A 56,033-nucleotide genomic window follows, 5' to 3' on the forward strand; every position below is an offset into this window, starting at 1 on the left:
TGGATATTGCGCTTGCTGAGGGCCGGTGTTCCGCTGGGGGGTGAGCCAGTGTTCCGGGGATCGGTGGGCCACGTCGACGGGATGGGTTGCCATGGTGCTGGGGCGGCCGCTTGGGCCGCCCCAGCGCTGTGGTTACTGCAGGTGAGTGAAGTGTTTGCGCAGGGAGTCGTCACAGTCCAGGACGGTGGCGTGCGCGTTGGTGGTGATCCGGTCGACGATGGCGTCGGCGAGGATCTTCTCTTCCATCCGGTCGTGCCACTGGCCCGGTGGTAGCTGGGAGCAGTAGATCGTGGAGGCGGTCTTGTGTCGTCGGTCGATCAGGGTGTGCAACTGCTGGACCTGGACCCGGGTGGGCGGGGTGAGGAACCAGTCATCGATGATCAACAACTCGACGTTGACCAGGGTGTCGAGGCAGCGCTTCTTGTCCCCGGTCCGTTCGGCGATGGTGATCCGGTCGAACAGTTCCCCGGCGGGCAGGTAGAGCACCTTGCGGTACTGCTGGCAGGCCTTGTTCCCCAGCGCGCAGGCGACGTAGGTCTTCCCCGCGCCGGTGGGTCCTTGCAGGATGACGTCTTGGTGCTTGACCAGGTAGGCGCCGACCGCGAGCCGGTGGATCAGCTCGAGGTCCATGCTGCGGCCGGGCATGGCTTTCAGGTCGGTCAGGTCGGCGGCGGGTTGGGCGAGGCAGGCTTGGCGGCGGAGCCGGTGCAGCTTGCTGTCGCGGCGTCTCTCGTATTCCCAGTCGACGGCCTGTTTGACCAACTCTGGACCGGTCAGGGTGGCGGCGGTCGTGGTGTCGGCGAGGTTCTCGAAGTACTCGGCCATCCCGGACAATCGCATCGTCTTCAAGCGGGTGAGGGTTTCCACATCGATCATGCTCGGCTCCCGTAGTAGTCGCTGCCGCGGACATAGCCGGCGTCGCCCAGGGAGGGGGCCGGCGGGGCTTGGGTGGGTGGGGTCCAGCCGGTCCACAGCTTCTTGATGAGCGTGTAGGAGGGGGCGGGGGTGGCCGCCAACGCCCGCGTGCAGGTGTCCTCCAGGCGGGCCATGCCGCCGGGCTTGGTGGCCAGCGACATCACCCCCAGACAGGACCGGTAGGACTGCTCGACGATCTGGCGGGACGCCAGGATCGCCCCGATCGCCGCTTGGGTGTTCGGGCCCACCGTGGCGGCCCACTGCTCGAATCGTTCCGGCGTCCAGTCGACCAGTCGGCTGCGGTGGGTGGCGGGCATGTGGGCCGGCAGGGTCGCATACCGGCCCGACACCCCTTGGAAGCGGGGGTGGGACGCGACCCGCTCGATCCCGTCGAAGACCTCCACGATGCTCGTGGTGAGGCGCACATCCAGGGATTGGCCGATCAACCGGGAAGGGACGGAGTAGAAGTTCTTGTCGACCTGGACGTGGTAGTTCGGGCCGACCTTGGCCTTGCGGAGCTCGGCCAACTCGAACCGGACCGGCGGCAGCGGTTGCAACAGTGGCTTCTCGTCGCGTTCGAACACGATCTGCCGGGAGTCCTCCCGCTTCTGGAACGGACGCGCGTTGATGGCAGCGACTTCGGCGAAGATGGCCTCGTTCAACTCGGCCAACCCGACGAACTGCCGATTGCGGAGCACCGCCGCGACCTGCCCCGCGACGAACCGGACGCTCCCTTCGACCACTGCCTTGTCGCGGGGACGTTTCACCCTGGCCGGGATGACCGCGGTGCCGTAATGCTCGGCCAACCGGGCATAGGCGGGGTTCAACGCCGGCTCGTAGCGGTCCGACCGGGACACCCCGGTCCGCAGGTTGTCCGGCACCAGGAGCCGGGCAGCACCCCCGAAATCCTCCAGGGCGTGCACGTGCGCGTCGATCCACGACCCGAGCGTCATGTCCGGGAACGCCTCCACATACGTGTAGGCCGAATACGACAGTGCGGCCACGAACACCCACCCCTGTCGTGGTTCGCCGGTCAGCGGGTCGGCGTAGGCCATCGGGTCCCCGGCCCAGTCGACCTCGATCGACTCGCCCGGGTTGCGCTGGATCCGCATCGACGCGCCGGTGGCCTTCGCCCACCGCCGGTACTGTTCGTTGAAGAACGAGTACTGGTAGGGCACCTCGCCGGTGGCGCGGCAGTTGGCCACGTACTCGTTCCACAACACCAGCAGCGTCACCGACGGCCGTCCCAGCTCCCGGTGCACGTGCTCGAAGTCTGGTGTGGCCCGGTCCGAGTCCGGCTTGGCCGGTTCGGGCAGCAACAGCCGGCGGACCTCGTCAGCCCCGAGGTCCGTCACCTGCTCGAACCCGACCCCCGCCGAGTCCGCCGCAGTGAACACCGCCGCCACCGTGTTACGGGAACACCCCAACACGTCCGCGATCCCACGCTGACTGACCCCCTCAGCTCGCAGCCGAAGGATCTGTTTGTAGTCGACCATGAAGGCGACTTCCTCTCGTCACGCCGTACCCCAACGGCACGGCGCGACGAACGTCCCACACGAAAACCCGAGCGCCGCCACGGTCCACCGCGCCCCGTCGCCGTGGCTCACCGCCCACCGGACCACTGGCTCACCCCACAACGGAACACCGGCCCTCACCGAGCGCAATATGCAGGTTCCACCGGTACTCGTTCAACAACAGCTTGCTGATCATGGCCCAGGCCCCGCACGCCACCCTGGTGGCTGGGTATCGGGCGTGGCAGGCCAAGGGCCGGCAGGTGCGCCGCGGGGAGACCGGCATCCAAGTGTTTGGCCCGGTGACCAAACGGCTGCCGAAGGAGGACGCGTCGGGTGGGCCGGTGCTGGGGCCGGACGGGAAGCCGGAGCTGGCGATTCGGGTGGTGGGGGTGCGCCCGTTGTCGGTGTTCGACGTCTCCCAGACAGACGGGGAACCGCTCCCGGAGGTCCCGCGGGCGCGCTTGCTGGCGGGGGATGCGCCGGTCGGCTTGTGGGAGGCGTTGAGGACGGGCGTGGAGGCTGAGGGGTTCTCCGTGTCGCGTGGCGATTGTGGGGGAGCCAATGGGCTGACGATCTTCGACGCCCGGCAGGTTCGGGTGCGCGCCGATGTCGATGATGCGCAGGCGGTGAAGACGCTGGCGCATGAGTGGGCCCACGTGGTGTTGCACCGCCCCGGGGAACGGGACCCGTTCGCCTGCCGTGGTGTGGTCGAGGTGGAGGCTGAGTCGGTCGCCTACCTGGTGATGGGCGCGCACAGTTTGGATGCGTCGCAGTACACGTTCAACTATGTCGCCGGATGGGCGCAGGAGGCTGCTCGACCTGAGGGGCCGACTGTTTCCGAGGTCCTGCGCCAGACCGCGGACCGGGTGGTCCGCGCTGCCCGCACCATCTTGGATCGCACCTTGCCCGATCCGGTCGACCCGAACGACCCGACCCAGGCGAGCCCGGTCGTCGCGGCTGGCCCGGTAGCCGCTGAGGCTCCCGTGCCTGCGTGGGAGCTGGTGTCACCACGTCCCCCGGTGACCCTGGCGGGGCCCTCGAGAGTGCCGATCCGGCTGGCTGCCCCGGTTGCCTCTGCCGGCTGGGGGGACGTGGGGGGACGTGGCATTGTCTAGGGGTTTCGTCCTGGTTGTGGACAACGAAATGGGGGTTGTGGGTAACCCGGGGGGACACCCCGTGGGACGTCGGTTCGGGAGCTTCCTTGGTGTCAACCAACGGAAGGAGATCTCGATGAGCATCAGCGAGCAACTCGGATTCGATGAGCAGGATCCCGGCCAGATCATCGCCCGCGCCTGGCCGACGTGGGCCGAGCTGGAACCCGACCTGGCCCAAGTCCCCGACCCGACCGCGTTACAGGCGTGGGTCGAGCTCGACCGGCTGCGGGCCTGCGACCGGGCTTGGAGCGCGGCCAACCGGGTGCTCCAGGGGCTGGCCCGCTTGGCCGCGGAGGATGGCGGTGATGACCGGGAGGCCGGCCTGGTGTTGGCCTGGCTGATGCTGCCAGCCGCCATCGCGGTGGCCCGCCAGAGGCGCGGTTCATCGCGGAGTACAAGGAGAAGTTCTTCAACCCCTACCAGGCCGCCGACGTCGGCCAGATCGACGAGGTCATCGAGCCTCGCGAGACCCGTCCGCGTCTGATCCGCTCCCTGGAGGTGCTGCGGACCAAGGTCACGCAGACCATCCCCAAGAAGCACGGCCTCTTCCCGGTGTAAGGAGCGACGCCATGAACCTGCCCACGATGGATGACATCGGCTGGGGCCTGATGATGATGGTCATCGGCATGGGGGTCGTGTTCCTCCTGCTGCTCGCCCTCATGGCGGTCCTCATGCTGATCGGGCGCACGGACAACCCGCCGACGCCCAAGCCCAACACCAAGGCCCGGGCGTCCGACCCCGACCTGCAGATGGTCACGGTCCTGCCCGGTGCGGAGGACGCGACCGGGCCCGCCGAGGTCGTACCGGTCACGCCGACCGTCCGGATCATCGGCGACGGCCTCGACGAGAACCAGTTCGCGGCGATTCTGGTCGCCGTCGTCCAGCACGCGGAGATCCGCCGCCGCTCCGCCGGCCCCGAAACCCGTGCCCACGCGCCCGGCAGCCAGCTCTTCGCGAGTCGCTGGCTGGCCGTCGGCCGGGGCCACCAGACCAACCCGTTCGTCCGGAGGTAGGACATGCGCCGTTACACGATCAGCGTCAACGACACGACCAAGGTGGTGGATGTCGAGGTTGTCGGCGCCAACCTGTTCCGCGTCCAGATCGACGGACGCCTCGTCGACGTCACGCTCGACGACCACCGCGACCTGGGCCACGGGGCCATCACCCCCGCGGTCATCCCCCAGCCCGCGGCCACCCGCCATGCGCCGGCCACCGCCTCGGCCGCCCCCGCCGCACCGACGGCACCCGCAGCACCCGCACCCGCGGCGTCCGCACCGAGAGCCGTCACGGCGGCCCCCGCCGGCGGGGGAGTGGCCCGCGACAAGATGACCGCACCCATGCCCGGCGTGATCCTGACGGTCGACACGACCGTCGGGGCGGCGGTCAAGCGCGGGGACTCGCTGCTGGTCCTCGAGGCGATGAAGATGAAGAACGAGCTGAAGGCCCCCCGGGACGGTGTGGTCGCCGAGATCTACGTCGCACCCAACCAACAGGTGAAGTTCGGCGAGACCTTGGTGAGGTTCGAGGCCTGAGATGAGTCCGGACACACTGCACTACCTGCTGCAGGGGCTGACCAGCGTCACCTGGCAGAGCCTGGTGATGATCGCGATCGGCCTGTTGCTGATCTGGCTCGCCATCAAGAAGGAGTACGAGCCCCTGCTCCTGCTGCCCATCGGCGCGGGCGCGATCCTGGCCAACCTGCCGCTGTCGCCCCTGGTCGGGGAGCACGGCATGCTCAAGGCCCTCTACGACATGGGCGTGGGCAACGAGATGTTCCCGCTGCTGATCTTCATCGGGATCGGCGCCATGACCGACTTCGGCCCCCTGCTGGAGAACCCGAAGATGGTGCTGCTGGGCGCGGCCGGCCAGTTCGGCATCTTCCTGACCCTGCTGCTGGCGCTGTTCCTGGGATTCAGCCACGAGCAGGCGGCCTCGATCGGCATCATCGGCGCGATCGACGGACCGACCTCGATCTACGTGTCGAACAAGCTCGCGCCCGAGTTGGTCGCCCCCATCACCGTGGCGGCGTACTCGTACATGAGCCTCGTGCCGATCATCATGCCGCCGATCATGCGCGCCATGACGACCGCCAAGGAACGCGCCATCGTCATGCCGTACACCTCGCGGGAGATCTCGCAGCGCACGCGCATCCTGTTCCCGATCATCGTGACCATCGTCGTCGGCACCCTGGTGCCGTTCGCGACGCCCCTGATCGGCATGCTGATGCTGGGCAACCTGATGCGCGAGTCGAAGGTCGTCGAGCGGCTGGTGGGGGCGTCGAGCAACGAACTCGCGAACGTCGTCACCCTGTTCCTGGGCCTGGCGATCGGTTCGACGATGATGGGGGAGAGCTTCCTCAACCTGCAGACCCTGATGATCCTGGTGCTGGGCCTGATCGCCTTCTGCCTCGACACCATCATGGGCGTCTCGTTCGGCAAACTCATGAACCTCTTCTCGAAGGGCAAGTTCAACCCGCTGATCGGCGCCGCCGGCATCTCGGCGTTCCCGATGGCGGCACGGGTCGTCCAGCGCGAGGCGCAGCGGGAGAACTTCGACAACTTCCTGCTGATGCACGCCATGGGCGCCAACGCAGCCGGACAGGTCGCCTCCGTGGTGGCCGGTGGTGTGCTGTTGGCGCTGATGGGCGCGAGTTAGGTCGGACGCCGGGGCTCAGCGCGTCAGCGTGAGGCCGCGCTCGGTGCGCAACAAGAGGTGCAGGACGTGGGGTTCGGTCGGGTTCTGACCGGGCCCCACGAGCCGGTTGAGGTGCATGTGCAGCAGGCTCGGCCACAGGTCGTCCAGCCGGCCGGCCAGCGAGCCCGAGGCGTCCGCCCCCCGCAACGCCGCGCCGAACGGGGCCATCGCACCGCGCAGGGCCGCCACCGCCTCGGCCAACGGGCCCGGCGGGGGTTCGGGGCCCAGCAGCGCCCGGAGCGTCGTCTTGCGGGCGCGGTAGTCCTCGCCGGCGGCACGCCCCACCGCCGGGTCCTCCAGCAGTGCCGTCTGCGCCTCGTAGAAGCGCACGCGCTGGTCGGCGTCCAGCCCGAGCCCCGCCAGCAGGGCGGACGCCGAGGCCACGGCCACCGCGGTGCGCTCCACCCCGGGCAGGCCCAAGAGGCGCCGCACCGAGACGCTGTCCGCGTGGAAGACCTGCTCGCACACCGCGAGCCCCTCCAGTCCGCCGTAGCGCTCGACCTCGCGGTCGTAGGTGTCGACCACCAGGCGGGTGATCTGTCCCTGCTCCACCAGGTGCGTCGCGAACTCGTTGACCTGGGGCAGCAGGTGGCGCAGCAGCAGGTCGGGTTCGCCCTGCCACCGCACGCGCAGGTGCGGGTCGGGGTCGGAGTAGCGCAGGAAGAACCACCGCCGTGCCAGCCCCGAGTTCTCCGCCATGTCGAGGAGGTCGGCCAGGCCCGAGCCCAGCAGTTCCTCGTGCCGCTCGAACGGGGCGTAGAACTTCGCGAACAGCCAGTCGCTGCCCGGCAGGCGCAGCCGGTCCCGGACGCCCACGCGCGGCACCGCGGACGCCGCCGGGGCGCTCGCCGCCGGCTGGTTCTCCTCGGCGGGGCCACCCTCCGTCACCGCAGCCGTCGCACCCGCGGCCGTCGCACCCGGTGCCTGCGCCGGAGTCACAGCCGGCCGCCTCACCAGCGAGACCACGACCTCGGTCAGGTAGGCGCCGTCAGGACCCGGCAGCCAGGCGTGGTCGACGTCGGGCAGCGCCTCCTGCAGGCGCATCGTGCCGCCCGCGTTCCGGACCTCGCGCCGAAGCTGTTCGAGGTCGTTGGGCTCGCTGAGGTCCAGCAGCAGGCGGTTGTCCGCCGTGACGGCGTACACCCGGTCGGGGAGGCCCCAACGGCGGCGTGCCGACTCCAGCGCCGTCCCCACGGCCGCCTCGAGCGCGCGGCCCTCGAGGGGAGCCGACTGCGTCCAGGGCACCGTGAGCAGCCAGCGCGCGGGGGAGAGCACCGCCCGGCCGACCTGGACGCGGGGCAGCACGGGGAGCTTCTCCGCCTCGCCCCAGTCGAAGCCGGCGAACTCCGCGGCGAGCCCTTGGCCCACGGCGTCCAGGAACTGGCACACCGGCGGCGCACCGTGGTGGTTGAGCATGTGCCGCGCCGTGGGTCGCAGCCGGACGCCCAGGCTTCGCGACCGCACGTACAGCCGGGCGCCGTCGTGCCCGACGAGGAGGTCATGGAGGTCCACAGTCCGTTCCGCGCTGCCGTGGCCGCTCACGACGATCTCGACCGGTGACACGGTCGGCCGGATCACCACGTTGGTCGACCTCGCTGACGCGGGCAGGTAGACGACCTCGGCGGGCACCGCGTCCGGGTCGGCCTCCTGCTCGGCGCGGTTCAGCCAGTCGTAGCAGGCGTCCCCGACGCCGTCGAAGAGGTCGGCGAAGCGCCCGAGCCACCGTCCCGCCACGGACGCCCCGAGGTTCGGCCCGATCACCACGGTGAACTCGCCGCGGTCGACCGCGGCGGGGTCACTCGCCAGGACGAAGGCCGACACGTCCAACGAGAGCGGCGCGTCGGACGCCGTGGCCGGCGTCAGGGCCTTGCCGGAGGTCCCCGGCGGCCAGGTGGCGAGCGCGTCGATCGTCGCCCGGTCCAGTTCGACCACGCGTCGCTCGTCACGCAGGGCCTCCAGGGCCAGCGTCATCAACCGGTCGGCTCGGCGGGCCAGCGCGGCCGGGTCCGTGACCGAGGATCCGCCGTGCGTGTGGGGGAGGGGGCCCAACCCGCGCACGGGGTCGAACACCTCGGCCAGCGGCACCTCGCGGTCGCGTCCCCACCGGGCCAGGAACCGTCCGGCATAGCCGGCGAGGTCCCCCGCCAGGGCGGGGCCCGGGCCGAGGCGCAGCAGGGTCTCGACCGCCCGGGCGCACTCGAGGCCGACCTCCGCCGACAGCTCGCGTGCGGCCAGCTCCCGGGACAGGTCGGTCTGGAACGTCTCGGCGTGCTCGAACAGCGCGGTGGCCCGTTCCGCCACCCTCCCGAACGCCTCGCGCGCGGGGGCGGCGCCCGCGGCGTCCGCGTCGGCGATGGCGGCGAGCAGGCCGGTGAGGGGGTCGGAGAGCGGTTCGCCCAGCACGGCGGCCAGCCGCAGCGCGTCGGACCCGCTGGTGGCCTCGCGCCCGGTGAGTGCCGGCGCGAGGTCGCTGTGCAGCAGCCCCGCGACGCGCAACTGCTCCAGCAGGCCCTCCACCTGGGCGGTGCTGCCGCCGGTGGCCGTGGCCACGCGAGCGACCAGGTCACGGCGCGGGCACCAGGTCGCGGCCTCGGCGAGGGCGACGCGAGCAGGCTCGGTGGCCCGGACGGACCCGCCCGAGGAGGCCACGAACCGGTCGCCGGCCTCGTGAGCGAGGGGATCCGCGCGCCACCTGATCCGGTCGGCAACCTCCGGCCGGCCTTCCCACTGGGCGAGCAGCCCACGGAGCCAGGCCATGTCCGGACGCGTGCGGGTGCGGCGGCCGCCGTCGAGCCGCAGGTCGGTGGAGGTGGCCCACGTGGCCAGCGACACGGCCGCGAAGGCGCCGTACGGCGTGGGGCGCGTGCTCATCCGGATCAGGTACCGGGCCAGGCCCCGGTCGGTGCGGGCGGCGTCCTTGGCGTCGGCGGTGTCGCGGAGGGCGTCCGCGAGCAGGGTGGGGCTGCCGATGGCGAGCGCCCGGACGACCTCGGGATCGGCCAGCGCCCGTCGCGGATCGCGGGCCAGTGCGCGGCTGCCGGCTGGCAGGAGCGGCGTCCGGACCAGCGCCCACGGCGCCACCCGGTAGAGCGCGGTGCCCACCTCGGCGGTCGCCGGCTCGGGCGGTGTCAGGACAGTGCGAACATCCGGTCCCATGTGGGCTCCACCTCGCTCGAGGCGCTCAGGAGCGCCAGGCTGACACCGGACGCCCCGTCGAGCATGCCGGGTTGATCCACCAGGTTGCCGCCGGGTTCCACGTTGGCGATGCCCATCGGACGTTCGGGATCGTACGCCGCCAGGATCTGCTCCGTCAGCGCGGCGGCGGCGTCCGCGAACAGGGGCAGCCCGGTGTCGTGGCCGAACCTCAGGGTGATCTGCAGCAGCCCCGCGATCCCGTGGCAGAACGTGGGGGAGTCGATGCCGCGCGCCTCGGGTGGACGCCGGTACACGGCCTCCATGGCCTCGACGGCGAGGTCGCGCCAGTCGGGTCGGTCGAGGGCGTCACCGGCCAGGAAGAGGGCCCGGGCAGCGCCCGGAGTGCCGTAGCACCAGGCGTCCCGGCCCACGGCGTGCGGCGGCACCTCCGCGAGTCCCTCGGGGCCTTCGGTGAGCGTCACGACGGCGTCCCAGCCCGGCCCCGCGTCCCCCCGCGTCGCATGGGAGGCCAGCCAGTCGCCCAGCACCGTGCTGGCGGCCACGGCGGCCTCCCCGCCGAGGCCGTGCTTCACCGCCAGGGCCAGCGCGGCCAATGGCCCCGGGATGCCATGGGCCAGCCCGAGGTTGAGGTTGCCGTGCGGGTACCACGCGCGTTGCTCGTCGTCGTACAGGTACTCCGGCGGGGTGCGCCAGGCGGGCAGCTCGCCCCCATCATGGGCGAGGGCGACCAGCGCCTTCACCACGAACGGGGCGACCGGGGACGCCGCCCGCGCGCCGTCCGGGAGAGCGCAGAGCAGGACGCCGCTGAGCCCCGAGATCTGGTCGAAGGTGCTGACCGCGAGACCGTCCCAACCACGGATGGCGGCGGCCGTGGCGAGGGCGTCCTGCGCGATGGTCGCCTCCAGGGCCGGCAGGAGCGGCGCCAGGGTGCTGTCGGGCAGCCGTCGGGCGACGAACGCCGCCCCGGACGAGCCGCTCACCGTCCCCATCGCGGGGCGGTGGCCGCGCCGCAGCGCCGCGGCCGCCAGTTCGGCATGGACGCGCGCGGCCCCGTCCCAGCCGGCACCCGGCTCGACCGCGTCGAGGTGCGCGCAGAGCATCGACTGGCCCAAGTCGCCCTGGGCCACCCCCACGGGATCCCACCGCAGCGTGTTCGGGAACAGCGTCTGCTGCTGGCACAACGCGTTGGCGGCGCGGACGCGGTCGGGGTCGGTGCACCGGACGGCGAGGTCCAGCGCGACCGCGCGGGCCCGCAGGGCGAGGTCGTCCGGCAGCAGGGGTCGCCACGGGGCCGGACGCCGGAGGTCGGTGCCGGCGCCGTCCGGTCGGAGGTGTTGGCTCACGGGTGGGCTCCTCAGGGTGGTTCAGGCCTTCAGGAAACACCAACCGGGGTCGGTTCGGCAGGTGCCACACGTGTCCCGGCCACACGTCGCGCAGGTGTCGCAGGTGCCGCCGAAGGACGGGCAGCCGTAGTCGCAGGTCACACAGGTGGCGCCCCAGCACGTCTCGCACGTTGCGTCGTCGCATGTGGCGCACGTGAGGCCGTTGCACGTCGCGCACGTCTCCCCGCCCTGGGTGGGCCACGGGCCGAAGGTACCCCCACCGCCCGTGTCGCCCCCGGTGCGGCCGTTGCAGGGGTCGAAGTCCGACTCACCGAAGTGGTGGGTGACGCCCGGGCAGCGGGCGTCCCACGTGCGGGTGAACTGGGCCTTGACCTTGGCGTCCCGCGCCTCGAGCGCGAACTGGTCGGCGACGGCGACGCGGCGCACCCAGTCCGTGCTCGCATCCGGCGTGAGGGTCACGCGCGTGGCGTCGAGGCCCGGGAACGGTGGTTCCTCCGGCGGGATCGACTCGACCGCGACCACTTCGTCGAGGCGCACCTCGACGAAGTAGTCGAGCGCGGTCGTCAGGTAGAGCCGCCCTCGGCCGGGCCGGTCGCCCTCGCCCCACAGGCCGCTGAGGGTGAGCCCGGGACGCCCAGGGGTCATGGGCAGGCCAGCGTCGGGCACCTGATCGCCTGGCTGATGCACGTGCGAATGGTGTTGAAGCATTCGTTGAGGTTGCAGGTACGGCACGTGACCTGGTTGTTGCACGTCTGGCACGTGGCCTGGCCGCAGGTCTGGCACGTCGCCTGGAAGCACGTCTGGCAGGTGGCGTTGCCCCACGTGTGGCACGTCGCGACGTAGCAGGTGCGCTGCTGCGTCCAGCACCCCTGCCGCGTCCAACACCGGACCGTCCAGTAGCAGTCCTGGTCCACCGTGTCGGGCACGCACGTGATGCCGCGGCTCTCGAAGCCGGTCACGATGGTCGTGAGGTCGGTGCGTGTCAGGTCCCCCGGCAGGGTGCCTCCCGTGTCGACCGGCGTGAACCCGGCCAAGGATCCTCCCTCACGGGCGTCGACGGCGAAGGCGTCCTGCACGCCGCTCTGCGAGTGGACGTAGTCCACCCTGGCGTCCATCGTGAGGGTGACGCGGGTGGCGTCCAGGCCCACGAAGGGCGGCTCCTGGGCGCCGACGTCCTCGACCGCGAGGACGTCCGCGACCCGGAACTCCACGTAGTAGTCCAGGCGGGTGTTCAGGTAGAGGCGCCGGTAGCCGTCGCGGTCGCTGTCGCCGAGCAGGCCGGCGAGCTGGAACGACGGGGTCGGGGATTCGGCGGGGTTGTTGATCCGTGCGGCCACGAAGGGATCGGCGGGCCGGCCTTCGATGCCCTCGTCCTTGTCAGCCATGGCGTGTCCTCTCGGTTCAGCAGAGCCGCGTGTTGCACCAGCAGGTGTTGCAGTGGGTCTGCAACTCGGTCGCGCAACGGATCACGGTCTCGCAGATCGCCGGGACGCAGGTGACCCGGCAGGTGTTCGCGCACGTCCGTGCGCAGGTGGGGGCGCAGGTGGCCGCGCACGTGACGCAGGTCGCGCACGTCCGGAGGGTCACGCAGGCGTCGTTGCAGGTGCGGCACGTCGTGCCACGGCAGGTGTTGCAGGTGCGTTCGCCGCAGGTGCGGCACGTGTCACAGGTGGCCTGCTCGGTGATGCGGCAGGTCGCCGGCTTGCACACGGTCCAGCCGCTGGGGCACTCGTTGGCGGTCGGACACGCGAACTCGGTGGGGCAGTCGCCCCACGTCGGTCCGGGGCACTCGGCCTCCCAGGTTTCGGCGAAAAGTGGGGAGAAGGTGGCCTCGGGGCCCGCGGCGTCCAGCTGGAACGGGTCGGGGCCGGTGCGGCTGTGGACGTAGTCGACCCGCGCGTCGCGGACGAGGGTGACACGGGTGGCGTCGAGGCCGACGAAGGGTGGCTGGTCGGGGCCGACGTCCTCCACCGCCAGGACCTCCTCGGTCCGGAACTCGACGTAGTAGTCGAGGCGCGTGTTCAGGTACAGCCGGCGCCTTCCCGGCCTCTCGCTGTCGCCCAGCAGGCCGGTCAGGGTGAGCCCGGACACGGGGGGAGCTGAGGGATCGGGGACGCGCGCGCGTACGAACGGATCTTCCGGGCGTCCTGAGAATTCCGCGTTGTCGGCCATGGCCGCCTCCAGGATCGGGGGTGAGTCCTTCGGGCAGAGTACGTCGGGCGGGAACAATTTCGATAGGGCCCCATGACGTTTCTTGGTGAACTCTCGGATCCGCGATCCTGAGCTGAATTCCCTCAGGAGATTCTTCGGTTGTGACCCCTTGACGAGGCGGCGCCACAGGCGTGGAATAGAGGTCCGCGGAAGTCATGGTCCCGAACCCAATGGGTCCCGACAATGGCCAAGCGGTCGAGAGGTTTCCGGACGGATTGCCGACGATTCGCCGACACCCGCTAGACGAACGGGTAGGTCTCAGAGCCCCTCGAGTCCGGGAGACGTCCTCCCCCGAACACCATCAGAGGGCCGAGCAGTTTCGCTGCTCGGCCCTCGCCCATGTGCGAGGTTGCCCCGCTCCCCGTCCCGATAGTCTCGGCCCATGAGCCAGGACGAACAGGAGCGCAGGCCTCGGGGTGAGATGGCGTTGCGCACCCTCGCGATGCCGAAGGACACCAACCCCACCGGCGACATCTTCGGCGGATGGATCCTCTCGCAGATGGACATCGCGTCCGGGCTGCTCGCGGCCGAGGTCACCCAGGGTCGGGCGGCCACGGTGGCCGTGGAGGGCGTCACGTTCCGGCGTCCGATCGCCGTCGGGGACACGATCAGCGTCTACTGCGAGCTGATCCGCGTGGGCCGCAGTTCCCTGGACATCCGCATCGAGGTCTGGCGCCGCGGGCTCCTGCACACCTACGAGGAGAACTACGAGTTCGTCACCGAGGGCGTGTTCAAGTACGTGGCCATCGACGACAACGGCAGGCCCCGGCCGGTGCCGGACAACCCGCCGTTCTTCACCCGCGCGTGATGAGCTGGGCCCCCGCGACGTAACTGGTCGCCAGGGCCACGGCGGTGAGGCGCAGGGCCAGGCGGCTCGGCAGGAACTTCGCGTGGTGCAGGCCCACGCCATCCGGGGCACCGACGCCCACGAAGGTCATGAGCGAGGGGACGAGCTCGTTGTACTCCGAGAAGTCGTCCGACCCGCACGACCGGAACGGCACCCCCGCCACGGGAACCTGCAGCCCCGCGAACAGGGCGTCCGCTCTCGCCGCGAGCGCCGGGTCGTTGATCATGGCCGGCCCGCCGCGGGTGAACTTCACCGTGGCGGACGCCCCATGGGCGATCGCCATGCCCTCCGCCAGGCGGATGATCGCCTCGTGCAGCATCGCCCGGTCGCGCTCGTGGAACGTCCGGATCGTGCCCGAGCAGTGGGCGGTCTCGGCGATGATGTTCGGGGCGGTCCCGGCGTGGACGGTCCCGATCGACACCACGGACGGGTTGATCGGGTTGATGGTCCGGCCCGGCAGTTCGATCAGGCCCGGGATGATCTTCGCCAGGATCCCGATCGGGTCGACGGTCAGGTGGGGGTAGGCGCCGTGGCCACCGCGTCCGGTGATGGTGATGCCGAACTCGTCGACGGCGGCGTTCACCGCTCCGGCCCCGGTCGAGACGACGCCGGGCTCCACCGCCGGTTGGACGTGGGCGCCCACCATGGCGGCCACCTCCTCGTCCTCGAGGACGCCTGAGGTCACCACGTCGGTGGCGCCGGGCGGGCTGAGCTCCTCGCGCGGCTGCAGCAACGGCATCATCGCCACCGGCAGCTCCAAGCCCTTGGCCGCCCGGACGACGGCCCACAGGGCCGCCATGTGCACGTCGTGGCCGCAGGCGTGCATGATGCCGCGGCGCTGCGAGGCCCACTCGATCCCGGTGTCCTCGTGGATGGGGAGGGCGTCCAACTCGGCCCGCAGGGCCACGGCGGGGCCAGCCGGACCGACCCTCGCGTAGGCGCCCGTCTCGGCGACCGGCAGCCACTCCAGCCAGTCCATGGCCTGGGTGAGGGTGTCGCGGGTGTCCATCTCGTCGCCGCCCACGTGCGGATCGGTGTGGATCATGCGGCGCAGCGAGGCCGCCTCGGGCAGCACGGCGTCGATGCCGGCGACCAGGTGTTCGAGCAGCGAGTCGGTCACGAGACCTCAGCCTAGTTCAGTCAGGTGTGCCCAGCCGAGGACAGTACGAGTGATGCAGGTGTGCATCACTCGCCCAGTCCCGCGATCACCCTCGGCAGGCCGGACGCCGCGAACTCGTCGGGTGTGTGCGGGCCGGGCAGCGCGGACGCCGCGCGGGCCTGGAGCGCCGCCGCGACGGCGCCGGCCCGCAGGGCCGGCACACGCGCGGCCAGCAGGGCTCCCGCGATGCCGGCGAGCACGTCCCCCGAACCGGCGACCGCCGTCCAGGCCGGTCCGGCCGCGACGACGAGGGCTTCCCCCTCGGGTGCGACGCAGTACTGGGTCGCCCCCTTCAACAGCACGCAGGCACCGAGGGCCCGGGCGGCCTCGGACGCGTACCGCAGCGGCTCCGCCTCGACCGCGTCACGCCCGACCTCGAGCAGTCGGGCAAGCTCACCGGCGTGCGGGGTCGCGAGCGAACCAGCCGGCAGGGGGGCGTCGAGCCCGCCCACGGTGTCGAGGGCGCCGGCGTCCACCACCACCGGGACGCCGTCGGCCACCCGGCGGGCCAGGCGTGGGCCGTCCGCTCCCGGCCAGCCGGAACCGACCACCCAGGCCTGGACCCGTCCGGGGTCGTCGACGTCCAGGGGGGCGACCACCGACGGGAAGGCCCTCAGCACGGCGTCCCGGGCGGGACCCACGAAGCGCACCATGCCGGCCCCCGCGTGCAGGGCACCGGAGACGCCCAGCACGGCGGCGCCGGGGTAGGCGTCCGTGCCGGTGTCGAGGCCGACGACCCCGCGCGCGTACTTGTCCGAGCGGACGGTGGGCCACGGGTACCAGGCCCGCAGGTCGTCCTGTGTGACCAGCGACACGTTCGACGCGGGCGCGGCCACGCCGATGTCCACGAGGTCCACCCGCCCACACCGGGACGCCGCGGGTTCGGCCACGTGGGCCAGCTTTCGGGCGATGAACGTGACGGTGACGTCCGCCCGGAACGACTCGTGCCGCACGCTCGAGTCGGCGACCAGCCCGCTGGGGATGTCCACGGACACCACCGGTACCCCGTCGTCGGAGCAGGCCCGCGCCAACGCAGCCACGGCGTCCGGGAGCCCGGGGCGTCCGCCGAGGCCGGCGAAGCCGTCGAGGACCACCCCGACGCTGCTGACGTGCGTGAGCGCACCCGCGGCGTCCACCACGACGGCACCGGACGCCAGCGCCGCGGCCAGGCCGTCGGGGTGCGTGCGATCCAGCACCGGCCAGACCCACAGGGGAACCGGGCGTCCCAGGAGTTCGCGCAACTCGGCCGCCGCGAACAACGCATCACCGGCGTTGTTTCCCGGACCGGCGACGACGAGCACGCCCGGGAGATCCTGCCCCCGGAGCACCTCGGCGGCAGCCGCGGCGACGGCGTCCGCGGCCCTGCCCATCAGGTCGCCCGCCGGGTGCGCGACGAACCACGCCTGTTCCGCGTCGCGGATGGACTGGGCAGAGGCGATGGGCTCCATGCGGTCCAACCTAGCCTCAGGGCACCACGGCCCTCAGCGTAGGATCGCCGCGTTCAGCCAGGACTCCTCGACGCCCAGGCCCTCCACGAGCTCCAGCGCCTTGCCGCGCAGGTCGAGGCACAAGGCGTCCACGGCCACGGTGATCGCCTTGGACCGGCCGCCGTCGAAGCGCTCGTGCTCCAGGAACCAACCGCGGTTCTCCTCGATCGTGGCCAGCGCGTAGAGGTCGCAGACCTTGTTCAGGATCGACGCGATGTAGGGGTCGTCGCACGCGTCGATGCCCGCGATGAACGCCTCGAGCACGATGCGGTCGGTGTGGGCCCGGGCGGCGGCCACCATGTGCGACTGGCAGGCGTTGGTCGCCGCGAACACGTCGGACGCCCGCGCCGCGGCCCGCATGCGCTTGGCCAGGCCCTCGACCGTGTGCTTCTCGCGGTCCTCGAACATCTGGATGTGCCAGGCCCGCGAACCGACGTCCTTGACGTTGCCGCCGGACATGATCCGGTCGATCACCGCACGGGCGGTCGTCCGCTCCAGGAAGGTCTCGCCGAGCAGGCGCGCGGTCGCCTGGGCGGTTCCCCGCATGTCGAGGTCGCCCCAGGTCTTCTTGTAGTCCAGGAGCAGCGCCTTGGCGACCAACTGCAGCAACACGGTGTTGTCGCCCTCGAAGGTGGCGAACACGTCCGCGTCCTGGCGCAGCAGCGTCAGCCCGTTCTCGCTCATGTAGCCCGCTCCGCCGCACGCCTCGCGCGCCACCTGGATCGTGTCGTTGGCCCAGCGGGTCAGCAGGGCCTTCATGCCCGCGGCACGGGTCTCCAGCTCGCGGGCGGCGACGGGGTCGGAACCCGCGGCGTCCGTGACGCGCTGGAGCTGCAGGGCCAGCTCGTTCATCGCGAAGCCGTAGGCGTACGCCCTGGCGATGTTGGGCAGCAGCTTGCGCTGGTGAACCTGGTAGTCGAGCAGGAGGATCTCCTCGCCGAGGTCCGGCAGCCGGAACTGAGTGCGCCTCAGCGCGTGCCGCGTCGCGATCGAGAGCGCCTTGCGCGTGGCGGACGCCGCGCCGCCGCCGACGCAGATCCGCCCGCGGACGAGCGTGCCCAGCATCGTGAAGAAGCGCGCGTTCTTGGACTCGATCGGCGAGTGGTAGGTGCCGTCCGCGTCCACGCCGCCGAACCGGTCGAGCAGGTGCCGGCGCGGGACGCGGACGTGGTCGAAGGAGATCGTCCCGTTGTCGACGCCGAGCAGCCCGCCCTTGTGGCCCTGGTCGCCGAGGGTGACGCCGGGGACGGGGGAGAGGTCCTCGTCGCGGATGCGCACCACGACCACGTGGACGCCCTGGTTCTCGCCCCCCACGAGCAACTGGCCGAACACCGCGGCCCACTTGCCGTGCAGGGCCGCGTTGCCGATGTAGGCCTTCGTCGCGCCCGGTGTGGGGGAGTGCACCTCGAACTCGCCGCTCTCGGGGAGCCACGTGATGGTGGTCTCGATCGACTGGACGTCCGAGCCGTGGCCCAACTCCGTCATCGCGAAGCAGCCGGTCATCTCGGCGGTGATCGTGCCCGGCAGGAAGGTCTCGTGGTGCCACTGGGTGCCCAGGTTCGTGATCGCGCCGCCCCACAGCCCGTGCTGGACGCCGGACTTGATGGCCAGCGACAGGTCGCCCATGGCCAGCATCTCGAAGTGGGCCACGGACTCGGCCTGCGTACCGTGTCCGCCCTGGGCCTCGGGGAAGCCGGCGATCGCGAACTCGCGGGCGGCCAGGTCCACGAGCTTGTCGAGGGCCCACTGGCGGGCCGTCGGGATGTCCCACGTCGGCTCGCGGACGACGTCCTCGGGGCCGACCTCCTCACGCCAGCGCATCTTGATGTGGTGGAACGGCCCGTCGAGGGCCCGGCGCAGGGCCTCGCCGGTGGCGGTGGTCGGTCGGGTACGGGCGGGAGCTTCGGCGGTCATGTGGACGTCCTTGTCTGTGCTGCGAATGCGGGTTCCATGAAGCGGTTGATGTGGGCCACCACGTCGGCGCGGGGCCGACGCAGGTCGGTGAGGATCCAGCGATCGGCGACGGCCCAGATGAAGCCGACGGCACCGTGTCCCCAGATGTTGGCCGGGTCGGGGTCGACGCCCTCGGCCTCCAGCCAGCGCCGGAACGACGCCGACACCTCGTCGCCGATCCGGTTCGTGATCCCGAGCACGGGATCGGGGGAGTCGCCGGGCCGGTTGGCCACGAACCGGTAGATCTCCCCGTCCGCCTCGACGACGGCCAGGTAGGCGTCGGCGAGTTCGCCGACCAGGCGCGCCGGTGGCAGGTCGGCCGCGAGCGGCCCGGTCAGGTTGCCCAGGATGAAGTTCTGCACCGACTCGACCACCGCCGCGTACAGGCCGGATCGGTCACCGAAGTGTCGGTACAGGACGGTCTTGGACGTGCCGGCCATCGCGGCCACCTCGTCCATACCGACGCCGTGGCCGTGGCGCCGGATCGCGCGCAGGGCCGCCTCGACCAGCTCCCGCCGGCGTTCGGCGTTGTGCTGGGCCCAGCGGGTGGAGCGACCGTCCACGGATGTTGTCATGCACCGAGGGTATCCGAAACTTGGTGTACCTGCTACCTTGGGTGTCGAACACTTTTCACGTTCGCCAGCCGAGGAGAATCACCCATGGTCCAGTCCCCAGACGCGCAGCAGCGCAGCGCCGTCGTCGTCGGCGGCAACCGGACGCCGTTCGTCAAGACGGGCGGGGCGTACGCCCAGGCGTCCAATCAGGACATGCTGACCGCCGCGATCGACGGGCTCGTCGCCCGCTTCGGGCTGGCCGGCCAGAAGGTGGACGAGGTCGTCGCCGGCGCGGTGCTCAAGCACACCCGCGACTTCAACCTCACCCGCGAAGCCGTCCTGGGTTCGGCGCTCGACCACCACACCCCGGCGTGCGACCTGCAGCAGGCGTGCGGCACCGGGCTGGAGGCCGTCATCTACGTGTCGAACAAGATCCGCCTCGGGCAGGCGAGGGTCGCCATCGCGGGCGGCGTCGACTCGGCCTCGGACGCCCCGATCGTCGTCAAGGAGGGCCTGCGCCACGCGCTGTTGAAGGCGTCGCGCGCCCGCAAGCCGTTGGATCGCATCAAGGCCTTCGCGGGGGTCCGTCCCGCCGACCTCGCGCCGGTGCCGCCGGCCGTCATCGAGCCCCGCACCGGCTTGACGATGGGCGAGTCGCAGGCGCTCACCACGGCCGGCTGGGGCATCAGCCGTGAGGCGCAGGACGAGCTGACCCTCGCCTCGCACCACAACCTCGCCCGGGCGTGGGATTCCGGCTTCTTCGACGACCTCGTCACCCCCTACCTGAAGGTCACGAAGGACTCGGTGCTGCGGCCCAGCACTTCGCTGGAGGCGCTCGCCAAGCTGCGTCCGGTCTTCGGCGGGCCTGACGGCACGATGACCGCCGGCAACTCGACCGCGCTCACCGACGGCGCGGCCGTGGTGCTCATCGCCGAGGAGGAGTACGCCCGCGAGCAGCACTGGCCCGTGCTGGCGCGCATCGTCGACTCCCAGGTCGCAGCGCAGGACTACACCACCGGCAAGGAGGACCTCCTGCTCGCCGGCGCCACCGCGATCAAGGAACTGTTGGCGCGCAACGGCCTGACGCTGGACGACTTCACGTTCATCGAGATCCACGAGGCGTTCGCCTCGACCGTGCTCGCCACCCTGGCCGCCCTGGAGAAGAACGGCACCGGCACAGTCGACCGCGCCAAGCTCAACGTCAACGGGTCCTCGCTCGCCGCCGGCCACCCCTTCGCCGCCACCGGCGGGCGGATCGTGGCCACGCTGGCCAAGATGCTCGCCGAGAAGGGTGCGGGTGCGAAGGGCCTGATCTCCATCTGCGCCGCCGGCGGGATGGCCGTGACGGCGATCCTGGAAGCGGTGTGATGTCCCTCCTCGAGACCCTGCTGACCTCACCGCTCGGCAAGAAGGTCACCACCGCGGCGGGCCTCGCCGAGCCGCCGGTCCTCCGCCGCGGACGCGTCCTGCCCGCCGGACCGGTGGCGTTGGCGTCCCTGCCGGGGGGTGGGGTCGCCGCCGCCGTGCTGGACGCGCTGGGCATCACGCCCGTCGAGGCCCTGGTCGACGTCCCCGACACCCGGACGCCCGATGACAAGGGGCGTCCGCAGCCGCCGCGGTACTCCCCGCGCCCCGGCGCCCTGGTCATCGACGCCACCGGCCTGCGCACCATCACCGACCTGGAGCTCGTGCGGCAGGTGCTGCGTCCGGTGATGAAGGGCCTGGAGAACTCCGGGCGAGTGATCTTCCTGGCGACGGAGGCGGATGCCGTCGACGGCGTGGAGGCCAAGGCGGTCGCCCAGGCGCTGGACGGCATCATGCGCACGGTCGGCAAGGAACTGCGCGGAGGAGCGACGGCCAACCTCGTGGTCCTCGCCGACGGCGTCCACGCGGCCGACCTGCTCTCGACGGTCTCCTTCCTGCTCGAGGGACGTTCGGCGTTCGTCTCGGGGCAGGTGTGGCGGGTGGCCCCGAGCAGGGCGCCCCACCAGGCACTGTCCGACCGTCCCTTCGAGGGACGCATCGTCGTCGTCACCGGGGCCGCCCGGGGCATCGGCGCGGCGATCGCCCGCACCTTCCACCGGGACGGCGCCTCGCTCGTCCTGGTGGACGTCCCCGCTGCGGGTGACGCGCTCGCCGCCATCGCGAACGAGCAGCGCGGCTCAGCCCTGCAGGTGGACATCACCCACCCGGACGCCGGCGTCCGGATCGTCGAGCACGTCGCCCGCCTGCACGGGCCGGACGCACAGATCCACGCGATGATCCACAACGCCGGCATCACCCGCGACAAGATGCTCGCGAACCTCGACGAGAAGCTGTGGGCGTCGGTGCTGGACGTCAACCTGGCCGCCGAGATGCGCATCAACCAGGTGCTGCTGCGCGGTGGACCCGGGGCGCTGGCGTCCGACGGTCGCATCGTCGGCATCGCCTCGACGTCCGGATGGGCGGGCAACAAGGGGCAGGCGAACTACGCGGCGTCCAAGGCCGGCGTGATGGGTCTGGTTCGGGCGATGCGGGACGAGCTCGGCGACCGTCAGGTCACCGCCAACGGCGTCGCTCCCGGCTTCATCGAGACCGACATGACGGCGGCCATCCCCTACGTGCAGCGCGAGGTCTTCCGGCGGGTGAACTCGCTCTCCCAGGGCGGCCAGCCCGTCGACGTCGCCGAGACGATCGCCTACCTGTGCGAACCGGCTTCCGGCGGGGTGGACGGCCAGGTCATCCGCGTCTGCGGCCAGAACATGGTCGGACGCTGACATGGCAGACCTCGTCTTCGCCGAGTTGCCCGCCGTCGGTCCGCTGCTCGCGCGGGGTGTCGCCGGGTCGATCGGGGCCGGACGCCGGCCCCGCCCCCTCCCGGGGCGCGCGGCCATCGTGGCCTCGCACCACCAGGACGTCGCCCGCCTGGCCGCCTACGCGCGGGTGTGCGGCTTCACGCTGCGCGACCACGTCCCGCCGACGTGGCTGCACGTGCTGACCTTCCCCCTCCAGATGGCGCTGATGGCCGAGCGCGACTTCCCCTACGCGCTCGCCGGATTCGTGCACGCGTCGAACTCGATGACCCTGCACCGCCCCGTGGCGGTGGATGAGGACCTCGCGCTGGTGGTGCGGGCCGGCAATGCCCGTGCCCACCGCCGCGGCGCGCTGTTCGACCTGGTGGGTGAGGTCCGCGGACGCGGTGGCGAGGTCGTCTGGAAGGGAACCAGTTCCTACCTGGCGCCGGGAGCGAAGGTGGCCGGAGCCGCGGACGAGGCCACCCGGGCGTCCGAGGAGACATCAGTGGCTTCCGCATCCCGGCTCGATGCACGCCCCAGCCAGCAGTGGCGTCTGCCCGCTGACCTCGGACGTCGGTACGCGGCGGTCTCAGGGGATGTGAACCCGATCCACCTGAGTGCGCTCACCGCGCGGTTGTTCGGCTTCAAGCGTCCGATCGTCCACGGCATGTGGACGCACGCCCGCGCCCTCGCGGCGCTGGAGTCCCGGCTGCCCGCGGCTTACACGGTGGACGTGGACTTCAAGCGTCCGATCCTGTTGCCCGCCACGGTGGGCTTCACCACGGACGGGACGTCCTTCGCAGTCCAGAACCGCGAGGGCAAGCCCTACCTGACCGGCGGGGTCACCGCCCAGGGCTGACGCCGTGCGCACCAGGCGCGTCGCGCCAGGCAACCGGGAGGCCGGCGGAGTGGCCCGCCACTGCATCGGCGATGGCCCGGGCGCGGTCCCGGATGGAGTCCGGTAGGGCTGCGGCGGCTGCCGCAAAGGCGTCCGGGACGCGTTGGCGCAGGTCCCGGACCCTCTCGACGCCGGCCTCGGCCGACAGTCCCAGCCGTCGGGCCACCTTGGCCCAGTCCGACTCGGTGACGTGCTTCATGACCCAGTGGTCACCCACCTTCATGGCGGACGCGGCGGGCGTGTCGAAGGTGTAGGGGGCGGCCGACGCGACGTCGTAGAGCGGGGCGATCTGGGCGCGATCCCCGGCGAGGAGCACCGAGTAGTTCTTGGCGTGGGCGTCCGTGCCGCCCGTGAGCACGTTGAAGGCGAGCCCGTCGAAGAAGCTCCACCGGGCTCGCTCCCTGTCCCTCAGGTCGAACTGGGTGAGGAGGTCGGCGATCTCTCCCACGCCCGGGCCGCCGTCGCCCTGGTACTTCTGGGTGGGATGGACGGCCAGCGCTTGGCACAGGTCCTCCTGGTGGACGCGCCGGAGGTGCCCATCGGGTCCGACGGCCCGGTCGTAGCGGGTCGAGACGACCGCTTGCAGGTCTCCCGATTCGATGATCTCGACCGCCGCCGCGGGCAGTCCGAGGAGCCGGGAGGCCCGGAGGCAGAGGGCCTCGTTGATGTGGTGATCCGCCAGACCTCGGATGGCCGGCTTGACGATGTGCGTGGTGGGGGTCGCGTCCTTGGGGATGCCCCAGCGCTGGGTGCCGGGGTCTCGGTGCAGTGCCATCTTCGGCTGTGCCCCGGCGAGGCTCCAGCGGCCGGCGTGCCGGCCGGGGTTCCAGTCGGCTCCGTGCTCGGCCAACTCGGCGAGCATGGCGAGGAAGTCGGAGGTCGACAGCCACTCCACGTCGCCCCGGCGGGTGGCGGCGTCGTCGGAGGCCTGCCCGGGCGGGAGGATCTGGACGGCTCCCGCCGCGTCCCGCCCCACGTGTCGGAGGAGGGCGAACGGGTTGTTGGCCGACACCCCGTACTGGCGGGCCCAGCGCTCGCGTACCTGCTGGTTGTCGGGCAGGAGGCCGTCCAGCCAGGACCGCACCACCTTGTTGCCGTGCCGCGCGGCGGCCAGGGGCATGGACAGCGACAGGGCCGTCGGGTTGGCCGAGCCGAGGTGGCCGTCGTCGTACTCGAAGCCGAGCGCACCGCGGGCGGTTTGGGTGAACGTGCCCACAGACGTTCCGTCGAGGTACACGCGCAGTTCCTGGGTCACGGTGACACGCCCCCGAAGACGTCGGCGAAGGGGTCGTCATCGTCGACAACAGGTTCTTGGCGGTGCGGGCTCGCCGTCAGGGGGGTACCCAGTGCCACCAACGCATCCAGGACCCGCTGCGCCTCGAGCCGCGGCGCGCCCTGCTCGAGGCGCACCACCCAGGCCCGGGTCACGTTCAGCCGCTCGGCCAGTTGGGCCTGCGTGAGGCCCTGCTGCCGACGTTGGTCGCGGACGTGCAGGCCGACGTCCCGCATGGTCCTCAGTTCCACGCCAACTCCTCGATGTCGTCGTTCGCGAACATCTGCGAATGTATCAGCTCGATGACATTGAGGGAAGTCATCGAACGGTGACACCGGGGCAGCGACAGCGTCGGAGCCCGCCACTAGCATGAACGTCGTGAACGAGCGTCTCTTCGGCTACAGCTTCGCCGGCATCCACCCGCTCTATGTGCAGAAGGTCCAAAAGAAGGGCCGCACGGTGGAGGAGCTCAACGAGGTCCTCGAGTGGTTGACCGGCTACGACGAGGCCGGTCTGGCCCAAGCGATCGCGGACGGGCGCGACCTGCGGACGTTCTTCGCCCGGGCTCCCGTGATGAACCCGAACGCCACCCTGATCACCGGCGTGATCTGCGGCATCCGGGTGGAGGACATCGAGGATCCGCTCGTCCAGCAGATCCGCTGGATGGACAAGGTCGTCGACGAACTCGCCCGGGGAAGGGCGGTCGAGAAGATCAAGCGTTCCGCGTGATGCGCCGCATCATCCACACCGGCCAGGCGCTCGTGGACGCCACCGCCATGGTCTCCGGCCTGCCGCGCCGCGGGCAGAACGTCATGGCGGAGGACTGGAACCAGCACGCCGGGGGAGCGGTGAACATCCTCGCCGCCGCGGCCCGTTCGGGCGCCGCCTGCATCCACGCGGGCGCGATCGGCACCGGCCCCAACGGCGACCTGATCCGCCGGGTGCTCCAGACCGAGGGTGTGGCGTGGTCGGCCCCGGCCGTCCCGGACGCCGACACGGCACTCTGCGTCGTCCTCGTCGAACCCAGCGCCGAGCGCACGTTCGTGACCACCCTCGGCGCTGAGCGTCGCCTGAGCTTGGATCTCCTCGCCCTGAGCGACCCGCGCCCCGGTGACCTGGTCTGCCTGACGGGCTACTCGCTCGAAATCGAGACCACCCGCGACCCGCTGTTGGCCTGGCTTCCCACGCTCCCCAGCGGCGTCGAGGTGGTCCTCGACCCGGGCGCGGCGTTCGCGACCCTGCCCGCCGACGTGCGCGACGCCGCCTTGCGGCACACCACGATCTGGACGTCCAACCAGGAGGAGGCCGACCACTTCCTCGCCGCCATCGGCCGCCCTCGCGCGGAACACCCCGGCACGCCGATGGCTGACGCCGCGGACGCGCTGGCCCAGGCCCTGCCGGGGATCGCGATCGTCGTCCGGGACGGACGCCACGGGTGCGCGGTGAGCGTGGCGGGGGAGACGGTCGACGTGCCGGGCTTCCCGCAGGAGCCGGTCGACACCAACGGCGCCGGTGACGCGCACACGGGCGTCCTGGTGGCCGAGTTGGCCCGCGGGACGGGATGGGTCGAGGCCTGCCGCCGCGCGAACGTCGCCGGTGCGGTCACCGTGACCCGGCGGGGTCCGGCCACCGCACCCACGGCGTCCGAGATCGACGTGTTCCTGTCGATGGAGGCTACGCCTCGGGGCTGAGGCCCGGCTCGGTGGCCAGCCCCGAACAGGACGTCGCCCTCGCGCGGTCGTCCAGCATGCGCTGGGCGGTCGCGGCATCGACCCGGGGGATGCCCGAGTCGGCGATGCTCAACGGCGTCCAGGCGTCCCGCACGACGACCGGGCCGGGGGCGGGGCGCCCCGACGCCAGCGCCCGGCGCTTCTCAGCCACCCGGGCCTTGTCGACCTCGACCGTCAGGATGCCGGTCGATCTCCCAGCGAAGGTCGCGTTCCTGAACCACACGAAGTTGCCCAACCCGTAGCCGACGTAGGTGCGGCCCAGCCAACCGCTGCCCATCACCCGGTGGCTGTGGCCTCCGGCGACGACGTCGGCGCCGGCGTTGGACAACTGCCGGGCGAGGTCCGCCTGCTTGTCCGTGGGGCAGGTCTCCTTCTCCTGGCCCCAGTGGGGGATGACGGCCACGACGTCGTACCGCGTGGCGGCATCGCGCACCGCCGTCAGGATCCGGTCGGCGTCCTCCGCGGCTGCCACGCCGGCCTTCTGGTCGCGGGCCGCGAAGTAGACGGTGGTGTGGTCCCGGAGCTGCGACGCGGCCAGGACCGCCACCGAGACGCCGTCGACGGTGAAGACGGCCGGGGCGAAGGCCTCGGTGGCGTCCGCCCCGATCCCCACCACGGCGAGGGGTGCCTCGGCCTTCGCCGCCAGCGTGTCGGCCAAGCCGGCCTTGCCCAAGTCCACGGCATGGTTGTTGGCCATCGACACGACGTCCACCCCGGCGCGGGACAACGTGGTGAGGGCGGATGCCGGCGTTCGGAACGTGAAGTCCTTGCCGGCCATGCGCGTCCCGCCGGTGGTGATGGCGCTCTCCAGGTTGACGATGGTCACGTCGGATGCCGAGAGGAGGGGCGCCAGCGCGGCCAGGCCGTCCGGGTCCTTCGCGATGCCGGCGAGTTGCTTCTCGAAGTGGACGTCGCCGGCGAACGAGAGGGTCACCGGGTCGTCACCGACGATGCGCTCGCCGGGCAAGGCGGGCTCCGGGATCGGAGCGGGGCCGCCCGTGCCTCCGGTCGTCACGGCGTCCACGGCCAGGGCGAGGACGCCCACGGTGCCGGCAGTGGCGAGGGCGCGCATGAGGAAGGTGGGGGCCATGGTCATCTCCTTGCGCGACAGGCTAACCCGGCGTGGTCGTGGCCGCGGGCGGCGCGCCGCGTGCCAGACTGCAGGAATGACCGCCTCACAGCCGGCATCGCAGCCGGGAAGCAGCTTCGACGCGGCGACGAAGAGCCGCCTGATCGAGACCAACGGCATCGACATCATCGACGAGTCGGAGCGCACGGCCAAGCCCCGTGACCTGTTCTGGCCGTGGTTCGCCGCCAACGTGTCGGTGTTCGGCATGAGCTACGCCGCGTTCATCTACGGCTTCGGCGTCTCCTTCGCCCAGGCCCTCCTGGTCGCCCTGATCGGCATCCCGATCTCGTTCGCGCTCTGCGGCATCATCGCCATCGCGGGCAAGCGGGGGTCGGTGCCCACGATGGTGCTCAGCCGGGCGGCGTTCGGCGTCCACGGCCAGAAGCTGCCGGGCATCGTGAGTTGGTTCCTGTCGATCGGCTGGGAGACGTTCCTCGCCATCATGGCCGTGTTCGCCACCGCGACAGTGTTCGACATCCTGGGCATCGGCGGCGGCACCATGACGAAGGTGTTCGCCGCAGTCGGGGTCGCCGCGCTGATCGTCGTCGCCTCCGTGCTGGGTTACCACACGATCATGAAACTGCAGTCGGTCCTGACGTGGATCACCGGCGCCATCACGCTCGTCTACATGGCCCTGACCATCCAGCACATCAACTGGCCGGCGGTGCAGGGGATCGAGCCCGGTTCGGTCGGGGCGGTGCTCGGCGCGCTCACGATGGTCATGACCGGGTTCGGCCTGGGCTGGATCAACATCGCCGCCGACTGGTCGCGCTACCAGCACCGGGACGCCTCCAACGGCGCCATCATCTTCTGGAACACCCTCGGCGGCTCGATCGCCCCGGTGATCCTGGTCATCTACGGCCTGCTGCTCGCCGGCTCGGACCAGACCCTGGCCGACGGCATCGTCCAGGACCCCATCGGCACGCTCGCGACGATCCTGCCGATCTGGGTCCTGATCCCGTTCTGGATCACCGCCGTGCTGGCCCTCGTGTCGGGCGCCGTGCTCGGCATCTACTCCTCGGGCCTGACCCTGCTGAGCCTGGGCATCAAGATCCCCCGCCCGGCCGCGGCGGGCATCGACGGGATCATCCTCACGCTGGGCACCATCTGGGTCGTGTTCTTCGCCGAGAACTTCCTCGGTCCCTTCCAGAGCTTCCTGCTGATCCTGGGCGTCCCGATGGCGTCCTGGGCGGGCATCCTCATCGCCGACATCGTGACGCGCAAGCGGCCCTACGACGAGCTCGCCCTGTTCGACGCGTCCGGTCGCTACCGGGCCTTCGACTGGGTCTCGATCGGCACCATGGTCGTCGCCACCCTGATCGGCTGGGGCCTGGTGATCAACCAGTTCGCCGGCGACGCCCCCTGGGCCAGCTGGCAGGGTTACCTGTTGGAGCCCTTGGGCCTGGGCACGCGCAGCATCGTCGACGGCGTCGAGACCTGGGACGGCACCTGGCCCTGGGCCAACCTCGGCGTCCTCATCGCCCTGGTCGGCAGCTTCCTCGTGACGCTGGTCGCCCGCCGGGGCACCATCGCGCGGCAGGAGGAGCGCCGTGCCTGACGTGGACCGCCCCTGGCTGGTGGTCATCGACCCGCAGCGCATCTTCGCCGACCCGGCGTCCGACTGGGGTTCCCCCATGTGGCCGGACGCGCTGCGCCGCATCCGGGACCTCCTGCCGCGCTTCCGGGGACGGACGATCATCACGCGCTGGGTGCCGCCCGCGGCGTCCGGACGCGTGGGGTCCTGGCAGGCCTACATGGAGGCGTGGCCATGCGCGGACCGTCCCGCCGACGACCCGTACTTCGACCTCGTCGACGACCTCGCCGACGTCGACGCGCTGGTCCTGGACGCCCCGACGTTCGGCAAGTGGGACGTCCTGGCGCCCGTGGTCGGCGAGGCCGCCGAGCTGGTCGTCACGGGCGTCTCGACGGACTGCTGCGTGATCTCGACCGTCCTCCCCGCCGCGGACGCCGGCGCGACACTCACCGTCGTGACGGACGCCTGTGCCGGTTCCACCCCGGAGAACCATGCCGCCGCGGTGACCGTGATGGGGCTCTACCCACCCCAGGTCACCCTGCGGACCACGGACGAGATCCTGGCCACCCCGGCACTCCGGACACCCTGAGAAACACCGCTTGCAGGCGGCGTCCGCCGCGGAAGCCGGGGCGTCACCCATCTGGGCAGATCGCGCCTGGTCGGTACGACCTCGTGTCGTGGTGCCATTGTGGAGGCGCGCCTTCGACCCTAGGGTGCTGGGTGAGGCCCACACGCCTCGCGGCCCCGAACCCACTGGGTGACCGCCGACGTGCCAACGGGGCAAGGACGCCCCCGAAGAGGGAGAACCGTGACCAAACGACGCACCCTGCGCCTCGCCGCCCTCCTGGCGGCCACGGCGCTCGCCCTGGCCGGCTGCGCGCCGGGCCAGCCCGCCAGCCAAGCACCGGGGACGGCACCGACGGCCGCGCCCGGTGCCCCCCGCGAACTCACCTACGTCTACTTCACCGACGGTCCCGACGAGGCCGCCACCCGTGAGCTCATCACGAAGTTCGAAGCCGAGAAGAACGCCAAGGTCACCCTCGAGGTCGTCCCGTACGCCAACCTCGAGCAGACCCTGCAGGCCCGCCTGGCCGGCAACAACGCCCCCGACGTCGCGCGGGTCGCCGGGCTCGGACCTTGGATGGAGGACCTCGCCGACCTCAGCTCCGCCAACGCCGACCTCGACGGCCAGTTCCTCAAGGGCAGCGACCCGTTCACCCACGACGACTCGGGCAAACCCATCGCCGTCTTCAGCGACCTGACGATGAACGGCCCTCTGGTGAATGTCGACCTCTTCGAGAAGGCCGGGGTGAAGTACCCCAAGCTGGGCGAGAAGTGGACGTGGGACGAGATGGTCGCCGCCGCCAAGCAGGTCAAGCAGAGCCAGGGCACCGAGTACGGCATCGCCATCGACATCTCGGCGCACCGCCTCTCGACGATGTTCAGCCAGTACGGCACGACGCTGTTCGCCGGCGACGGCACGGAGCCCAACTGGGACGTCGCCAAGGGCGCCCAGGCGATCGAGACCTTCGTCCAGCTCAACAACGACGGGGTCATGCCGAAGGACGTCTTCCTTCAGGCCGGCTCGAAGTACGCCGCACCGGTCGACGTGTTCCTCGCGCAGCAGGTTCCGGTTTACATCTCCGGCAACTGGCAGGTCGCCTCGCTCTCCCAGAAGGCGAACTTCACGTGGGCGGCCGCGCCGAACCCGTGTGCCGGGCGGTGTGGTGGATTCCCCGGTGGCAAGTTCATGATCGCCTTCCAGCAGGGCAAGAACGTGCCGCTGGCCGCCGAGTTCATCGCCTTCATGAACAGCGCCGAGGCGCAGACCCACATGGCCGTCAAGGCCAACTTCCTGCCCACCCGCAACGACCTCATCTCCGAGGGCATCGAGTACACCAACCGCGGTGACGACATGAAGGTGTTCCTCGCCGACGTCGCCCTGACCCCCGAGGACACCTACCCGGCCAACTTCTCGCCGTTCTTCGGCGCGACCGGTCGCGAGGTGATCGCCGAGGTCGGGCAGGTCATGCAGGGCGGCAAGACCGCGCAGCAGGCGTCCGAGGCCATCGACGCGGCCGTGAAGAAGAATGCCGCGGGCTGACGCGGCCGAGTCGGCGGCGGCGGCTCCCACCCGGAGCCGCCGCCGCTGGTTCACGCCCATCCGCGTCGCGCCCTACCTCTTCGTGCTGCCGAACATGATCGTGTTCGGGCTGTTCACCATCTGGCCCGCGATCAACATGTTCAACATCTCGCTCTACGACTCCACGAACGGGCGTACGTTCCGCTGGGTCGGCATGGCGAACTACGCCGAGATCACCTCCAACGACGCGTTCATCCGGGCGTTCACCTCGACGCTGGTCTTCACCGTGGCGTTCGTCGTGCTGACCACGGTCCTGGCGACGGGCTACGCCGTCCTGCTCAACCAGGCGTTCCGCGGACGGAGCTTCTTCCGGGCCGTCCTGTTCCTGCCCAGCCTGCTCTCGGCGGTCGTCGTGGGCCTGCTCTGGGGTTGGATCCTGGACCGCACCAATGGCCTGCTGAACGTCACCCTCGGTGCGCTGGGCCTGGGCCAGCCCGGTTGGTTGATCGACGGGCGGCTCGCGATGCTCGTCATCATCTTCGTCGGCCTGTGGATCCACGTGGGCTTCTACACCCTCATCATGCTGGCCGGGCTGCAAGGCATCGACCCGGCGGTCTACGAGGCCGCGGCCATCGACGGGGCCAGCCCCCGGCAGCAGTTCATCACCATGACCTGGCCCCTGCTGCGTCCGACGACGCTGGTCGTGGTCATCCTGTCCACGATCTCGGGCTTCCAGTCGTTCGACTTCATCTGGACCCTCACTGGCGGCGGCCCCGTCGGCGCCACGACGCTCATGGTCCAGTACATCTACGAGCGCGCCTTCCAGTCGCCGATCCGCTACGGGCTGGCATCGGCCGGCGGCGTCGTCCTGTTCCTCTGCGTCTTCGCCTTCACGCTCCTGAACTACCTCAACGGACGCCGCCAGGAGGCCGCATGAGCGCCTCGAGGTGGACCTCCACCGGCCGGACGCCGACGCTCGGCCTGGTCATCCGCTACACCATCCTCACCGCCACGGCGCTGGTCGTGCTCATCCCGCTGGTCTGGACGCTGTTGTCCAGCTTCAAGACCGAGCTGGAACTGGCGGCGCGCCCACCGCGTCCGTTGCCCGCCCAGTGGAACCTCGACAACTACACCGGCGCCCTGGAGAGCTTCGCCTTCGGCACCTACCTGATGAACTCCACGATCGTCACCGTCGCGGCGACGGTCCTGACGCTGGTCATCAACACGATGTGCGCGTACGGCCTGGCCAAGTACAACTTCCGGGGCCGGAACTTCCTCTTCCTCCTGGTGCTGGCCACGATCATGGTGCCGCTGCAGGTCATCCTGATCTCGGTCTACCAGGTGGCCGCCCAACTCGGGCTGGTGAACACCCTGCTCGGCATGATCATCCCCCCGGCCGCGACGCCGACGGGCGTGTTCCTGCTGCGGCAGTACATGCTCGGGATCCCCGACGAGCTGATCGAGGCGGCCCGCATCGACGGGGCGGGGGAGTTCCGGACGTTCCTGCGCGTCGTCGTCCCGCTGTGCGGGGCGCCCATCGCGGTGGTGACGATCTTCTCGATCATGTGGCGGTGGAACGACTTCCTCTGGCCGCTGATCATCGCCCAGGACCAGAGCAAGTACACCCTGCCGGTGGCACTGGCCCAGTTCAACAGCCAACTGGTGGTGCCGTTCAACTACATCCTCGCCATGTCGGTGGTGTCGATGCTGCCGGTCATCATCATGTTCCTGTTCCTGCAGCGCTACATCGTGCTGGGCATCGCCAACAGCGGCCTCAAGTAGCAGCGGCCACTTGGCGGCCGCCTCACGTAGCAGCCGTCTCACGTAGCAGCCGCCTCACGTGGCAGCCGCCTCACGTGGCAGCCGCCTCACGTGGCAGCGGGCCACGCAGAGTAGGATTCCGCCGTGAACCAGCCCAGCAACGAGATCCAGCACGCCCCGGTCCTCGTCGTCGACTTCGGTGCCCAGTACGCGCAGCTGATCGCGCGGCGCGTCCGCGAGGCCAAGGTCTACTCCGAGATCGTGCCGCACACGGTGTCGGTGGACGCCATCGCGGCACGTCGTCCGGCGGCGATCGTCCTGTCGGGAGGCCCGCAGTCGGTGTACGCCGACGGGGCTCCCCAGGTGGATCCGGCGCTGTTCGACCTCGGCGTCCCGATCTTCGGCATCTGCTACGGGTTCCAGGCCATGGCATCGGCGCTGGGCGGGGAGGTCTCCCGCACCGGGCTGTCCGAGTTCGGCCGCACCCCGACGACGGTCGAGGCCCGCGGCGTCCTGCTGGAGAACCTGCCGGACCGGTTCTCGTCGTGGATGAGCCACGGCGACGCCGTCAAGGCCGCGCCCGAGGGCTTCCAGGTGCTGGCGCACACCGCGGGTGCCCCCGTCGCCGCGTTCGAGGACACCCAGCGCAGGCTCGCCGGCGTCCAGTGGCACCCCGAGGTGCTGCACAGCCAGCACGGCCAGCAGGTGCTCGCGCAGTTCCTCTACGGCATCGCCGGGCTCGAGCCCAACTGGACCGCCGCGAACATCGTCGACGAGCAGGTCGCGGCGATCCGCGCGCAGGTCGGCGACGCCAAGGTGCTGTGCGCCCTGTCCGGCGGCGTCGACTCCGCCGTCGCGGCGGCGCTGGTCCACAAGGCGATCGGCGACCAGCTCACCTGCGCGTTCGTCGACCACGGACTGCTCCGCAAGGGGGAGCGCGAGCAGGTGCGCGACGACTTCGTCCGCATCACCGGCATCAACCTCGTCGTGGCGGACGCCGAGGAGCAGTTCCTCACCGCGCTCGCCGGGGTCAGCGATCCCGAGACCAAGCGCAAGATCATCGGCCGCGAGTTCATCCGGGTCTTCGAGCAGACGGTCCGCGAGATCGACGAGGCCGAGGACATCCAGTTCCTCGTCCAGGGCACGCTCTACCCCGATGTCGTCGAGTCAGGCGGCGGCGAGGGCGCGGCGAACATCAAGTCCCACCACAACGTCGGCGGCCTGCCCGACGACCTCCAGTTCACGCTCATCGAGCCGCTGCGCACCCTGTTCAAGGACGAGGTCCGTGCGGTCGGCGAGGAGCTGGGCCTGCCCCACGAGATGGTGTGGCGCCACCCGTTCCCCGGCCCCGGCCTCGGCATCCGCATCGTCGGCGAGGTCACCAAGGAGCGCCTCGACCTGCTGCGCGAGGCGGACGCCATCGCCCGGGAGGAGTTGGCGGCGTCCGGCCACGAGCGGGAGGTCTGGCAGTTCCCCGTCGTCCTGCTCGCGGACGTCCGCAGCGTGGGCGTCCAGGGCGACGGACGGACCTACGGCCACCCCATCGTGCTGCGGCCCGTCTCGTCCGAGGACGCCATGACCGCCGACTGGTCGCGCCTGCCGTACGAGTTGCTGGAGAAGATCTCCACCCGCATCACCAACGAGGTGCGCGAGGTGAACCGCGTCGTGCTGGACGTCACGAGCAAGCCACCGGGCACCATCGAGTGGGAATGACGGCCGACCCGGCACCGGCCGGCCTGATCCAGGCCGTGCTGCCCGCCGGGACGGTCGGTGTCGAGGCGTTCGGGGACGCGGGTGCGGGCCCGCTGTTCCCCGCCGAGCGGGCGGCGGTGCGCCGCGCCGTGCCCGCGCGGGTGGCGGAGTACACCACCGTCCGCCACCTCGCACGGAGGGCGCTGGCCGACCTCGGTGTGGCTCCCGTCGCGATCCCGACCGACGCCGCGCGGGCTCCCGCGTGGCCCACTGGGGTGGTCGGCAGCCTGACCCACTGCGCCGGGTACCGGGCCGCCGCGGTCGCCCGCAGTGGCCATCTCGCCTCGCTGGGCATCGACGCCGAGCCCGACCTCCCGCTCCCGGACGGAACGCTCGAGGTCGTCGCCTCGGACGCTGAGCGCGCGGCCCTGGCCACCCTCCCGCCCGGACTCGCGTGGGACCGCCTGCTGTTCTCGGTCAAAGAGTCGGTCTTCAAGGCGTGGCATCCACTCATGCGCACGTGGCTCGGCTTCGAGGAGGCGGACGTGCGCCCCCACCCGGACGGCACGGCGTCCGTCCGGTTCCTGGGGCGGTCACTGGTCGTGGGCGGACGGTCCGTCGACGTCCTGACGGCGCGCTGGCACCGGGACCGGAACCTCCTCCTGACCTGCGTCAGCGTTCGGCCGTGAGGCGCTCCTGGACCTGCTTGCGCAGCACCTTGCCGAGCATCGACTTGGGCAGTTCGTCCACGTGGGCGAAGCTGCGGGGCACCTTGTAGGCGGCCAGCCGTTCCTTGGCCCAGGCGCGGATCCCGGCGACGTCCAGGTGCGCGCCCTCGCGCAGCACGACGGCCGCCGCGACCTGCTCGCCGGATTCGGTCTGCACCCCCACGACGGCCACGTCCTCGATGTCGGGGTGCTCGATGAGGACGTGCTCGACCTCCGACGGTGAGACGTTGAAGCCACCGGTGACGATGATCTCCTTCAGACGGTCGACGATCGTGGTGAAGCCGTCGGCGTCCGCCACCACCACGTCACCGGTGCGCAGCCAGCCGTCCGGGAGCAGCGCCTTCGTGGTCTCCTCGGGGGCGTTCCAGTAGCCCGAGAACACCTGCGGGCCCTTGAGCAGCAGTTCGCCCTCTTCGCCCCGGGCGACCTCACGGGTCGGGTCCTCGGGGTCCGTGACCTTCATCAGGGTCGAGGGGAACGGGACCCCGATCGTCCCGGTCTTGCGGGTCGGCCAGAAGGGGTTGCCCAGCGCCACGGGGGCGGTCTCGGTGAGGCCATAGCCCTCGACCAGCAGGCCGCCGGAGACGGACTCCCACAACTCCACGATCGGGTCGGTCAGCTTCATCGCGCCCGAGATGCAGAACTTCGCCGACTTCAGTGACACCTTGCGCTCGATCGCGCGCTTCGCGGTCTTCTCGTAGATCGGCGGGACCGCGCAGAACACCGTCACCGGGCGCTTCTTCGCCGCGTCCAGCACCAGGTCGACGTCGAAGGTCGGGAACAGGACGATCCGGGCCCGCTTCAGTATGCCGAACGTCAGGTAGAGCGTCATCCCGAACGCGTGGAACATCGGCAGCACCGCGTGGATGACCTCCTTCCCGTCACGCGCGTCCCTCATCCAGGCCGCACCCTGCAGCGCGTTGGCGTACAGGTTGCGGTGGGTGAGCATGGCCCCCTTGAACGCCCCGGTCGTGCCGGACGTGTACTGGATCACCGCCAGGTCGGACGCCGTGGGCTCGGCCCAGTTGCGCAGCGGCCTGTGGTCGAGCAACTTCTTCCAGGGCACGGTGCCCGGCGCCTTCGCGTGGAGGCGCTGGCGGGTGGCTACGAGCTTCGGGACCGGCAACCGCAGGACGAGGCGCTTCACGGTCGGGAACGCCTCGAGCAGGTTCACCGCGACCACGTGGTCGAGGGCCGGCAGCTTGGGGACCGCGACGTCCCAGGCGATGGCCACCTTGGCGCCGTGGTCGGCGAACATTGTGCCCAACTCGGCGGCGGTGTAGAGCGGGTTGTGCTCCACCACGACCGCGCCCAGGCGCAGGACCGCGTAGAACGCGACGACGTGCTGGGGCGAGTTCGGCAGGATGATGGCGACCCGGTCACCGGGGCCCACGCCGAGGGCGGCCAGGCCGGACGCCGCACGCTCCACCTGGTCGGCGAGGTCGCGGTAGCTGGTCTCCGCGCCGAAGAACTCCAGCGCGACGTGGCGGCCCCCCTTTCTGGTGGCGCGGGCAAACATCGCGGTCAGGGGCTCGTCGGGCAGGTCGATCTCGGCCGGGACCCCGGGCTGGTAGTTCTTCGTCCATGCGGGCTTGTTCACGGGCCCATTGTCCTCTCGGGCTTGCGGGAGCGGAGCGGCCCGATGACCTTCGGGACGCTCCGCTCCTCAAGGGAAGTCAGTGCTGGCGGTTGGAGCCGAACTGCTCCTTCAGGCTGTCGAGGCCGCTGCGGCCGGTGTTCTCCGCCGGCAGGAGGAGCCACAGGGCGACGTAGACCAGCCAGCCGAACTGCAGGAAGATCGCCGCGAGGACGAACAGGACCCGGAGCAGGTTCGAATCGATGTTGAACTGCTGGGCGAGGCCGCCGCAGACACCGGCGATGACCTTGTCGGAACTGCTGCGAACGAGTGCGGTGGACATGGGTTTCCTTTCATTGGGGGACTACGGAAATTCAGGGTTTGCCTCGAGAGGCGAGCAGGCCGACCAGGCCGACCACGACGAGGCCGGCGGGAGCGGCGATGGCGACCGTCGACCAGGCGACGGTGCCGAATGCCTCCCAGAGCCCCAGCCCGGCCACGGCGACGGCGACGAGGCCGACCACCAGGGCGAGGACGTCGGTGCGCGGCTTCACGGCAGCACCGTGACCTCTCCCAGGCCCACCTGGATCTCGATGGTCCGGGTGGGAGCGCTCGGGTCGTCGATGCGGGACCACGTGCGGCGCACCTCGAAGCCGTCGTCGGTGGAACCGTCGGGCATCGTGACGTCGCCGAGTTCGACGCCGGCGTTGACCACCACGTTGCCCTCGCGCGGCACGACGAGTCGGAGGTCGCCCAGGTCCAAGCGGTAGTGCAGTGTCTCCTCGGCGGCAGGGAGGCCGCTCAGGTCCACCACGTTCTCACCGATGGGGAGGGAGTGGACGCTCCCGGGCAGGGCGGCGACCCTCGGCTGGGCGAGTCCCGGCGCAGTCACGGGGACGGGGACGAGCAGGGGCAACGTCGCCAGCGCGACGACGACCGTGAGGGGCAGCAGAAGGATCGGGCGCCCCCAGGCGGCGCGGAGGGGGCGGGCCGACCAGACCAGGGCGAGCGCCAGCACGAGCAGCGTGCCCGACACCCAGGCGAGCGGTGACACGAGGACGTCGACCGCGGACGCGATCGCGAACCCTGACCACACGAGGCCCAAGGCCACGAGGATCTCCAACCAAGCGCGCGCCCCCCGGCGCCGTTTCGCCGGGGCACGGGCCGACAGGGGTCCCTCCTGGACGTGCGCCAGGGGGTCGGTGCGGGGGGAGTCGAGTTCGGGGACCCAGTCGGCGGGGCGTCCGGCCGCGAGGTTGTCGAGGCGGAGTTGCCACGCCTGGGCGGCGCGCTCGAAGGGGGTCGCGGGTGGTGGTGGGGGAGGGATCCACTGCGGATCCTGGGTCGAGTGCCGCCGGGCGAAGCCGAAGCGGAGGATGACCCAGGCGAGCGCCAGGATCATGAACGCGCCCGGCCCACTGCCGGAGACCAGGCCGCCCAAGGTCGCCGTGACGAGCACGACCGCCGTCACCATCCACGGCCAGGGCCACTTCCGGGTGAAGGGGAACCACTGTCGGATCAACGAGGGTTGGCCCGGTTCGGGGAGCAGCGCCCAGAGGGCGAAGTAGGCCGCGATCACGAAGCCGTTCGTCAGGATGCCCAGGACCACGAACGCGACCCGCACGATGAGGGGGTCGACCGACCACGCGTGCGCCAAGGCTGCACAGACGCCTGCGATCTTGGCGTCGGTGCGCTGGCGCACGGGGAGGTTGGGCATGTGTCCATTCTTCTCCGCAAGCGCGAGAAAACCCTCAGGGTTCACCCGATGGGCCCCCGGGCACCGGCCCCCGTAGCATGGGCCCATGCTCGAGACTGCAGCGACCACCGACCCCCACGGGGTCGTGGCGGTCCCGCCGAAGCGCCTCGTCCGCCACTTGGACCGGGCCCAGGTGGCGGGGGTGGCGTCCGGTCTGGGTGACCACCTCGGGGTGTCCGCCCTGGTGCTGCGCACGGCGTTCGCCGTCCTCGCGGCCTGGCAACTGGTCGGCGTCGCGGCCTACCTCATCCTCTGGCTCGTCATCCCGCCGGCAACGTCCCCCACGGTCGCCCCGGGTGTGGACGCCGCGACGCGCAGCGGCATGAGGACGGTCTCGGTCGCCGGGCCACGCGGGACCGACCTGGGCCAGCTGATCGCGCTGGCGCTCGTCGCCGGTGGTGGCCTGTGGCTGCTCCAGGTGCTCGGGTGGGGCGCCGACCTGCAATGGCTGGCCGCGGCAGCCCTCGCCGGCCTCGCCGCCGGCCTCGTGTGGTGGCAGGCCGACCGGGCCCAGGGCACGGCGTCCGAGCAGGCCAACGGCTGGCGCAGCTGGCTGAGGACCCTCGCCGCGCACTGGTCCATCGTGCTCGCGCACATCGTCGCGGTGATCGCGCTGGGGGCGTCCATCACGATCGTGCTGACCCTGATCCCCAACCTGGGCGCCCTGGGCATGCTCACCCTCGGCCTGGCCCTGCTGATCGGGGGATTGGCCCTGCTGGCGGCGCCCTGGGTCCTGCGGGCCCGGCGCGCGCTCAGGCGGATGCGCGAGGAGAAGCTGCTCAGTGACGCGCGCGCCGACATGGCCGCCCACCTGCACGACTCCGTGCTCCAGACGTTGGCGCTCATCCAGCGCCAGTCGACCGACTCACGCGAGGTGGCCCGCCTCGCCCGGCGGCAGGAGCGCGAACTGCGCGAGTGGCTCTACGGGGAGGCGGAGGAGGCCGACACCCTGCGCGCAGCCCTGCTCGAAGCGGCCCTGGAGGTGGAGGACAACTTCCCGGTGCGGGTCGAGACCGTCACCGTGGGCGAGGACGTGGAGTTGACCCCTGCGCTGCGTGAACTCGTCCGGGCGGCCCGCGAGGCGATGCGGAATGCGGCGAAGCATTCGGGTGCGGCCGTGGTGGACGTCTACGCTGAGGTGGACGAGGACCTCGTCGCGGTGTTCGTCCGCGACCGCGGGCGGGGCTTCGACACCGACGGCATCGCGGAGGACCGCATGGGAGTCCGGGGCAGCATCCTCGACCGGATGGAACGGCACCACGGCGTGGCCCGCATCCGCTCGTCGGCCGAGCGAGGAACCGAAGTGACACTGGAGATGAGACGATGACCGAACAGACCAACACCGAGACCACGAGCCAGCCCAACCGCCAGCGACGCGTGGTGGTGGTCGATGACCACGCGATGTTCCGCAGCGGTGTGAAGCACGACATCGGCCCCTACGTCACGATCGTCGGCGAGGGGGAGGACGTCCAGACCGCCGTGGAGGCGATCACCCGCACCACCCCCGACGTCGTCCTGCTGGACGTCCACATGCCCGGCGGCGGCGGCATGGAGGTCATCAAGCAGGTGCACGCCACCCAGCCCGACATCAAGTTCCTGGCCGTGTCCGTGTCGGACGCCGCCGAGGACGTGATCGGTGTCATTCGTGCCGGTGCGCGCGGCTACGTCACCAAGTCGATCTCCGGGCCGGAACTGGTGGAGGCCATCGGCCGTGTCGCGGACGGGGATGCGGTCTTCAGCCCTCGCCTGGCCGGCTTCGTGTTGGACGCCTTCTCGGGCGCGATCGACATCGCCTCCATCGACGAGGACCTGGACCGGCTGTCCCAGCGCGAGCGCGAGGTGCTGCGGCTCATCGCGCGCGGGTACGCCTACAAGGAGGTCGCCAAGGAGCTGTTCATCTCGATCAAGACCGTCGAGACCCACGTCAGCTCCGTGCTGCGCAAGCTGCAGTTGTCCAACCGGCACCAGCTCACCCGCTGGGCCACTGACCGCAAGCTGGTCTGACGCGTCGGCCCGCAGCGGCCGCTCGCTCGTGACAGAAGGAAGGCCCCCGGTTTCCCGGGGGCCTTCTGTTGGTGGTGGAGGATGGAGGTCAGGCGCGACGGTTCTTGGTGACGAGTCCCCAAATGACGAGGACCAGCAGCGAGCCGAGGATGGCGACGACCCACGTCCAGATCGAGAAGAACTCGTTGATGCCACCCAGACCGAGAGCGCTGGCGATGAAACCGCCGAGCAGTGCACCAACAACGCCGAGAACGAGTGTGGCGAGCCAGCCGCCGCCCTGGTTACCCGGCATGATGGCCTTGGCGATGGCCCCAGCGAGGAGGCCCAAAACAATCCAACCGATGATTCCCATGCCTGAAACGCTAGTGATGGTCGTGGCCTCAGCGCCAGCCAGCAGCCCTTGGTTCAGGGATCAATCAGGATATCCCCGGGAAGGTCGACTACAACAACGGCCTCAGTGGAGCAATGATCGCCTCGGACACCTTGTTCACCAAGGGTCGACCCTCCCATTCACTCAGGGTCAGCTCCCGGCAATTCCCGAGGTCCATCTCGAAAATGCCCTCCATGAGGGCTGCGAGGTCGTTGTCGAGCACTTCGGCGTTCAACTCATAGTTGCCGATCAGGCTCAGCCGATCGATGTTGGCGGTGCCGATGGTGGACCACACGCCGTCGATGGTGGCCGTCTTCGCATGCACCATGGCGTTCTGGTAGAGGAACAGGCGGACGCCCCGGCTGAGCAACGCATGGTAGGAACCACGACTCAGCCAGTCCGCGACGATGTGGTTGGAGTCCGCCGGCACGATGATGCGCACGTCGACCCCGCGCTCAGCGGCCTCGACCAGGGCGAACACCAGGTCGTCGTCCGGAATGAGGTAGGCGTGGGTCAACCAGATGCGCTCGCGTGCCTTGTCGATCGCCTCCAGGTACATGTACCGGATCGGGTAGACCCCGAGGCTGGGCACGTTCCGCTGGAGCGTGATGGGCGTCTCCCACCGTCGCTCCTCGGGGTTGGGGAGTTCGTGGTGCCGCCGCGTCCTCGTCTGGTTCCAGTAGTCGACGAAGGCGTTGTCCAGGTCCGCCACCGCCGGGCCCACGAGGCGCATGTGGGTGTCGCGCCACCTGGTGGCGTACATCGAACCGATGTTGTAGCCGCCCAGGAACCCGATCTCGCCGTCCACGACGAGCACCTTGCGGTGGTTCAGCCCCGGGGCGCGGATCGGCAGGCCACGCAGCCCCGTCCACGGCCGGTGGCGCAGCACATGGATGCGCGGGTCGAGGTCGAAGAAGCGCTGGGGGACGACGAGGTTCGCGAACCAGTCGTACACGATGTACACGTCGACCCCGCGGTCGGCGGCCGCGGTGAGCGCGCGCTTGAAGCGCTCGCCCGTGCGGTCGGCCTTCCAGATGTAGGTCTCGAAGAGGATGGTGTGCCGGCCGCCGTTGATGGCGTCGAGCATGTCCTCGTACAGGTCGAGGCCCTTGGTGTAGACGGTGACCTGGGTGTCCTCCATCGGGACGGACTGCGGGGGTGACGTCGGGAACCCCACGTGCTGGCGCCCCCGTCGGCGGCGCCGGTCGGCGATCGTCAGGGCCGCGATCACTCCGGCCTGGGCAACCGCCAAGCCAGCGAACCCCCACCGGACGGCCCGCGTCACCCCACCGATCACCATGGCCACACCCTAGTGGACCGGCGCGCCCCAGTAGGCTGGGCGCTGCCATGACTGAACTCCCCGACCTGTTCTCCTTCACCGCCGAACCCGCGCCGTCGGCCCCCGCGCCGGCACGCCAGGTGGGTGAGGTGGCCGAGCGGCCCTCCCGCCGCCGCCAGCCGAGCGCCGAGGAGTTGCTGGAGGGCCTGAACCCGCCGCAGCGGGAGGCGGTCGTCCACGCCGGGTCACCGGTACTCGTCGTGGCCGGCGCGGGGTCGGGCAAGACCCGCGTCCTCACCCGGCGGATCGCCTGGCTGATCGGGCAGCGCGGCGTCCACCCCGGCTCCGTCCTGGCGATCACGTTCACCAACAAGGCGGCAGCCGAGATGCGGCACCGCGTGGAGGAACTCGTGGGCAACCGGGCCCGCCTGATGTGGGTGTCCACCTTCCACTCGGCGTGCGTCCGGATCCTGCGTGCCGACATCGACCGCTTCGGCCTCAACCGGACGTTCTCGATCTACGACGACACCGACTCCAAACGCCTCATGTCGTTGGTCTGCAAGGACCTCAACCTGGACGCCAAGCGGTACCCCGTCCGCACGGTCATGAACGCCGTGTCGAACTGGAAGAACGAGTTGGTCGACTTCGAGTCGGCCCAGCAGTTGGCCGGGGGCGGGAACGACGCGGTGTACGCCCAGGCCTACGCGGAGTACCAGCGCCGCCTCACGTCCGCGAACGCTCTGGACTTCGACGACATCATCATGACCGCGGTCCACCTGCTGCAGGCGCACCCGGACATCCGGGAGAAGTACCGCCGCCGCTTCCGGCACGTGCTCGTCGACGAGTACCAGGACACCAACCACGCCCAGTACGTGCTGATCCGCGAGCTGTGTGGGGCCCCGGAGGAACCCGACGAGAACCTCGTGGAGGCGCCCGAGCTCATGGTGGTGGGCGACTCCGACCAGTCGATCTACGCGTTCCGTGGGGCGACCATCCGCAACATCCTCGACTTCGACTCGGACTTCCCGGGGGCACGGACGATCCTGCTCGAGCAGAACTACCGGTCCACCCAGACCATCCTCACCGCGGCCAACGCGGTCATCGAACGCAACACGGGGCGTCCGGCCAAGAAGCTGTGGTCGGACGCCGGCGACGGCGACCTGGTCACGGGTTACGTCGCGGACACCGAGCACGAGGAGGCGCAGTTCGTCGCCGGCGAGGTCGACAAGCTGGTGGACGGGGGCGCCAAGTACTCCGACGTCGCGGTGTTCTACCGCACGAACGCGCAGTCCCGTGCGTTCGAGGAGGTGTTCATCCGCGTCGGGTTGCCGTACAAGGTGGTCGGCGGCGTCCGCTTCTACGAGCGCCGCGAGGTGCGCGACGCCATCGCCTACCTGCGGGCCATCGCCAACCCGGCCGACGACGTGAGCGTCCGGCGCATCCTGAACGTCCCCAAGCGGGGCATCGGTGACCGGGCCGAAGCGTTGGTGGACGCCTTCGCGGCCGAGCACCGGATCCCGTTCGGGCACGCGCTGGACCGCGTCGACGAGGTGGTCGGCCTCGCGCCCCGGTCGGCCAAGCAGTTGACGGCGTTCGCCGCGATGATGGCCGAGCACCGCCAGATGGTCGAGGAGGGGGTGAGTGCCGACCAGATCCTGGCGTCGATCCTGAACGAGTCCGGCTACATCGACGAGTTGCAGAACTCGACCGATCCCCAGGACCAGACGCGCCTGGAGAACGTGATCGAGTTCGTCAGCGTCGCCGGCGAGTTCGTGGCGGCCGCGCACACCGAGGACATCGGTCCCGGCAACTCGGGCCTGCTCCCCGCCAACGACGAGGCGACGGCCGAGGGCAGCGGGCTGGCCGCGGGCTCGCCCGAGCCGGACGACTCGCTCCCGGCCTTCCTCGAGCGGATCGCGTTGGTGGCCGACTCCGACCAGATCCCGACAGCGCCATCTGAGGGCGGCGACGGCGACAGTCGCGGGGTCGTCACGCTGATGACGCTCCACACGGCCAAGGGACTGGAGTTCCCGGTCGTGTTCCTGACCGGCTTCGAGGACGGGATCTTCCCGCACATGCGCGCCCTGTCCGACCCGGACGAACTCGCCGAGGAGCGCCGTCTCGCCTACGTGGGCATCACGCGCGCCCGGCAGCGGCTCTACCTGACCCGGTCGACCGTCCGCGTCATGTGGGGGCAGCCGCAGTACAACCCGGCCAGCCGGTTCATCGCCGAGATCCCCTCCCACCTGCTCGACTGGCGGCGCCTGGGCAGCCAGGTCGGGTCCTGGTCGTCCAGTGTGTCGAGGCGCTCGGAGCAGTCGTGGCGCAGCACCGTCGGATTCGGCGCGAAGCCGGCCGCCCCGAAGGTCGCCGCGGCGCTGTCAACGGGGGACCGCGTCCTGCACACCACGTTCGGCATGGGACGCGTCACCGCGACCGAGGGCGCGGGCGACAACCTCAAGGTCATCGTGGACTTCGGGTCGGCGGGCTTGAAGAAGCTGTCCGTCCGGCACGCGCCGATGGAGAAGCTGTAGGGCTTTCCAGGGCGTACGAGCAGTTCACGGACTGTTCGGATGGTGCACACCTTCTCTTGGTGTTCCGGTAGGGGTGCCCCGTGTAGAAAAGAACACGTGCTCCCACCCCCGGGGAGACCAACTGAAAGAGTGCACAGCGTCGTGCGCCTTTCCAGGTGCGCGTCGGCGCAGCGCAGGTCGAGCACCTCGCCGCGACAGGTGGGGGAGAAACTCAGGTGGGGGAGAACTCAGCCGTCGGAGACTCAGCGGCCGGCGTAGAGGAACGGCGCCGGATCGCTGTTGACACCGTTGACGTAGACCGAGAAGTGCAGGTGCGGAGCGGTCGAGAGACCGGTGTTGCCGACGGAGCCGATGACCTGGCCCTTCTTCACGGTCTCGCCCTCGCGCACGGTGATCGTGTGCATGTGCAGGTAGCCGCTCTCGACGGGCTTGCCCAGGACGACGCCGTGGTCGATCCGCACGTTGTTGCCGGAGCCGCCGTTGTAGCCGCGGGCCGCCTTGGTGACCACGCCGTCGGCGACCGCGTGGATCGGCGCGCCCACGGCCCCGCCCATGTCGGCGCCACCGTGCAGGCGGACGTAGCGGAGGATCGGGTGCCGACGCATGCCCCACGGAGAGGTGATCTCGCCCTCGGTTGGCCAGTAGAAGACCTGGGCCGCGATGCGGTCGGTCTCCGCGTCGATGGCTGAGCCGGTGCTCGTCAGGGTCGCCGCGCGAGCCTGCGCGGCGACGGACGCCTGGGTGTCGGCCACCTGCTGGGCGACCGCGTCGAGGGAGCTGGCGCGCTGGAGGGCGGCGTCGTCCACGTCCACCCCGGGACGGGTGGTGTTGCGATCGGTCGAGTCGCCGCGGGAACTGAAGGCGTCCGTCGTCCCGATGCGCGAGGTGTCGCTGACGGAGTGGGCGGCACCGTTGGCCGCCGCGTGGGACGCGGACACGCCCTGCGCGATGCCGGGGGTGAGGATGGCCAGGAGCCCGACGCTGGCAGCGGCTCCCACCGCGATGCCACCCCGGACGAAGCGGCTGCGGCGCGCCAGGCGCCGGGGGAGGGCGGGCTCGGACAGGAAGGCCTCGTCGGGATCGGTGACAGCACAACGCGGCTGGTAGGAGCCCGAGTCGAAGCGTGCCACGCTGACTTCCTTCCTGAGAGAGTCTCAGCCGCCGATTCGCGGCCACTCACCGCCGATGGCGACGTCGGAACACTAGCAGTTCCTGTGTGATTCTCAGAAATCTTCTCAGGCACTTGCCGCGTGTTGCCGATGGGCGAAGTTTGGGCCGGGGAGTGGTCGTTACTCTGGCCTCCCCGCTAGCCTTCGGGCGGGTGCCGCGCCGTTGCGGCACACGGAGGACGGAGATCATGGATCTATTCGAGTACCAGGCCCGCGACCTCTTCGAGTCGCACGGCGTCCCGGTGCTGCGGGGCCTCGTCGCCCGGACGCCGGGAGAGGCCCGTGCCGCCGCCGAGGAGTTGGGTGGCGGCGTCGTGGTCGTGAAGGCGCAGGTGAAGGTCGGCGGACGGGGCAAGGCCGGCGGCGTGAAGCTGGCGAAGTCACCCGAGGAGGCCGAGCAGCACGCGCGGGCGATCCTCGGCATGGACATCAAGGGTCACCTCGTCGAGGCCGTCATGGTGGCCGAGGGGGCCGACATCGCGGAGGAGTACTACGTCTCGATGTTGCTGGACCGGGCCCACCGCAACTACCTGGCGATGTGCAGCCTCGAGGGCGGCGTGGAGATCGAGCAGTTGGCCGAGGAGCGTCCCGAGGCGCTCATCCGTCTCAGCCTCGACCCGCGCACGGGCCTCGACGAGGCCGCCGCGCGGCAGGTGGTCGCCGAGACCGGTTTCGCCGAGGACATCGCCGACCAGGTCGTGGACGTGCTGGTCAAGCTGGGTGACGTCTACCGCGAGGCGGACGCCACCCTGGTGGAGGTGAACCCGCTGGTCAAGACCGGGGACGGCCGCATCATCGCGCTCGACGGCAAGGTGTCCCTCGACGACAACGCCGACTTCCGTCACCCGGAGCGCGAGGCGCTCGTGGACGCCACGGCCATCGACCCGCTCGAACTGCGCGCCCGCGAGAAGGGCCTGAACTACGTGAAGCTCGACGGCCACGTCGGCGTCATCGGCAACGGTGCCGGCCTGGTCATGAGCACGCTCGACGTCGTCGCGTACGCCGGCGAGGGGCTGCCCGGCAGCCCGAAGCCCGCCAACTTCCTCGACATCGGCGGCGGCGCGTCCGCCCAGGTGATGGCGGACGGCCTGGACATCATCCTGTCCGACCCGCAGGTCGAGGTGGTCTTCGTCAACGTGTTCGGCGGCATCACCGCATGCTCCGAGGTCGCCAAGGGCATCCGGGAAGCGTTGAAGCAGCTGGGCAACCGGGCGTCCAAGCCCATCGTGGTGCGGCTGGACGGCAACGCGGTCGAGGTCGGTCGGGCGATGCTGGAGGAGTACGGGCACCCGCTGGTGACCCTCGTGGACACGATGGACGAAGCGGCCGCGAAGGCCGCGCAACTGGCCAGCGCGGCCATGGGAGGGAAGTGACATGGCGATCTGGCTTGACCACCGCAGCAAGGTGATCGTGCAGGGAATGACGGGCACCGAGGGGCGCAAGCACACCAACCGCATGCTCATGTTCGGGACGCGCGTCGTCGCCGGCGTGACGCCCGGCAAGGGTGGGCAGTCGGTGACGTTCGAGGAGGACCCGATCCAAGTCTACAACACGGTCGCCGAGGCGAAGCACGCGACCGGTGCGACCGTGTCGTGCGTGTTCGTGCCACCGCCGTACGCGAAGAAGGCCGTCCTGGACGCCATCAACGCGGGCATCGAGCTCGTCGTCGTCATCACCGAGGGCATTCCCGTCAAGGACACCGCTGAGTTCCGCGCCGCGGCGGAGGAGAAGGGCGTACGCCTGATCGGGCCCAACTGCCCGGGGCTCATCTCGCCGGGACGCTCCAACGTCGGCATCATCCCGCCCAACATCGCGCGCGCCGGTCACATCGGCCTGGTCAGCAAGTCGGGCACCCTGACGTACCAGATGATGTTCGAACTGGGCGACATCGGCTTCAGCACGTGCGTCGGCATCGGCGGTGACCCGATCATCGGGACCACCCACATCGACGCGTTGCGGGCGTTCGAGGAGGACCCGGACACCGACTGCATCGTCATGATCGGTGAGATCGGCGGCGACGCCGAGGAGCGCGCGGCCGAGTTCATCAAGGAGAACGTCACCAAGCCCGTCGTGGCCTACGTGGCGGGCTTCACGGCGCCCGAGGGCCGGACGATGGGCCACGCGGGCGCGATCGTGTCCGGCTCGTCGGGCACCGCCGCGGCCAAGAAGAAGGCACTGGAGAAGGCGGGCGTGAAGGTGGGTCGCACGCCGTCCGAGACCGCCACGTTGGTGCGTCAGGCGATCAAGTCGCGCTGAGTCCAGCGCGAGAGCTACGGGAGCCCCCGGCCATCGGCCGGGGGCTCCTGCACGTGTCGGGGCTTGTCGTCAGGGCAGTTGTGTCAGCCGCTCCGCACTGCGGAGGGCGACCTTGTGGAACGCCTCGTCGGAGAAGTCGAACTCGGCGCTCGGGTTCGCCATCAGGTAGATCGCGTGGGTGCCGGCGGCCAGGGCGGCGACGCGGTAACGGGCCCGCGCATCGCTCTGGTCGACCTGTCGGGTGACGGCCCATGCTGCCCCGGCTCCGGGACCCTGGAGGTCGGTGGTGCGGGCGACCTGGGCGGTCGCCGTCCGTCCCGCACAACCGTCGATGCCGCCGGCCAAGGTGGCGACGAAGCCGGCAGCCTCCTCGGGGGTGTTGAACGTGTAGACGACCTCGTCCAACCCGAACCCCGACGGGGCGGCCGCGTCGTCCTGGAGCAGGAGCGTTCGCTGTTCCTGCTTGACGGCCCCGGGCGCCTGGGTCAGGTCGACGCCCTCGCACCGCGATCCGGTGGTGGTGACGCCGGGCGCCACCGCCGTTCCGCGCCACTCGCCGGCGGCGGCCGTGATGCGGGGCAGGTCGACTCCGGCCAAGAAGCCGAACGGCTCCACGGCGGGAGGGACACCCGGGGCCGCGGTCGGCGTCGCCGTCGGGCAGGTGCCCGCGTCGGCGCACTGCCGCTGGGACACCGCAGCCAGGGCTGGGAGGAGGCCGGGGACGTCGGGGAAGGCAGACGCCTGGGTGGCGTCCAGCACGTTGAGGCGGTCACCGGTCCTGCTCAGGACGATGGCGTGGTACTCGGGTTGGGCCGCCTGCAGGATGAGCGTGGCCCCGGCCGACTCGTCTCCGAGCCCTGTGACGGTGATGCCGCCGTCGACCCATGCGGTGTTGCGCTCACAGGCACCCAGCTGGGTGAGACGCTGCGTGTAGGCGGCCTGAGCCAACTCGGGCGTCTCGTACTCCTCGACCTGGTGCAGGAGGCCGCCGGGGTCGCCGGCCGTGGGGGAGAAGGTGCGCACGAGGATGCTGGCCGGCTGGGTGGCCTGCTCGGCCACGGGCGTGATGCACAGCGGCTTCGGGGCGGACGCGTCCGCCGTCGTCGCCGTCGCGACGGCTTGCCACGTCGTGCCGGGACGGACGTTGCCGAGGTCCTCGGGCTGCAGCAGGTAGGTGGCCGCGGGGTCGACGCTCGGGGTGGGGGCGGGGTTCGGGCGACCGAGGCCTGACCCCCGGCTGGTGATGGCCCACACGATGCCGACCACCACGGCCGCGACGACGAGGACGGCGAGGGCGACCAGCGGCCAGCGCGGGCGCTTTCCGGGCGACGTCGGCGTGGTCGTCGCCCGCGCCGGACCGGCCGATCGGGCCGGGGCGGCGACGGGGGTGCCGGGGGAGCGGGTGCGGCTGCCCGCGGGTGACAGCGCCGAACGCCGGGGGAGCGGGCGCTTGTCCGCCGCGGGCAGCTCGGCCGCGGAGAAGCGGCGTCCCGCACTGGCGGGCGCCACGTCCGACGCGGGTAGCACGGCCGGAGGCGGGATCGGTGTGCCCGGAGCGGAGGCCGCCGGGTCGGACTCGGAGGTGGCCGACCACAGGCCCCGGCGGGGGGCGGCCGGTGTCGGTTCGTCGACGACGTCGTCTCGGACATCGTCGTCCACGTCCGGCGCGTCGTCACGCGGGGGCAGCGCGCGTCGCGGGGTGGGACCCTGCTGATCGGACATCTTCCTCCCCCGGGTCGCTGATCTGAACTCCTCGACTTTACCAAGCTGGGGCGTGTCCCCACGATCGCGACGCCGACAACGGGTGACGATGGTCACATCATGCGCACGCCTCTTGACCCTCGACGGACCCCGGTGAGCCTCACGGTGGCCTCTCCCGCGGAACCCGCGGCGGACGCGGACGTGCGGGTCCCGTACGTCCCCTGGCTCGTGGCCGCCGTCGCCTGGACCGCTGCGGCCGCCCTCGTGGGCTGGGTCGCCGTGGGGGTGTTGGTCAGCGCCTCCTGGCTCACCGCCGTGCACCTCGCCGCGGCGGACGTGGTCGCGACCATCGGCCAGGGATGGCTCGCCCTCCACGGGGTCCCCGTCGCGCTGGAGGACTTCACCCTGCACCTCGTGCCCCTGGGCATGGTGGCCCTCGTGGCCCTCGGGTGCGCGATGGCGGCCCACCACGCCGCAGGCCAGTACGGGCTCGTGGAGGACGCCTCCCCGAAGGACGGGTGGTTGGCGTGGGCGTCCGTCACCGGCGTGAGCGTGGGCACCTACGTGGTCGTCGGGCTCATCCTGGCCGGCGTTCTCGGCGGGCCCGCGCAGGTGGGTCAGGTCGTGCCCGGATTGGTGCTCGTGTCGTTGGTCGGCTCGGGATCCGGCGCCCTCCTCGGCTTGGGTTTCGACCCGCTCGCCGGGGGGCCCGACTGGGTCCGGCGGTTGCCGGCTGCCGCGGGCGTGGGAGTCGCCGTCCTCACCCTCGGCTCCACGCTGGCGCTCGTGGTGGCCCTGGTCGCGCGATGGGACCAGATTGTCACCCTCCACGAGTCCCTCCAGCCGGACGCCGTGGGTGCGGCCGTCCTCACCCTCGTCCAACTCGCCTACCTGCCCAACCTCATCCTCTGGTCGGGGTCGTTCGCCCTCGGGGCCGGTGTCACGCTCGGGGGCACGGGCCTGGTCGCGCCGGGGGTCGTCCTCCCCGCCGTCCTCCCGGCCGTTCCCGTGCTCGGAGCCATCCCCACCGTGCCCGGCGTCGCGGACTGGGCCTGGCTCACCGTGGGCGTGGCCGCGGGGGCGGCGTCCGCGTGGTGGTTGTTGCGGGGCAGCGAGCCGAGGTGGCTGCCCCAGCTGGGGCAGGGAGCCCTCGCGGGTCTGCTTCCGGGGCTCGTGTGGATCGTGCTCTCGTGGCTGTCCCGCGGCGACCTCGGCGCCCACCGGCTGGTGGGGCTGGGGCCGCGCTTCCCGGAGTTGCTGCTGTGGGCCACCGGGCCGCTGCTCGTGGCCGGTGCCCTGGTCGGTCTCGGCCGCGCCCTGTGGCTGTCGCGGAGGGCAAGGACACCCGAACAGGGGCCCACTGGATAAGGTGGTCCCCATGACGTTGCGGCTCCTGGTGCTGGTCTCCGGTTCGGGAACCCTGCTGCAGGCGCTGCTGGACGCCCAGGCGTCCGGTGCCCTCGACGCCGTGGTGGTGGCCGTGGGGGCCGACCGTGAGTGCACCGGCCTGGATCGTGCCCGCGCCGCGGGGGTCCCGACCTTCACCGTCCGCCTGGCCGACCACCGGGACGCCACGGGCGCCACCGACCGTCCGGCCTTCGATGCCGCGCTCTCCGCGGCCTGCGCCGAGTACGAACCCGACCTCGTCATCAGCGCCGGCTTCATGAAGCTCGTCGGTGACGCCTTCCTCGCCCGCTTCGGCGGACGCATGCTCAACACCCACCCGGCGCTGCTGCCGAGCTTCCCCGGGGCGCACGGCGTCCGGGACGCGCTCGCGCACGGGGTGAAGGTGACCGGTTGCACCATCTTCGAGGTGGACGCCGGCGTCGACACCGGCCGCATCATCGACCAGGTGGCCGTCCGGGTGGAGCCGGACGACACCGAGGAAACCCTGCACGAGCGCATCAAGGTCGCCGAGAGACGCCTGCTCGTGGACACCGTGAACGCGTTGGCCGCGTCCCGCTGAGGAGAGAAGAGAAGAATGGATCGCATCGCCATCCGCCGGGCCCTGGTCTCGGTGTACGACAAGACCGGCCTGGCCGAGCTGGGCCGCGCGCTGGCGGACGCCGGCGTCGAGGTCGTCTCGACCGGCGGCTCCTACAAGCTGCTCGCCGAGGCCGGCGTCCCCGTGATCGAGGTGTCGGAGCTGACCGGCTTCCCCGAGTGCCTGGACGGCCGGGTGAAGACGTTGCACCCGAAGGTGCACGCGGGCATCCTCGCCGACCGCCGCCTCGAGTCGCACGTCCAGCAGCTGGGCGACCTCGGCGTCGAGCCGTTCGACCTCGTGGTCAGCAACCTCTACCCGTTCACGCAGACGGTCGCCTCCGGGGCGAGCCCCGACGAGTGCGTCGAGCAGATCGACATCGGCGGGCCGTCCATGGTGCGTGCCGCGGCGAAGAACCACCCCTCGGTGGCGATCATCACCTCGCCCGACCAGTACGGACAGCTGACCGAGGCGCTGGCGTCCGGCGGGTTCACGCTCGAGGAGCGCAAGGCGCTGGCCGCGGCGGCGTTCGTCCACACCGCCACCTACGACGTCCATGTCGCCTCCTGGATGGGCAACGTCCTGACCGACACGTCGTCCGGCGACGGCTTCCCCGGCTGGGTGGGCGCCACGTGGAGCAAGGTGGGCACCCTGCGCTACGGCGAGAACAGCCACCAGCCCGCGGCCCTGTACCGCAACGGGTACGGCCGCGACGGCATCGCCCAGGCCGAGCAGCTGCACGGCAAGGAGATGAGCTACAACAACTACACCGACGGCGACGCGGCCCACCGGGCGGCGTACGACTTCGACGAGCCCTGCGTGGCGATCATCAAGCACGCCAACCCCTGCGGGATCGCGGTCGGCGCGGACATCGCCGAGGCTCATCGCTTGGCGCACGCGTGCGACCCCGTCTCGGCGTTCGGCGGCGTCATCGCCACGAACCGGCCCGTGTCGGTCGCCATGGCCGAGCAGGTCGCCGAGGTGTTCACCGAGGTCATCCTGGCTCCGGGCTACGAGGAGGGCGCGGTCGAGGTCCTGAACCGCAAGAAGAACATCCGCATCCTCGTCGTGCCGGCCTACCCGGGCGGTGGCGTGGAGACCCGCGGCATCACCGGGGGCATGCTGATGCAGCAAGCCGATGCCATCGACGCTCCCGGCGACGACCCCACGAACTGGACGCTGGCAGCCGGCGAGGCGGTCGACGAGACCACGCTGGCCGACCTCGCCTTCGCCTGGCGGGCCTGCCGCGCGGTGAAGAGCAACGCGATCCTGCTGGCGTCGGGTGGCGCCTCGGTGGGCGTGGGCATGGGCCAGGTCAACCGCGTCGACTCCTGCAAGCTGGCCGTGGAGCGCGCCGGCGAGCGGGCGCGGGGCAGCGTGGCGGCGTCCGACGCGTTCTTCCCGTTCAGCGACGGCCCCGAGATCCTCATCGACGGGGGAGTCAAGGCCATCGTCCAGCCGGGCGGGTCAGTCCGCGACGAGGAGACCATCGCGCTGTGCAAGGACCGGGGCGTCGCGCTCTACTTCACCGGCACGCGGCACTTCTTCCACTGATCCCGCGGCACGAGGCAAGGAGCGCAGCATGACAGCACAGCGACTCGACGGCAAGGCCACGGCCGCCGCGATCAAGGCGGAACTCACCACCCGCACCGCGGCCCTGCGCGAGGCCCGCCACGTGCCCGGCCTCGCCACGGTGCTGGTGGGGGAGGACCCGGCCAGCCAGAACTACGTGAGGATGAAGCACCGGGACTGCCAGGAGGTGGGCATCGCCTCGATCCAGGTGGAGCTGCCCGCCGACGCCACCGCCGAGCAGTTGCGCGAGGCGATCGAGGGGCTCAACTCCGACGACGCCTGCACCGGCTACATCGTCCAGTTGCCGATCCCGAAGCACCTCGACGAGAACTGGGCGCTGTCCCTGATCGATCCCGACAAGGACGCCGACGGTCTGCACCCGATCAACCTCGGACGCCTCGTCCTGAACGAGCCCGCGACCCTGCCGTGCACGCCGCGCGGCATCGTCGAACTCGTCCGTCGGCACGGCATCGACTGGAAGGGTGCCGAGGTGTGCGTCGTGGGACGCGGCATCACCGTGGGGCGTCCGCTGGGGCTCATCCTGACCCGGCGCTCGGAGAACTCCACGGTCACGCTGTGCCACACCGGCACGCGCGACCTCGCCGAGCACACCCGGCGGGCCGACATCGTGGTGGGGGCCGCCGGGGTCCCCGGCCTGATCACCGCCGACATGATCCGCGAGGGCTCGGTGCTCGTCGACGTCGGCGTCAGCCGCGTCGACGGCAAGACCGTCGGCGACTTCGCTCCGGACGTCTGGGAGAAGGCGGACTGGATCTCGCCCAACCCCGGTGGTGTGGGTCCGATGACCCGGGCGATGCTCCTGTCCAACGTCGTGGACCGCGCGGAGGCGCTGGCGGCGTCCGGCTCGTGAGCCCACGCGACTCCGGGGAGGGCTGGACGCCCGACCAAGGCCCCCGCGCGCCACGGCCGTGGTACCGCTTGGTGCTCGGCCAGTGGCCGCTGTTCGTCGTGCTCCTCGGGGTCACCATCGGGATCGGCTGGGTGGCGCTCTCCCACTGGAAGCGTGGGTCGTTCGCCGTCGGCGTCGCCTTCGCGGTGGGCACGGTGCTCCGCGCAGTCCTGCCCGCCGACAGGGTGGGGCTGCTCGGCGTCCGCGGTCGCTGGGTGGACGTGGCCTGCTTGGGCGTGCTGGGGGCCGGCATCATCACGCTGTCGTTGGTGGTGCCGCCGCAGCCCTAGGTTGGACCACCAGCCACGCGGTGGTGACGGCCGCGATGCCGGCCCCGGCCCCGAGGACGAGCCAGGCCGGTCCGACCGCGTTCAACAGTGCGACCAGGTACGGCGACAGGAAGCCCACGTACGTCAGGCAGTAGGTCACGGCCGTCGTGGCCGCCATCATCTCGGGCGGGGTGTTCAACTCGACGGTCGTCATGGAGCCCACCAGGAGCAGGCCATGGGCCGCGCCCATCACGACCGCGACCACGGGCAACCACCACCAGGCGGGCGCCAGCGTGGCGGCCGTCGCCAGGCCCATGCCGACGGTGGTCACCGCCATCGCGAGCGCGCTGACGCGCCCCGGGTGGTGGGTCGCCCAGCGCTTCATGGACGGCTGCAGCAGCACGGAGGTGCCCAGGGTGAGGCCGGCGACCGCGCCCGCGGCGGCGATCCGCGGCAGCCCGGCCAGCGGGCCCAGCACCGACGGCATCACCACGAACGCGACCGCCGCGACGCCGAAGACCCACGGGGCGGTCGGGAGGACGGCACGGACGAACCAATCACGCCCCACGTGTTGGACCACCTCGCCGACTGTCGGCGTCGGGTTGTCGCTGCGTCCGGCTTCCGGGAGGTTCCACACCAGCACGGTGGCGACGGCCTGCACGACGAGGTGCAGAGCGTAGGGAAGGTGGAGCGGGGTGGGCAGCCACTGGGCGACGAAGCCCGAGGCGGTGGGTCCCAACGCGAAGCCGACGGTGAGGGCGAGCGCGGCGCGACGGGCGCCGGTGCCGACGACCTGGTCGGCCGACAGCTCCTTCATCCAGGCGGTCCCGGGACCCATGGCGAACCCGATCCCGATCCCACCCAGCACCCGGCCCGCGGTCAGCAGCCACGAGACGTCGGCTCCCGCGAGGAGCAGGAGGGAACCGGCCAGCATCAGCACCGACGACACCCGCAGCATCGGGCGCTTGCCGTGGTGCTGGCTCCACCATGCGGCGACGAGCAGCGCGGGCACCAGGCCCGCGACGTAGACGGCGAACAGGCCCGTCACCGCCTGCTCGGTCATCCCGCGTTCGGCGCGATAGACGAGCAGCATCGGTGCGAACTGGTTGGCGCCCCACCCCGCGGCCATGAGGGTCAGGAAGAGCCGCCGCCACGACGGGTGCCCGGTCACCTCACCGGAAGTCGCGGTAGAAGTACTGACCCTCCACGCTGCCGGACGCCACACGCTCGGCCTCGGCCGCGCGCAGTTCGACGCGGCGGATCTTCGAGCTGATCGTCTTGGGCAGCGCGTCGACGAACTCGAGGATGCGGACGAGTTGGTAGCCGTTCAGGTGCTCACGGCAGTGCGCGAACACGGACGCCGCGAGTTCGCGCCCCGGGTGTTGGCCGGCCGCCAGCAGCACGTACGCCTTGGGTGCCGCGCCGCGGACCTCGTCCGGCGACGGCACCACGGCGCACTCGACGATGGCCGGGTGCAGCATCAGCGCCGACTCGAGTTCGAAGGGGCTGATCTTGTAGTCGGACGCCTTGAACACGTCGTCGGCGCGGCCCACGTAGGTGATGTAGCCACGCTCGTCGCGTTCACCGATGTCGCCGGTGTGGTAGAAGCCGTTGCGGCAGGCCTCGGCGGTGAGCTCGGGGGCCTCGAAGTAGCCGCCCATGAGGCCGCCGTGGTCGTACGACAGGTCGAGGCAGATCTCGCCCTCGCCGGGGCCCTCGAGGACCGCGTCGGTCTGGTGGTCGAGCAGCGCGACACGGTAGCCGGGGAGCGGACGCCCCATGGCGCCGATCTTGACGGGCTGGCCGGGGGAGTTGCCGATGGCGCAGGTCATCTCGGTCTGGCCGTAGCCGTCCCGGATCGTGTTGCCCCACGCCTCGCGGACCTTGTTGATGACCTCGGGATTGAGCGCCTCACCGGCGCCGACGAGCTCGCGCGGCGGCTTGGTCAGGCGCGACAGGTCGGCTTGGATCAGCATGCGCCACACGGTCGGCGGAGCGCAGAACGACGAGACTTCGTGGGCGTCCATGATGGCGAGGAGCCGTTCGGCGTGGAAGCGCTCGTAG

Annotated in this window: 52 protein-coding genes (1 of these 52 running past the window's edge); 28 read left to right on the forward strand and 24 right to left on the reverse strand. The window is 71.0% G+C overall.

Annotated elements, in window-relative coordinates; genetic code table 11:
- Positions 1-132: 132 nt before the first annotated feature.
- Both AC5YDV_RS15660 and istA read right to left on the reverse strand, forming a co-directional pair.
- Positions 133-876 carry an ATP-binding protein gene (locus tag AC5YDV_RS15660; RefSeq protein WP_496181551.1) on the reverse strand — a complete coding sequence of 248 codons (744 nt, stop codon included), beginning with the start codon at positions 874-876 and terminating at the stop codon, positions 133-135.
- Positions 873-2,411 (reverse strand): IS21 family transposase, encoded by a 1,539-nt coding sequence (istA, locus tag AC5YDV_RS15665; RefSeq protein ID WP_496181550.1) that lies wholly within the window; start codon positions 2,409-2,411, stop codon positions 873-875. Before istA ends, AC5YDV_RS15660 begins: the two co-directional genes overlap by 4 nt.
- Positions 2,412-2,536: 125 nt before the next feature.
- Here istA and AC5YDV_RS15670 point away from each other — a divergent pair, with 125 nt between their 5' ends.
- The 5 genes from AC5YDV_RS15670 to AC5YDV_RS15690 all read left to right on the forward strand — a co-directional run bounded on the left by AC5YDV_RS15670 (position 2,537) and on the right by AC5YDV_RS15690 (position 6,238).
- Positions 2,537-3,544, forward strand: coding sequence for an ArdC-like ssDNA-binding domain-containing protein (locus AC5YDV_RS15670; protein ID WP_496184676.1), 1,008 nt, complete (start codon positions 2,537-2,539; stop codon positions 3,542-3,544).
- 423 nt (positions 3,545-3,967) lie between these two features.
- The gene (locus AC5YDV_RS15675; RefSeq protein WP_496192524.1) at positions 3,968-4,141 is read left to right on the forward strand and encodes a carboxyl transferase domain-containing protein; all 174 of its coding nucleotides are present in this window, start codon (positions 3,968-3,970) and stop codon (positions 4,139-4,141) included.
- 11 nt (positions 4,142-4,152) lie between these two features.
- The gene (locus AC5YDV_RS15680) at positions 4,153-4,596 is read left to right on the forward strand and encodes an OadG family transporter subunit (RefSeq protein ID WP_496182843.1); all 444 of its coding nucleotides are present in this window, start codon (positions 4,153-4,155) and stop codon (positions 4,594-4,596) included.
- Between the two features lie 3 nt (positions 4,597-4,599).
- Positions 4,600-5,115 carry an acyl-CoA carboxylase biotin carboxyl carrier protein subunit gene (locus AC5YDV_RS15685; protein WP_496182842.1) on the forward strand — a complete coding sequence of 172 codons (516 nt, stop codon included), beginning with the start codon at positions 4,600-4,602 and terminating at the stop codon, positions 5,113-5,115.
- A gap of 1 nt (position 5,116) precedes the next feature.
- Positions 5,117-6,238: a sodium ion-translocating decarboxylase subunit beta gene (locus AC5YDV_RS15690; protein ID WP_496182841.1), complete on the forward strand. Its 1,122-nt coding sequence runs from the start codon at positions 5,117-5,119 to the stop codon at positions 6,236-6,238.
- 15 nt (positions 6,239-6,253) lie between these two features.
- On the opposite strand, the gene AC5YDV_RS15695 is transcribed toward AC5YDV_RS15690, so the two are convergent.
- Genes AC5YDV_RS15695 through AC5YDV_RS15715 form a run of 5 tightly spaced genes read right to left on the reverse strand, consistent with a single transcriptional unit; the run spans position 6,254 to position 12,948 of the window.
- The gene (locus tag AC5YDV_RS15695; RefSeq protein WP_496182840.1) at positions 6,254-9,433 is read right to left on the reverse strand and encodes a lantibiotic dehydratase; all 3,180 of its coding nucleotides are present in this window, start codon (positions 9,431-9,433) and stop codon (positions 6,254-6,256) included.
- Complete coding sequence (locus tag AC5YDV_RS15700) at positions 9,406-10,776, reverse strand: lanthionine synthetase C family protein (protein WP_496182839.1); 1,371 nt, start codon at positions 10,774-10,776, stop codon at positions 9,406-9,408. Before AC5YDV_RS15700 ends, AC5YDV_RS15695 begins: the two co-directional genes overlap by 28 nt.
- Positions 10,777-10,797: 21 nt before the next feature.
- Positions 10,798-11,421 carry a hypothetical protein gene (locus AC5YDV_RS15705; RefSeq protein WP_496182838.1) on the reverse strand — a complete coding sequence of 208 codons (624 nt, stop codon included), beginning with the start codon at positions 11,419-11,421 and terminating at the stop codon, positions 10,798-10,800.
- Complete coding sequence (locus AC5YDV_RS15710; protein WP_496182837.1) at positions 11,418-12,161, reverse strand: hypothetical protein; 744 nt, start codon at positions 12,159-12,161, stop codon at positions 11,418-11,420. The genes AC5YDV_RS15705 and AC5YDV_RS15710 overlap by 4 nt, the downstream gene beginning before the upstream one ends.
- A 16-nt stretch (positions 12,162-12,177) precedes the next feature.
- Positions 12,178-12,948, reverse strand: a complete 771-nt coding sequence (locus AC5YDV_RS15715) for a hypothetical protein (protein WP_496192522.1) — start codon at positions 12,946-12,948, stop codon at positions 12,178-12,180.
- A 421-nt stretch (positions 12,949-13,369) separates the two neighbouring features.
- Here AC5YDV_RS15715 and AC5YDV_RS15720 point away from each other — a divergent pair, with 421 nt between their 5' ends.
- Positions 13,370-13,795 (forward strand): acyl-CoA thioesterase, encoded by a 426-nt coding sequence (locus AC5YDV_RS15720; RefSeq protein WP_496182835.1) that lies wholly within the window; start codon positions 13,370-13,372, stop codon positions 13,793-13,795.
- Here the strand turns inward: AC5YDV_RS15720 and AC5YDV_RS15725 are convergent.
- The 4 genes from AC5YDV_RS15725 to AC5YDV_RS15740 all read right to left on the reverse strand — a co-directional run bounded on the left by AC5YDV_RS15725 (position 13,782) and on the right by AC5YDV_RS15740 (position 19,008).
- Positions 13,782-14,954, reverse strand: a complete 1,173-nt coding sequence (locus AC5YDV_RS15725) for a M20 metallopeptidase family protein (RefSeq protein WP_496182834.1) — start codon at positions 14,952-14,954, stop codon at positions 13,782-13,784. The two genes, AC5YDV_RS15720 and AC5YDV_RS15725, sit on opposite strands and share 14 nt — an antisense overlap.
- Before the next feature lie 65 nt (positions 14,955-15,019).
- Entirely contained in the window at positions 15,020-16,441 is a 1,422-nt protein-coding gene (locus AC5YDV_RS15730; RefSeq protein WP_496182833.1) for a bifunctional ADP-dependent NAD(P)H-hydrate dehydratase/NAD(P)H-hydrate epimerase, read from the reverse strand.
- Between the two features lie 33 nt (positions 16,442-16,474).
- Positions 16,475-18,394, reverse strand: coding sequence for an acyl-CoA dehydrogenase family protein (locus AC5YDV_RS15735; RefSeq protein ID WP_496182832.1), 1,920 nt, complete (start codon positions 18,392-18,394; stop codon positions 16,475-16,477).
- Positions 18,391-19,008 carry a TetR/AcrR family transcriptional regulator gene (locus tag AC5YDV_RS15740; RefSeq protein WP_496182831.1) on the reverse strand — a complete coding sequence of 206 codons (618 nt, stop codon included), beginning with the start codon at positions 19,006-19,008 and terminating at the stop codon, positions 18,391-18,393. The genes AC5YDV_RS15735 and AC5YDV_RS15740 overlap by 4 nt, the downstream gene beginning before the upstream one ends.
- Before the next feature lie 84 nt (positions 19,009-19,092).
- On the opposite strand from AC5YDV_RS15740, the gene AC5YDV_RS15745 reads away from it, so the two are divergent.
- Genes AC5YDV_RS15745 through AC5YDV_RS15755 form a run of 3 tightly spaced genes read left to right on the forward strand, consistent with a single transcriptional unit; the run spans position 19,093 to position 22,620 of the window.
- Positions 19,093-20,355: an acetyl-CoA C-acetyltransferase gene (locus AC5YDV_RS15745; RefSeq protein ID WP_496182830.1), complete on the forward strand. Its 1,263-nt coding sequence runs from the start codon at positions 19,093-19,095 to the stop codon at positions 20,353-20,355.
- Entirely contained in the window at positions 20,355-21,743 is a 1,389-nt protein-coding gene (locus tag AC5YDV_RS15750) for a 3-oxoacyl-ACP reductase (protein ID WP_496182829.1), read from the forward strand. Before AC5YDV_RS15745 ends, AC5YDV_RS15750 begins: the two co-directional genes overlap by 1 nt.
- A gap of 1 nt (position 21,744) precedes the next feature.
- The gene (locus AC5YDV_RS15755; protein ID WP_496182828.1) at positions 21,745-22,620 is read left to right on the forward strand and encodes a MaoC/PaaZ C-terminal domain-containing protein; all 876 of its coding nucleotides are present in this window, start codon (positions 21,745-21,747) and stop codon (positions 22,618-22,620) included.
- Here the strand turns inward: AC5YDV_RS15755 and AC5YDV_RS15760 are convergent.
- Together AC5YDV_RS15760 and AC5YDV_RS15765 are read right to left on the reverse strand one after the other, a co-directional pair.
- The gene (locus tag AC5YDV_RS15760) at positions 22,604-23,914 is read right to left on the reverse strand and encodes a type II toxin-antitoxin system HipA family toxin (protein ID WP_496182827.1); all 1,311 of its coding nucleotides are present in this window, start codon (positions 23,912-23,914) and stop codon (positions 22,604-22,606) included. The genes AC5YDV_RS15755 and AC5YDV_RS15760 overlap by 17 nt on opposite strands.
- Positions 23,911-24,183: a helix-turn-helix domain-containing protein gene (locus AC5YDV_RS15765; protein ID WP_496182826.1), complete on the reverse strand. Its 273-nt coding sequence runs from the start codon at positions 24,181-24,183 to the stop codon at positions 23,911-23,913. The genes AC5YDV_RS15760 and AC5YDV_RS15765 overlap by 4 nt, the downstream gene beginning before the upstream one ends.
- Positions 24,184-24,310: 127 nt before the next feature.
- On the opposite strand from AC5YDV_RS15765, the gene AC5YDV_RS15770 reads away from it, so the two are divergent.
- Positions 24,311-24,661 carry a DUF2200 domain-containing protein gene (locus tag AC5YDV_RS15770; RefSeq protein WP_496182825.1) on the forward strand — a complete coding sequence of 117 codons (351 nt, stop codon included), beginning with the start codon at positions 24,311-24,313 and terminating at the stop codon, positions 24,659-24,661.
- Complete coding sequence (locus AC5YDV_RS15775; RefSeq protein ID WP_496182824.1) at positions 24,661-25,623, forward strand: PfkB family carbohydrate kinase; 963 nt, start codon at positions 24,661-24,663, stop codon at positions 25,621-25,623. Before AC5YDV_RS15770 ends, AC5YDV_RS15775 begins: the two co-directional genes overlap by 1 nt.
- Here AC5YDV_RS15775 and AC5YDV_RS15780 read toward each other — a convergent pair.
- The gene (locus tag AC5YDV_RS15780; protein ID WP_496182823.1) at positions 25,607-26,752 is read right to left on the reverse strand and encodes a CapA family protein; all 1,146 of its coding nucleotides are present in this window, start codon (positions 26,750-26,752) and stop codon (positions 25,607-25,609) included. The two genes, AC5YDV_RS15775 and AC5YDV_RS15780, sit on opposite strands and share 17 nt — an antisense overlap.
- 76 nt (positions 26,753-26,828) lie before the next feature.
- Here AC5YDV_RS15780 and AC5YDV_RS15785 point away from each other — a divergent pair, with 76 nt between their 5' ends.
- The 7 genes from AC5YDV_RS15785 to AC5YDV_RS15815 all read left to right on the forward strand — a co-directional run bounded on the left by AC5YDV_RS15785 (position 26,829) and on the right by AC5YDV_RS15815 (position 34,550).
- A complete protein-coding gene (locus AC5YDV_RS15785) occupies positions 26,829-28,349 on the forward strand; it encodes a purine-cytosine permease family protein (RefSeq protein WP_496182822.1) in 1,521 nt (506 codons plus the stop codon).
- A 1-nt stretch (position 28,350) separates the two neighbouring features.
- Entirely contained in the window at positions 28,351-28,914 is a 564-nt protein-coding gene (locus AC5YDV_RS15790; protein WP_496182897.1) for a cysteine hydrolase family protein, read from the forward strand.
- A gap of 219 nt (positions 28,915-29,133) precedes the next feature.
- Positions 29,134-30,429 (forward strand): extracellular solute-binding protein, encoded by a 1,296-nt coding sequence (locus AC5YDV_RS15795; protein WP_496182821.1) that lies wholly within the window; start codon positions 29,134-29,136, stop codon positions 30,427-30,429.
- The gene (locus AC5YDV_RS15800) at positions 30,416-31,345 is read left to right on the forward strand and encodes a carbohydrate ABC transporter permease (RefSeq protein WP_496182820.1); all 930 of its coding nucleotides are present in this window, start codon (positions 30,416-30,418) and stop codon (positions 31,343-31,345) included. Before AC5YDV_RS15795 ends, AC5YDV_RS15800 begins: the two co-directional genes overlap by 14 nt.
- Positions 31,342-32,190: a carbohydrate ABC transporter permease gene (locus AC5YDV_RS15805; protein WP_496182819.1), complete on the forward strand. Its 849-nt coding sequence runs from the start codon at positions 31,342-31,344 to the stop codon at positions 32,188-32,190. Before AC5YDV_RS15800 ends, AC5YDV_RS15805 begins: the two co-directional genes overlap by 4 nt.
- A 144-nt stretch (positions 32,191-32,334) precedes the next feature.
- Positions 32,335-33,882: a glutamine-hydrolyzing GMP synthase gene (gene guaA / locus AC5YDV_RS15810; RefSeq protein WP_496182896.1), complete on the forward strand. Its 1,548-nt coding sequence runs from the start codon at positions 32,335-32,337 to the stop codon at positions 33,880-33,882.
- The gene (locus AC5YDV_RS15815; RefSeq protein WP_496182818.1) at positions 33,879-34,550 is read left to right on the forward strand and encodes a 4'-phosphopantetheinyl transferase family protein; all 672 of its coding nucleotides are present in this window, start codon (positions 33,879-33,881) and stop codon (positions 34,548-34,550) included. The genes guaA and AC5YDV_RS15815 overlap by 4 nt, the downstream gene beginning before the upstream one ends.
- Here AC5YDV_RS15815 and AC5YDV_RS15820 read toward each other — a convergent pair.
- The 4 genes from AC5YDV_RS15820 to AC5YDV_RS15835 form a co-directional block, all read right to left on the reverse strand.
- A complete protein-coding gene (locus AC5YDV_RS15820) occupies positions 34,534-36,189 on the reverse strand; it encodes a long-chain-fatty-acid--CoA ligase (protein WP_496182817.1) in 1,656 nt (551 codons plus the stop codon). The two genes, AC5YDV_RS15815 and AC5YDV_RS15820, sit on opposite strands and share 17 nt — an antisense overlap.
- 76 nt (positions 36,190-36,265) lie before the next feature.
- Positions 36,266-36,508 carry a PspC domain-containing protein gene (locus tag AC5YDV_RS15825; protein WP_496182816.1) on the reverse strand — a complete coding sequence of 81 codons (243 nt, stop codon included), beginning with the start codon at positions 36,506-36,508 and terminating at the stop codon, positions 36,266-36,268.
- Between the two features lie 31 nt (positions 36,509-36,539).
- Entirely contained in the window at positions 36,540-36,719 is a 180-nt protein-coding gene (locus AC5YDV_RS15830) for a hypothetical protein (RefSeq protein WP_496182815.1), read from the reverse strand.
- Positions 36,716-37,882 (reverse strand): PspC domain-containing protein, encoded by a 1,167-nt coding sequence (locus AC5YDV_RS15835; RefSeq protein ID WP_496182814.1) that lies wholly within the window; start codon positions 37,880-37,882, stop codon positions 36,716-36,718. Before AC5YDV_RS15835 ends, AC5YDV_RS15830 begins: the two co-directional genes overlap by 4 nt.
- An 85-nt stretch (positions 37,883-37,967) precedes the next feature.
- Between AC5YDV_RS15835 and AC5YDV_RS15840 the strand changes: the two genes are divergently transcribed.
- On the forward strand, positions 37,968-39,248 hold the full coding sequence (locus AC5YDV_RS15840; RefSeq protein WP_496182813.1) for a PspC domain-containing protein: 1,281 nt from the start codon (positions 37,968-37,970) through the stop codon (positions 39,246-39,248).
- Entirely contained in the window at positions 39,245-39,925 is a 681-nt protein-coding gene (locus tag AC5YDV_RS15845; protein ID WP_496182812.1) for a response regulator, read from the forward strand. The genes AC5YDV_RS15840 and AC5YDV_RS15845 overlap by 4 nt, the downstream gene beginning before the upstream one ends.
- 88 nt (positions 39,926-40,013) lie before the next feature.
- Here AC5YDV_RS15845 and AC5YDV_RS15850 read toward each other — a convergent pair whose 3' ends face one another.
- Complete coding sequence (locus AC5YDV_RS15850) at positions 40,014-40,277, reverse strand: GlsB/YeaQ/YmgE family stress response membrane protein (protein ID WP_496182811.1); 264 nt, start codon at positions 40,275-40,277, stop codon at positions 40,014-40,016.
- An 88-nt stretch (positions 40,278-40,365) separates the two neighbouring features.
- A complete protein-coding gene (locus AC5YDV_RS15855) occupies positions 40,366-41,595 on the reverse strand; it encodes a phospholipase D-like domain-containing protein (protein ID WP_496182810.1) in 1,230 nt (409 codons plus the stop codon).
- 47 nt (positions 41,596-41,642) lie between these two features.
- Here AC5YDV_RS15855 and AC5YDV_RS15860 point away from each other — a divergent pair, with 47 nt between their 5' ends.
- Positions 41,643-44,108, forward strand: a complete 2,466-nt coding sequence (locus AC5YDV_RS15860) for a UvrD-helicase domain-containing protein (RefSeq protein ID WP_496182809.1) — start codon at positions 41,643-41,645, stop codon at positions 44,106-44,108.
- A 242-nt stretch (positions 44,109-44,350) separates the two neighbouring features.
- Here the strand turns inward: AC5YDV_RS15860 and AC5YDV_RS15865 are convergent, their stop codons facing one another.
- A complete protein-coding gene (locus tag AC5YDV_RS15865; protein WP_496182808.1) occupies positions 44,351-45,238 on the reverse strand; it encodes a M23 family metallopeptidase in 888 nt (295 codons plus the stop codon).
- Positions 45,239-45,465: 227 nt separating this feature from the next.
- On the opposite strand from AC5YDV_RS15865, the gene sucC reads away from it, so the two are divergent.
- Both sucC and sucD read left to right on the forward strand, forming a co-directional pair.
- Entirely contained in the window at positions 45,466-46,650 is a 1,185-nt protein-coding gene (gene sucC / locus AC5YDV_RS15870; protein ID WP_496182807.1) for an ADP-forming succinate--CoA ligase subunit beta, read from the forward strand.
- A gap of 1 nt (position 46,651) precedes the next feature.
- Entirely contained in the window at positions 46,652-47,533 is an 882-nt protein-coding gene (gene sucD, locus AC5YDV_RS15875) for a succinate--CoA ligase subunit alpha (RefSeq protein ID WP_496182806.1), read from the forward strand.
- Positions 47,534-47,602: 69 nt separating this feature from the next.
- Here sucD and AC5YDV_RS15880 read toward each other — a convergent pair whose 3' ends face one another.
- Entirely contained in the window at positions 47,603-49,255 is a 1,653-nt protein-coding gene (locus AC5YDV_RS15880; RefSeq protein ID WP_496182805.1) for a hypothetical protein, read from the reverse strand.
- A gap of 99 nt (positions 49,256-49,354) precedes the next feature.
- On the opposite strand from AC5YDV_RS15880, the gene AC5YDV_RS15885 reads away from it, so the two are divergent.
- The 5 genes from AC5YDV_RS15885 to AC5YDV_RS15905 are packed head-to-tail and all read left to right on the forward strand — an operon-like array spanning position 49,355 to position 53,990.
- A complete protein-coding gene (locus AC5YDV_RS15885; protein ID WP_496182804.1) occupies positions 49,355-50,602 on the forward strand; it encodes a cell division protein PerM in 1,248 nt (415 codons plus the stop codon).
- Positions 50,603-50,612: 10 nt separating this feature from the next.
- Positions 50,613-51,200: a phosphoribosylglycinamide formyltransferase gene (gene purN, locus AC5YDV_RS15890; RefSeq protein WP_496182803.1), complete on the forward strand. Its 588-nt coding sequence runs from the start codon at positions 50,613-50,615 to the stop codon at positions 51,198-51,200.
- Between the two features lie 15 nt (positions 51,201-51,215).
- Positions 51,216-52,772: a bifunctional phosphoribosylaminoimidazolecarboxamide formyltransferase/IMP cyclohydrolase gene (gene purH / locus AC5YDV_RS15895; RefSeq protein ID WP_496182802.1), complete on the forward strand. Its 1,557-nt coding sequence runs from the start codon at positions 51,216-51,218 to the stop codon at positions 52,770-52,772.
- A gap of 28 nt (positions 52,773-52,800) precedes the next feature.
- The gene (locus AC5YDV_RS15900) at positions 52,801-53,661 is read left to right on the forward strand and encodes a bifunctional methylenetetrahydrofolate dehydrogenase/methenyltetrahydrofolate cyclohydrolase (protein ID WP_496182801.1); all 861 of its coding nucleotides are present in this window, start codon (positions 52,801-52,803) and stop codon (positions 53,659-53,661) included.
- A complete protein-coding gene (locus tag AC5YDV_RS15905; RefSeq protein ID WP_496182800.1) occupies positions 53,658-53,990 on the forward strand; it encodes a DUF3017 domain-containing protein in 333 nt (110 codons plus the stop codon). The genes AC5YDV_RS15900 and AC5YDV_RS15905 overlap by 4 nt, the downstream gene beginning before the upstream one ends.
- Here AC5YDV_RS15905 and AC5YDV_RS15910 read toward each other — a convergent pair.
- Positions 53,956-55,140 carry an MFS transporter gene (locus tag AC5YDV_RS15910; RefSeq protein WP_496182799.1) on the reverse strand — a complete coding sequence of 395 codons (1,185 nt, stop codon included), beginning with the start codon at positions 55,138-55,140 and terminating at the stop codon, positions 53,956-53,958. The genes AC5YDV_RS15905 and AC5YDV_RS15910 overlap by 35 nt on opposite strands.
- Position 55,141: 1 nt before the next feature.
- A protein-coding gene (locus AC5YDV_RS15915; RefSeq protein WP_496182798.1) for an AMP-binding protein crosses the window boundary here: on the reverse strand, positions 55,142-56,033 show its 3' portion. The gene runs 830 nt beyond the window's last position; only the last 892 of its 1,722 coding nucleotides appear in the window; the start codon falls outside the window, past its right edge; the stop codon is at positions 55,142-55,144.

This window comes from Propioniciclava sp. LT432 (assembly GCF_059515965.1).

What these genes read in the sequence shown, in the direction of transcription:
- sucC (WP_496182807.1), top strand. Translation starts at nt 45,466, where the DNA reads ATGGATCTATTCGAGTACCAGGCCCGCGACCTCTTCGAGTCGCACGGC.
- AC5YDV_RS15835 (WP_496182814.1), bottom strand. Translation starts at nt 37,882, where the DNA reads ATGCCCAACCTCCCCGTGCGCCAGCGCACCGACGCCAAGATCGCAGGC.
- AC5YDV_RS15740 (WP_496182831.1), bottom strand. Translation starts at nt 19,008, where the DNA reads ATGACAACATCCGTGGACGGTCGCTCCACCCGCTGGGCCCAGCACAAC.
- AC5YDV_RS15780 (WP_496182823.1), bottom strand. Translation starts at nt 26,752, where the DNA reads ATGGCCCCCACCTTCCTCATGCGCGCCCTCGCCACTGCCGGCACCGTG.
- AC5YDV_RS15775 (WP_496182824.1), top strand. Translation starts at nt 24,661, where the DNA reads ATGCGCCGCATCATCCACACCGGCCAGGCGCTCGTGGACGCCACCGCC.
- AC5YDV_RS15680 (WP_496182843.1), top strand. Translation starts at nt 4,153, where the DNA reads ATGAACCTGCCCACGATGGATGACATCGGCTGGGGCCTGATGATGATG.
- AC5YDV_RS15900 (WP_496182801.1), top strand. Translation starts at nt 52,801, where the DNA reads ATGACAGCACAGCGACTCGACGGCAAGGCCACGGCCGCCGCGATCAAG.
- AC5YDV_RS15840 (WP_496182813.1), top strand. Translation starts at nt 37,968, where the DNA reads ATGCTCGAGACTGCAGCGACCACCGACCCCCACGGGGTCGTGGCGGTC.
- AC5YDV_RS15885 (WP_496182804.1), top strand. Translation starts at nt 49,355, where the DNA reads ATGCGCACGCCTCTTGACCCTCGACGGACCCCGGTGAGCCTCACGGTG.
- AC5YDV_RS15750 (WP_496182829.1), top strand. Translation starts at nt 20,355, where the DNA reads ATGTCCCTCCTCGAGACCCTGCTGACCTCACCGCTCGGCAAGAAGGTC.
- AC5YDV_RS15695 (WP_496182840.1), bottom strand. Translation starts at nt 9,433, where the DNA reads ATGGGACCGGATGTTCGCACTGTCCTGACACCGCCCGAGCCGGCGACC.
- AC5YDV_RS15745 (WP_496182830.1), top strand. Translation starts at nt 19,093, where the DNA reads ATGGTCCAGTCCCCAGACGCGCAGCAGCGCAGCGCCGTCGTCGTCGGC.
- AC5YDV_RS15805 (WP_496182819.1), top strand. Translation starts at nt 31,342, where the DNA reads ATGAGCGCCTCGAGGTGGACCTCCACCGGCCGGACGCCGACGCTCGGC.
- AC5YDV_RS15685 (WP_496182842.1), top strand. Translation starts at nt 4,600, where the DNA reads ATGCGCCGTTACACGATCAGCGTCAACGACACGACCAAGGTGGTGGAT.
- AC5YDV_RS15715 (WP_496192522.1), bottom strand. Translation starts at nt 12,948, where the DNA reads ATGGCCGACAACGCGGAATTCTCAGGACGCCCGGAAGATCCGTTCGTA.
- AC5YDV_RS15730 (WP_496182833.1), bottom strand. Translation starts at nt 16,441, where the DNA reads ATGGAGCCCATCGCCTCTGCCCAGTCCATCCGCGACGCGGAACAGGCG.
- AC5YDV_RS15755 (WP_496182828.1), top strand. Translation starts at nt 21,745, where the DNA reads ATGGCAGACCTCGTCTTCGCCGAGTTGCCCGCCGTCGGTCCGCTGCTC.
- AC5YDV_RS15880 (WP_496182805.1), bottom strand. Translation starts at nt 49,255, where the DNA reads ATGTCCGATCAGCAGGGTCCCACCCCGCGACGCGCGCTGCCCCCGCGT.
- AC5YDV_RS15845 (WP_496182812.1), top strand. Translation starts at nt 39,245, where the DNA reads ATGACCGAACAGACCAACACCGAGACCACGAGCCAGCCCAACCGCCAG.
- AC5YDV_RS15705 (WP_496182838.1), bottom strand. Translation starts at nt 11,421, where the DNA reads ATGACCCCTGGGCGTCCCGGGCTCACCCTCAGCGGCCTGTGGGGCGAG.
- istA (WP_496181550.1), bottom strand. Translation starts at nt 2,411, where the DNA reads ATGGTCGACTACAAACAGATCCTTCGGCTGCGAGCTGAGGGGGTCAGT.
- AC5YDV_RS15710 (WP_496182837.1), bottom strand. Translation starts at nt 12,161, where the DNA reads ATGGCTGACAAGGACGAGGGCATCGAAGGCCGGCCCGCCGATCCCTTC.
- AC5YDV_RS15785 (WP_496182822.1), top strand. Translation starts at nt 26,829, where the DNA reads ATGACCGCCTCACAGCCGGCATCGCAGCCGGGAAGCAGCTTCGACGCG.
- AC5YDV_RS15660 (WP_496181551.1), bottom strand. Translation starts at nt 876, where the DNA reads ATGATCGATGTGGAAACCCTCACCCGCTTGAAGACGATGCGATTGTCC.
- AC5YDV_RS15850 (WP_496182811.1), bottom strand. Translation starts at nt 40,277, where the DNA reads ATGGGAATCATCGGTTGGATTGTTTTGGGCCTCCTCGCTGGGGCCATC.
- AC5YDV_RS15800 (WP_496182820.1), top strand. Translation starts at nt 30,416, where the DNA reads ATGCCGCGGGCTGACGCGGCCGAGTCGGCGGCGGCGGCTCCCACCCGG.
- purN (WP_496182803.1), top strand. Translation starts at nt 50,613, where the DNA reads ATGACGTTGCGGCTCCTGGTGCTGGTCTCCGGTTCGGGAACCCTGCTG.
- AC5YDV_RS15690 (WP_496182841.1), top strand. Translation starts at nt 5,117, where the DNA reads ATGAGTCCGGACACACTGCACTACCTGCTGCAGGGGCTGACCAGCGTC.
- purH (WP_496182802.1), top strand. Translation starts at nt 51,216, where the DNA reads ATGGATCGCATCGCCATCCGCCGGGCCCTGGTCTCGGTGTACGACAAG.
- AC5YDV_RS15855 (WP_496182810.1), bottom strand. Translation starts at nt 41,595, where the DNA reads ATGGTGATCGGTGGGGTGACGCGGGCCGTCCGGTGGGGGTTCGCTGGC.
- AC5YDV_RS15860 (WP_496182809.1), top strand. Translation starts at nt 41,643, where the DNA reads ATGACTGAACTCCCCGACCTGTTCTCCTTCACCGCCGAACCCGCGCCG.
- AC5YDV_RS15815 (WP_496182818.1), top strand. Translation starts at nt 33,879, where the DNA reads ATGACGGCCGACCCGGCACCGGCCGGCCTGATCCAGGCCGTGCTGCCC.
- AC5YDV_RS15825 (WP_496182816.1), bottom strand. Translation starts at nt 36,508, where the DNA reads ATGTCCACCGCACTCGTTCGCAGCAGTTCCGACAAGGTCATCGCCGGT.
- sucD (WP_496182806.1), top strand. Translation starts at nt 46,652, where the DNA reads ATGGCGATCTGGCTTGACCACCGCAGCAAGGTGATCGTGCAGGGAATG.
- AC5YDV_RS15720 (WP_496182835.1), top strand. Translation starts at nt 13,370, where the DNA reads ATGAGCCAGGACGAACAGGAGCGCAGGCCTCGGGGTGAGATGGCGTTG.
- AC5YDV_RS15735 (WP_496182832.1), bottom strand. Translation starts at nt 18,394, where the DNA reads ATGACCGCCGAAGCTCCCGCCCGTACCCGACCGACCACCGCCACCGGC.